49 protein-coding genes and 1 riboswitch are annotated in these 57671 nt (G+C 74.1%); of the genes, 41 read left to right on the top strand and 8 right to left on the bottom strand.

Annotation, left to right across the window (positions count from 1 at the left end; all coding sequences use genetic code 11):
• The first annotated feature begins 17 nt into the window (after positions 1–17).
• Positions 18–2090: an elongation factor G gene (fusA, locus tag ACH4PY_RS13375; protein ID WP_398180279.1), complete on the top strand. Its 2073-nt coding sequence runs from the start codon at positions 18–20 to the stop codon at positions 2088–2090.
• A gap of 708 nt (positions 2091–2798) precedes the next feature.
• On the opposite strand, the gene bldD is transcribed toward fusA, so the two are convergent.
• Positions 2799–3299: a transcriptional regulator BldD gene (bldD, locus tag ACH4PY_RS13370; RefSeq protein WP_031515395.1), complete on the bottom strand. Its 501-nt coding sequence runs from the start codon at positions 3297–3299 to the stop codon at positions 2799–2801.
• Positions 3300–3485: 186 nt separating this feature from the next.
• Between bldD and pyrR the strand changes: the two genes are divergently transcribed.
• From pyrR to ACH4PY_RS13300, 14 genes are all read left to right on the top strand, one after another.
• Positions 3486–4118, top strand: a complete 633-nt coding sequence (gene pyrR, locus ACH4PY_RS13365) for a bifunctional pyr operon transcriptional regulator/uracil phosphoribosyltransferase PyrR (protein WP_398180275.1) — start codon at positions 3486–3488, stop codon at positions 4116–4118.
• Between the two features lie 95 nt (positions 4119–4213).
• Complete coding sequence (locus tag ACH4PY_RS13360; protein ID WP_398180271.1) at positions 4214–5218, top strand: aspartate carbamoyltransferase catalytic subunit; 1005 nt, start codon at positions 4214–4216, stop codon at positions 5216–5218.
• Positions 5219–5220: 2 nt separating this feature from the next.
• Positions 5221–6513: a dihydroorotase gene (locus ACH4PY_RS13355; RefSeq protein WP_398180268.1), complete on the top strand. Its 1293-nt coding sequence runs from the start codon at positions 5221–5223 to the stop codon at positions 6511–6513.
• Positions 6510–7136, top strand: a complete 627-nt coding sequence (locus tag ACH4PY_RS13350; protein WP_398180265.1) for a hypothetical protein — start codon at positions 6510–6512, stop codon at positions 7134–7136. Before ACH4PY_RS13355 ends, ACH4PY_RS13350 begins: the two co-directional genes overlap by 4 nt.
• Positions 7133–8266, top strand: a complete 1134-nt coding sequence (gene carA / locus ACH4PY_RS13345) for a glutamine-hydrolyzing carbamoyl-phosphate synthase small subunit (RefSeq protein WP_398180262.1) — start codon at positions 7133–7135, stop codon at positions 8264–8266. Before ACH4PY_RS13350 ends, carA begins: the two co-directional genes overlap by 4 nt.
• Positions 8259–11573, top strand: coding sequence for a carbamoyl-phosphate synthase large subunit (carB, locus tag ACH4PY_RS13340; RefSeq protein WP_398180259.1), 3315 nt, complete (start codon positions 8259–8261; stop codon positions 11571–11573). Before carA ends, carB begins: the two co-directional genes overlap by 8 nt.
• Before the next feature lie 101 nt (positions 11574–11674).
• Positions 11675–12784: a quinone-dependent dihydroorotate dehydrogenase gene (locus ACH4PY_RS13335; protein ID WP_398180256.1), complete on the top strand. Its 1110-nt coding sequence runs from the start codon at positions 11675–11677 to the stop codon at positions 12782–12784.
• Positions 12781–13626: an orotidine-5'-phosphate decarboxylase gene (gene pyrF, locus ACH4PY_RS13330; protein WP_398180253.1), complete on the top strand. Its 846-nt coding sequence runs from the start codon at positions 12781–12783 to the stop codon at positions 13624–13626. The genes ACH4PY_RS13335 and pyrF overlap by 4 nt, the downstream gene beginning before the upstream one ends.
• A 356-nt stretch (positions 13627–13982) precedes the next feature.
• Positions 13983–14306, top strand: coding sequence for an integration host factor (locus ACH4PY_RS13325; protein ID WP_031515413.1), 324 nt, complete (start codon positions 13983–13985; stop codon positions 14304–14306).
• 37 nt (positions 14307–14343) lie between these two features.
• Complete coding sequence (gmk, locus tag ACH4PY_RS13320; protein WP_398180250.1) at positions 14344–14967, top strand: guanylate kinase; 624 nt, start codon at positions 14344–14346, stop codon at positions 14965–14967.
• Positions 14968–15067: 100 nt separating this feature from the next.
• On the top strand, positions 15068–15340 hold the full coding sequence (gene rpoZ / locus ACH4PY_RS13315) for a DNA-directed RNA polymerase subunit omega (RefSeq protein ID WP_031515417.1): 273 nt from the start codon (positions 15068–15070) through the stop codon (positions 15338–15340).
• 144 nt (positions 15341–15484) lie between these two features.
• Positions 15485–16732: a bifunctional phosphopantothenoylcysteine decarboxylase/phosphopantothenate--cysteine ligase CoaBC gene (gene coaBC / locus ACH4PY_RS13310; RefSeq protein WP_398180246.1), complete on the top strand. Its 1248-nt coding sequence runs from the start codon at positions 15485–15487 to the stop codon at positions 16730–16732.
• A gap of 259 nt (positions 16733–16991) precedes the next feature.
• Positions 16992–18206: a methionine adenosyltransferase gene (gene metK, locus ACH4PY_RS13305; protein WP_398180243.1), complete on the top strand. Its 1215-nt coding sequence runs from the start codon at positions 16992–16994 to the stop codon at positions 18204–18206.
• Positions 18207–18820: 614 nt separating this feature from the next.
• Positions 18821–20875, top strand: a complete 2055-nt coding sequence (locus tag ACH4PY_RS13300) for a primosomal protein N' (protein WP_398180240.1) — start codon at positions 18821–18823, stop codon at positions 20873–20875.
• Positions 20876–21233: 358 nt separating this feature from the next.
• On the opposite strand, the gene ACH4PY_RS13295 is transcribed toward ACH4PY_RS13300, so the two are convergent.
• Complete coding sequence (locus tag ACH4PY_RS13295; RefSeq protein WP_398180237.1) at positions 21234–21653, bottom strand: hypothetical protein; 420 nt, start codon at positions 21651–21653, stop codon at positions 21234–21236.
• A gap of 154 nt (positions 21654–21807) precedes the next feature.
• On the opposite strand from ACH4PY_RS13295, the gene def reads away from it, so the two are divergent.
• From def to ACH4PY_RS13280, 3 genes are read left to right on the top strand one after another with little or no spacing between them, the layout of a single operon-like run.
• Positions 21808–22353 (top strand): peptide deformylase, encoded by a 546-nt coding sequence (gene def, locus ACH4PY_RS13290; protein WP_398180234.1) that lies wholly within the window; start codon positions 21808–21810, stop codon positions 22351–22353.
• Positions 22354–22375: 22 nt separating this feature from the next.
• Positions 22376–23308, top strand: a complete 933-nt coding sequence (fmt, locus tag ACH4PY_RS13285) for a methionyl-tRNA formyltransferase (protein ID WP_398180231.1) — start codon at positions 22376–22378, stop codon at positions 23306–23308.
• Positions 23309–23362: 54 nt separating this feature from the next.
• Positions 23363–24805, top strand: coding sequence for an RsmB/NOP family class I SAM-dependent RNA methyltransferase (locus ACH4PY_RS13280; protein ID WP_398180227.1), 1443 nt, complete (start codon positions 23363–23365; stop codon positions 24803–24805).
• 24 nt (positions 24806–24829) lie between these two features.
• On the opposite strand, the gene ACH4PY_RS13275 is transcribed toward ACH4PY_RS13280, so the two are convergent.
• A complete protein-coding gene (locus ACH4PY_RS13275; protein WP_398180864.1) occupies positions 24830–26932 on the bottom strand; it encodes an MMPL family transporter in 2103 nt (700 codons plus the stop codon).
• Positions 26933–27118: 186 nt separating this feature from the next.
• On the opposite strand from ACH4PY_RS13275, the gene rpe reads away from it, so the two are divergent.
• From rpe to ACH4PY_RS13235, 8 genes are all read left to right on the top strand, one after another.
• Positions 27119–27784, top strand: coding sequence for a ribulose-phosphate 3-epimerase (rpe, locus tag ACH4PY_RS13270; protein ID WP_398180224.1), 666 nt, complete (start codon positions 27119–27121; stop codon positions 27782–27784).
• 95 nt (positions 27785–27879) lie between these two features.
• Positions 27880–28893 carry a sugar-binding transcriptional regulator gene (locus ACH4PY_RS13265; protein WP_398180221.1) on the top strand — a complete coding sequence of 338 codons (1014 nt, stop codon included), beginning with the start codon at positions 27880–27882 and terminating at the stop codon, positions 28891–28893.
• 75 nt (positions 28894–28968) lie between these two features.
• Positions 28969–29304, top strand: a complete 336-nt coding sequence (locus tag ACH4PY_RS13260) for a barstar family protein (protein WP_398180218.1) — start codon at positions 28969–28971, stop codon at positions 29302–29304.
• Positions 29305–29329: 25 nt separating this feature from the next.
• Positions 29330–30778, top strand: coding sequence for a GuaB1 family IMP dehydrogenase-related protein (locus tag ACH4PY_RS13255; RefSeq protein WP_398180215.1), 1449 nt, complete (start codon positions 29330–29332; stop codon positions 30776–30778).
• Between the two features lie 21 nt (positions 30779–30799).
• On the top strand, positions 30800–31255 hold the full coding sequence (locus ACH4PY_RS13250; protein ID WP_031517638.1) for an Lrp/AsnC family transcriptional regulator: 456 nt from the start codon (positions 30800–30802) through the stop codon (positions 31253–31255).
• Positions 31256–31385: 130 nt separating this feature from the next.
• Positions 31386–32342: a PRC and DUF2382 domain-containing protein gene (locus ACH4PY_RS13245; RefSeq protein WP_398180212.1), complete on the top strand. Its 957-nt coding sequence runs from the start codon at positions 31386–31388 to the stop codon at positions 32340–32342.
• Between the two features lie 234 nt (positions 32343–32576).
• Positions 32577–33365: a carbon-nitrogen hydrolase family protein gene (locus tag ACH4PY_RS13240; RefSeq protein WP_398180861.1), complete on the top strand. Its 789-nt coding sequence runs from the start codon at positions 32577–32579 to the stop codon at positions 33363–33365.
• Positions 33362–35068 carry a flavin monoamine oxidase family protein gene (locus ACH4PY_RS13235; RefSeq protein ID WP_398180209.1) on the top strand — a complete coding sequence of 569 codons (1707 nt, stop codon included), beginning with the start codon at positions 33362–33364 and terminating at the stop codon, positions 35066–35068. Before ACH4PY_RS13240 ends, ACH4PY_RS13235 begins: the two co-directional genes overlap by 4 nt.
• Here ACH4PY_RS13235 and ACH4PY_RS13230 read toward each other — a convergent pair.
• Both ACH4PY_RS13230 and ACH4PY_RS13225 read right to left on the bottom strand, forming a co-directional pair.
• Positions 35029–35739, bottom strand: coding sequence for a DUF5995 family protein (locus ACH4PY_RS13230; RefSeq protein ID WP_398180206.1), 711 nt, complete (start codon positions 35737–35739; stop codon positions 35029–35031). The genes ACH4PY_RS13235 and ACH4PY_RS13230 overlap by 40 nt on opposite strands.
• An 82-nt stretch (positions 35740–35821) precedes the next feature.
• A complete protein-coding gene (locus ACH4PY_RS13225; protein WP_398180203.1) occupies positions 35822–36685 on the bottom strand; it encodes an NAD-dependent epimerase/dehydratase family protein in 864 nt (287 codons plus the stop codon).
• A 155-nt stretch (positions 36686–36840) separates the two neighbouring features.
• On the opposite strand from ACH4PY_RS13225, the gene ACH4PY_RS13220 reads away from it, so the two are divergent.
• On the top strand, positions 36841–37683 hold the full coding sequence (locus tag ACH4PY_RS13220; RefSeq protein WP_398180200.1) for a helix-turn-helix transcriptional regulator: 843 nt from the start codon (positions 36841–36843) through the stop codon (positions 37681–37683).
• Between the two features lie 367 nt (positions 37684–38050).
• Complete coding sequence (locus ACH4PY_RS13215) at positions 38051–39475, top strand: uracil-xanthine permease family protein (protein ID WP_398180197.1); 1425 nt, start codon at positions 38051–38053, stop codon at positions 39473–39475.
• 57 nt (positions 39476–39532) lie between these two features.
• On the opposite strand, the gene ACH4PY_RS13210 is transcribed toward ACH4PY_RS13215, so the two are convergent.
• A complete protein-coding gene (locus ACH4PY_RS13210; RefSeq protein WP_398180194.1) occupies positions 39533–40756 on the bottom strand; it encodes an MFS transporter in 1224 nt (407 codons plus the stop codon).
• A 73-nt stretch (positions 40757–40829) separates the two neighbouring features.
• Between ACH4PY_RS13210 and ACH4PY_RS13205 the strand changes: the two genes are divergently transcribed.
• The 11 genes from ACH4PY_RS13205 to ACH4PY_RS13155 all read left to right on the top strand — a co-directional run bounded on the left by ACH4PY_RS13205 (position 40830) and on the right by ACH4PY_RS13155 (position 51175).
• The gene (locus ACH4PY_RS13205) at positions 40830–42008 is read left to right on the top strand and encodes an ROK family transcriptional regulator (RefSeq protein ID WP_398180191.1); all 1179 of its coding nucleotides are present in this window, start codon (positions 40830–40832) and stop codon (positions 42006–42008) included.
• A gap of 283 nt (positions 42009–42291) precedes the next feature.
• A riboswitch (FMN riboswitch) is annotated at positions 42292–42422 on the top strand.
• Between the two features lie 130 nt (positions 42423–42552).
• Positions 42553–43659 (top strand): bifunctional diaminohydroxyphosphoribosylaminopyrimidine deaminase/5-amino-6-(5-phosphoribosylamino)uracil reductase RibD, encoded by a 1107-nt coding sequence (ribD, locus tag ACH4PY_RS13200; RefSeq protein ID WP_398180188.1) that lies wholly within the window; start codon positions 42553–42555, stop codon positions 43657–43659.
• Between the two features lies 1 nt (position 43660).
• Positions 43661–44278: a riboflavin synthase gene (locus ACH4PY_RS13195; protein WP_398180185.1), complete on the top strand. Its 618-nt coding sequence runs from the start codon at positions 43661–43663 to the stop codon at positions 44276–44278.
• Positions 44275–44949, top strand: a complete 675-nt coding sequence (locus ACH4PY_RS13190; protein WP_398180182.1) for a nicotinamide riboside transporter PnuC — start codon at positions 44275–44277, stop codon at positions 44947–44949. The genes ACH4PY_RS13195 and ACH4PY_RS13190 overlap by 4 nt, the downstream gene beginning before the upstream one ends.
• Positions 44946–46277, top strand: coding sequence for a bifunctional 3,4-dihydroxy-2-butanone-4-phosphate synthase/GTP cyclohydrolase II (locus tag ACH4PY_RS13185; RefSeq protein ID WP_398180179.1), 1332 nt, complete (start codon positions 44946–44948; stop codon positions 46275–46277). Before ACH4PY_RS13190 ends, ACH4PY_RS13185 begins: the two co-directional genes overlap by 4 nt.
• A complete protein-coding gene (ribH, locus tag ACH4PY_RS13180; protein ID WP_398180176.1) occupies positions 46274–46759 on the top strand; it encodes a 6,7-dimethyl-8-ribityllumazine synthase in 486 nt (161 codons plus the stop codon). The genes ACH4PY_RS13185 and ribH overlap by 4 nt, the downstream gene beginning before the upstream one ends.
• A gap of 34 nt (positions 46760–46793) precedes the next feature.
• Positions 46794–47066 (top strand): phosphoribosyl-ATP diphosphatase, encoded by a 273-nt coding sequence (locus ACH4PY_RS13175; protein WP_031517613.1) that lies wholly within the window; start codon positions 46794–46796, stop codon positions 47064–47066.
• A 114-nt stretch (positions 47067–47180) separates the two neighbouring features.
• Positions 47181–48029 (top strand): ATP phosphoribosyltransferase, encoded by an 849-nt coding sequence (gene hisG / locus ACH4PY_RS13170; protein ID WP_398180173.1) that lies wholly within the window; start codon positions 47181–47183, stop codon positions 48027–48029.
• Complete coding sequence (locus tag ACH4PY_RS13165) at positions 48026–48550, top strand: PH domain-containing protein (protein WP_398180170.1); 525 nt, start codon at positions 48026–48028, stop codon at positions 48548–48550. The genes hisG and ACH4PY_RS13165 overlap by 4 nt, the downstream gene beginning before the upstream one ends.
• 217 nt (positions 48551–48767) lie before the next feature.
• On the top strand, positions 48768–50117 hold the full coding sequence (locus tag ACH4PY_RS13160) for a hemolysin family protein (RefSeq protein ID WP_398180166.1): 1350 nt from the start codon (positions 48768–48770) through the stop codon (positions 50115–50117).
• Positions 50118–50125: 8 nt separating this feature from the next.
• The gene (locus ACH4PY_RS13155) at positions 50126–51175 is read left to right on the top strand and encodes a hemolysin family protein (protein ID WP_398180858.1); all 1050 of its coding nucleotides are present in this window, start codon (positions 50126–50128) and stop codon (positions 51173–51175) included.
• A 27-nt stretch (positions 51176–51202) separates the two neighbouring features.
• Here the strand turns inward: ACH4PY_RS13155 and ACH4PY_RS13150 are convergent, their stop codons facing one another.
• Both ACH4PY_RS13150 and ACH4PY_RS13145 read right to left on the bottom strand, forming a co-directional pair.
• Positions 51203–53110, bottom strand: a complete 1908-nt coding sequence (locus tag ACH4PY_RS13150; protein ID WP_398180164.1) for an AAA family ATPase — start codon at positions 53108–53110, stop codon at positions 51203–51205.
• 940 nt (positions 53111–54050) lie between these two features.
• Complete coding sequence (locus ACH4PY_RS13145; protein ID WP_398180161.1) at positions 54051–54659, bottom strand: uridine kinase; 609 nt, start codon at positions 54657–54659, stop codon at positions 54051–54053.
• 115 nt (positions 54660–54774) lie between these two features.
• Here ACH4PY_RS13145 and ACH4PY_RS13140 point away from each other — a divergent pair, with 115 nt between their 5' ends.
• Together ACH4PY_RS13140 and ACH4PY_RS13135 are read left to right on the top strand one after the other, a co-directional pair.
• Complete coding sequence (locus tag ACH4PY_RS13140; protein ID WP_398180158.1) at positions 54775–55908, top strand: M24 family metallopeptidase; 1134 nt, start codon at positions 54775–54777, stop codon at positions 55906–55908.
• 187 nt (positions 55909–56095) lie between these two features.
• Positions 56096–57502, top strand: coding sequence for a peptidase C39 family protein (locus tag ACH4PY_RS13135; RefSeq protein WP_398180155.1), 1407 nt, complete (start codon positions 56096–56098; stop codon positions 57500–57502).
• Positions 57503–57671: the final 169 nt, after the last annotated feature.

The raw sequence follows: 57671 nt of genomic DNA, 5'->3' as shown, positions 1-57671 counted from the left end.
CCGAAAGGCCCAGGGCCGTGCGCAGCACCCGCACCCGTACCCGCCAGACCGCCAACCCCCTCGCGACCGTCCGCAACATCGGCATCCTCGCCCACGTGGACGCGGGCAAGACCACCGTCACCGAGCGGGTCCTCTACCTCACCGGCGCCACCCACAAGCGCGGCGAGGTCCACGACGGCACCACCGTCACCGACTTCGACCCGCAGGAGCGCGACCGCGGCATCACCATCTTCGCGGCCGCCGTCTCCTGCGACTGGGACGGCCACCGGATCAACCTGATCGACACACCCGGCCACGTCGACTTCGCCGACGAGGTCGAACGCTCGCTGCGCGTCCTGGACGGCGCGGTCGCCGTCTTCGACGCGGTCGCCGGCGTCGAGCCGCAGAGCGAGTCGGTGTGGCGGCAGGCCGACCGGCACGGCGTCCCGCGCATCGCCTTCGTCAACAAGCTGGACCGGGCCGGCGCCGACCTCGACGCCGCGGCCGACTCCATCCGGCGGCGGCTGCACACCGTACCGCTCGTCGTGCAACTCCCCATCGGCCGCGAGGACGGCTTCACCGGCGTCGTCGACCTGGTGGCGATGCGGGCACTGGTCTGGGCGGACGGCGCCGCCGCGTACACCGAGGGGGAGGTGCCGCAGGAGCTGCGCGACGAGGCCGTACGCCGCCGCAGGCTGCTGGAGGAGACGGTGGCGGAGCTGCACCCGGCCGCGCTGGAGGAGTTCTGCGCCGGGCGGACACTGAGCCCGCAGGCGCTGACCGCGGTCCTGCGCGACCTCACCCGCGGCGGCGAGGCCGTCGTCGTGCTGTGCGGCTCGGCCTACCGCAACCGCGGTGTCGAACCGCTGCTGGACGCCGTCACCGCCTACCTGCCCTCGCCGCTGGACGTCCCGGCGGTACGCGGCCGGGCGGCGGACGGGCCCGCGGAACGGCCCGCCGACCCGGCGGCGCCCTTCGCGGGGCTGGTGTTCAAGGTCAACGCGACCGCCACCGGGCGGCTCACGTTCCTGCGGATCTACTCGGGCACGCTGCGGAAGGGGGACACGGTGCTGGACGCGGGCACCCGGCGCACCGAACGCGTCGGCCGCATCCTGCGGGTGCAGGCCGACCGGCACGCCGAGGCCGAGCAGGCCGCTGCCGGAGACATCGTCGCCGTCGTCGGTCCCAAGGCCGCACGCCCCGGCGCGACGCTGTGCGCGCCCGGCGCGCCGCTGGTCCTGGAACCCCCGGCGGTGGCCGCCCCGGTCGTCTCCGTCGCGGTCGAGGCCGCGCTGTCCGCCGACACCGAACGGCTCGTCGGCGCGCTCGCCCGGCTCGCCGAGGAGGATCCGTCGCTGACGGTCCGCACCGACGCGGAGACCGGCCAGCTCGTGCTGGCCGGCATGGGCGAGCTGCACCTGGAGGTCGCGGTCGAGAAAGTGCGCATCGACCACGGCATCCGGGTCACGGTCGGCCGCCCGCAGGTCTCCTACCGGGAGACCGTGACGCGCGGGGTGACCGGGCACGTCCACCGGCACGTCAAGCAGGACGGCGGCGCCGGGCAGTACGCGCACGTGGTGATCGACGTCCACCCGCACGAAGGTGCTCCGCAGGGCGGGGGAGAGGAGGGGTTCGTGTTCGTGTTCGCGTCCACCGTGACCGGCGGGCGGGTGCCGCGCGAGTACGTACGCGCTGTCGCGGACGGGTGCCGGGACGCGCTCGCCGAGGGCCCCCTCGGCGGGCACCCCGTCACCGGCCTGCGGGTCGTCCTCACGGACGGGGCCACGCACCCCAAGGACTCCTCCGAGCTCGCGTTCCGCACCGCGGGCCGCGACGCCCTGCGCGGGGCGCTGCGGGCGTGCGGGATGGGGGTGCTGGAGCCTGTCGTCGAGGTCACGGTGATCTCGCCGGACGACTGCGTCGGGGCGGTGCTCGGTGATCTCGCCGCGCGGCGGGGGCGGGTGGCGGGCCAGCGGTCCGTCGGCGGGGCGACGGAAGTGACCGCGACGGTGCCGTTGGCGCGGCTCTTCGGCTACGCGGGGTCGCTGCGCGGCCGTACGCAGGGCCGTGCGACCTTCACGAGCCGCTCCGCGGGGTACGTGGCGGTCTGACCCGCGCGTGGGGGTGGTCCGGGGTGCGCCGCCCCGGGCTGCCCCTTGCGGTGCGGTGTGCGACCTTGCGGTGGGTGGGGGGTTGCTCGCGCCGTTCTCCCCCAGGCTCCGCCTGGGAGGTGCCCCCACGCGCCCCTGTCGCGGCGCCGCCGCTGGTGGGTCGGGTGCCGCCACGGGGCACCTCCTCGGAATGCGCCTTCACCCTCACCGGTAGCCGGTGAGCCCCTCCCAGCGCATTCCTGCGGGGGCACCCCGCACCGTCCCCCTCCGGGCCGGTTCAGCGGCTGCCTGCCGGCGGGGGTGAGGGCTCCCTTTGCAGGGGCCCGGCTGCGGGCGCCCGTTTTCAGCGGCGCGGCTGCTGGGCGACGGCACCCGTTTTTCAGGGCCTCGCCGCGGAGGAGAGGGCTCCCGTTTTTCAGGGGCCCGGCTGCGGGGTGGAGGGCACCCGTTTTTTAGGGGCGCGCCGCGGAGGAGAGGGCTCCCGTTTTTCAGGGGCGCGGCTGCGGGGCGACGGCACCCGTTTTTCAGGGGCGCGTGGGGGCACCTCCCAGGCGAAGCCTGGGGGAGAACTGCGCGGCAAGCCCCCACCGGCGGACAGGCGATGTGCCACCGCAAGTGGCTGCCACCCAGGCGCGCGGGGGGGGCGGGGCGGAGCCCCGGGGAGGGGGGACCGCCCCGCGGCGGGACGTTTCTGCTCAGGGCAGGGCGTCAGCCCTCTTCGTGCTGGACCGCGCGGCGCGCATCCGCGTCGAGGACGCCCCAGCCGATGAGCTGCTCGGTCAGGACCGAGGGCGACTGGTCGTAGATCACGGCGAGGGTGCGCAGGTCGTCCTGCCGGATCGACAGCACCTTGCCGTTGTAGTCGCCGCGCTGGCTCTGGATCGTCGCGGCGTACCGCTGGAGCGGGCCGGCCTTCTCCGGCGGGACCTGGGACAGCCGCTCCAGGTCGAGGACCAGCTTCGGCGGCGGCTCGGCGGCGCCGCCGGGGGTCGAGCCCGGCAGCAGTTCCTGGACCGGCACGCCGTAGAAGTCGGCGAGTTCGGCGAGGCGCTGGACGGTCACGGCACGGTCGCCGCGCTCGTACGAGCCGACGACCACTGCCTTCCAGCGGCCCTGGGACTTCTCCTCGACACCGTGCAGCGACAGTCCCTGCTGGGTGCGGATGGCGCGGAGCTTCGCGCCGAGCTGTTTGGCGTAATCGCTGGACATATGGCTCCCCGGACGGAATCTCGGTGACTCACTGTGAGGTTACGCAGCGTAATCCACGCTCGTCAAGCCGAATAGGTCCGACCGGTCTCTGACCTGGGCGGTCCGGGTCACCTGATACGGTGATGGGCGTACCCCCGACGTCCTTTAACGCCCGTCCCGTGAGGCGGGGAAGGAGGTCCCCGACCCATGGTCGAGAACCACACGGCCGCTTCGGCCGACGAAGCTATTACCGCCGGTATCGCCGATCCCCGGCAGGACCGCCCGGTCCTTGAGGCACCCGACATCGCCCGGGTCCTCACCCGTATCGCCCACGAGATCGTCGAACGCGCCAAGGGCGCCGACGACGTGGTGCTCCTCGGCATTCCCACCCGCGGTGTGTTCCTGGCCCGCCGGCTGGCCGCCAAGCTCGCCGAGATCACCGGCCGCGAGACCGCGGTGGGCTCCCTCGACACCACCATGTACCGCGACGACCTGCGGCTGCGCCCGCCGCGCGCGCTGGCCACGACGGAGATCCCGGGTGACGGGATCGACGGCAGGCTCGTCGTCCTGGTGGACGACGTGCTCTTCTCCGGCCGCACCATCCGCGCCGCCCTCGACGCGCTGGGCGACATCGGCCGCCCGCGGGCCGTCCAGCTCGCCGTGCTGGTCGACCGGGGCCACCGCGAGCTGCCGATCCGCGCCGACTACGTCGGCAAGAACCTCCCGACCTCGCAGCGCGAGACCGTCAGGGTGCTGCTCACCGAGCAGGACGGGCGCGACAGCGTCCTGCTCGGCCAGCGCGACCCGGCACCGCGCAGCGGCACGGCAGCGGACGAGTAGCGCCGTACCGACGGGACCCCCACGCCGGGGTCCCGCGCCGCCGCATGCCCGAAGGCCGCACCGCCATGCCCCCGCACACCCGGAGACGAGTCACCATGAAGCGCCACCTGATCTCGGCCGCCGACCTCACCCGTGACGACGCCCTGCTGATCCTCGACACCGCCGAGGAGATGGCCCGCGTCGCCGACCGGCCGATCAAGAAGCTGCCCACCCTGCGCGGCCGTACCGTCGTCAACCTGTTCTTCGAGGACTCGACGCGCACCCGCATCTCCTTCGAGGCGGCGGCCAAGCGGCTGTCCGCCGACGTCATCAACTTCTCCGCCAAGGGCTCCTCGGTCTCCAAGGGCGAATCGCTCAAGGACACCGCGCTGACGCTGGAGGCGATGGGCGCCGACGCCGTCGTCGTACGGCACCACTCCTCGGGCGCCCCGCACAACCTGGCCACCTCCGGCTGGATCAACGCCTCGGTGGTCAACGCCGGCGACGGCACGCACGAGCACCCCACGCAGGCGCTGCTGGACGCCTTCACCATGCGCCGCCACCTGTCCGGGGTGGGCCGCGACCTGGCCGGCCGCCGGATCACGATCGTCGGCGACATCCTGCACAGCCGCGTCGCCCGCTCCAACGTCCAGTTGCTGGCCACTCTCGGCGCCGGGGTCACCCTGGTCGCGCCGCCCACGCTGCTGCCGATCGGCGTGGAGACCTGGCCGTGCGAGGTCTCCTACGACCTGGACGCGGTCCTCGCGAAGTCCGACGCGGTCATGATGCTGCGGGTGCAGCGCGAGCGGATGAACGCCGCGTACTTCCCGACCGAGCGCGAGTACGCCCGCCGCTACGGCCTGGACGGCCGCCGGATGGCCGCGCTGCCCGAGCACGCCATCGTCATGCACCCCGGCCCGATGAACCGCGGCATGGAGATCACCGCCGAGGTCGCCGACTCGCCGCGCTGCACCGCGGTCGAGCAGGTCGCCAACGGCGTCAGCACCCGGATGGCGGTGCTGTACCTGCTGCTGGGCGGCTCCGAGCCGGCCCTCAGCACCGAACGACCCGCACCCGGCACGGAGCCGGGCACCGCCGCCCGCACCGAGGAGAGCAAGTGACCATGAGCGACACCACCCTGATCCGCGGCGCGAAGGTCCTCGGCGGCGCCGCGCAGGACGTGCTGATCACCGGCGAGACGGTGACCGCCGTCGGCGAGGGCCTGGCGGCCCCCGAGGGCGCGACGGTCGTCGAGGCGGCCGGGCACGTCCTGCTGCCCGGCCTGGTCGACCTGCACACCCACCTGCGCGAGCCCGGCCGCGAGGACTCCGAGACGGTGCTGACCGGCACCCGGGCGGCCGCGGCCGGCGGCTACACCGCCGTGCACGCCATGGCGAACACCTTCCCCGTCGCCGACACCGCGGGCGTCGTCGAGCAGGTCTGGCGGCTCGGCCGGGAGTCCGGCTACTGCGACGTCCAGCCGGTCGGCGCGGTCACCGTGGGCCTGGAGGGCAGGCAGCTCGCCGAGCTGGGCGCGATGGCCGACTCCGCCGCGCAGGTCCGGGTCTTCTCCGACGACGGCAAGTGCGTGGACGACGCGGTGATCATGCGCCGCGCGCTGGAGTACGTGAAGGCCTTCGACGGGGTCGTCGCCCAGCACGCCCAGGAGCCGCGGCTCACCGAGGGCGCCCAGATGAACGAGGGCACCGTCTCCGGCGAGCTGGGCCTGACCGGCTGGCCCGCGGTCGCCGAGGAGTCGATCATCGCCCGCGACGTGCTGCTGGCCGCGCACGTCCGCTCCCGCGTGCACATCTGCCACCTGTCCACGGCCGGGTCGGTGGAGATCGTGCGCTGGGCCAAGTCCAAGGGCTGGAACGTCACCGCCGAGGTCACCCCGCACCACCTGCTGCTGACCGACGAGCTGGTCCGCTCCTACGACCCGGTCTACAAGGTCAACCCGCCGCTGCGCACCGAGGCCGACGTCCTGGCGCTGCGCGAGGCGCTCGCGGACGGCACGATCGACTGCGTCGCCACCGACCACGCCCCGCACCCGCACGAGGACAAGGACTGCGAGTGGGCCGCCGCCGCCATGGGCATGGTCGGCCTGGAGACCGCGCTGTCCGTGGTGCAGCACACCATGGTCGACACCGGCCTGCTCGACTGGACCGGCGTCGCCGACCGGATGTCCGCCCGCCCCGCCGCCATCGGCCGGCTCGCCGGGCACGGCCGCCCGGTCGCCCCCGGCGAGCCCGCCAACCTGGTGCTGGTCGATCCCGCATACCGTGGGACCGTCAACCCCGCGGGCTTCGCCTCGCGCAGCCGCAACACCCCGTACGCGGGCCGTGAGCTGCCGGGCCGGGTCGTCGCCACCTTCCTGCGGGGCCGTGCGACGGTCAGGGACGGGAAGCTCGTATGACACCACTGGATCGGCTCACCCTCGCGGCCGCGCAGGCCGGGGACAAGCACTCGGCGAAGGTCACCCACTGGGGCGACCGGATCGGCTGGGTCGTGGGCCTGGCCCTGGTCGTCGGCCTCGTCTACTGGCTGATGCGGCAGGGCTGGCAGTGGCGCCGCACCCTCCAGGGCGGTCTGCCCGCCCTCCCGCAGCCCCCCGAGACCACCGGCGGGGTACTGCTCCAGGACGAGGGCCGCTACCACGGCAGCACCACCGCCGGGCAGTGGCTGGACCGCATCGTCGCGCACGGCCTGGGCGTCCGCAGCCGCGCCGGGCTCACCCTCACCGACCAGGGCCTGGACGTCGACCGCACCGGCGCACCCGGCTTCTTCGTCCCCACCGCCGCCCTGCGCGGCGCCCGGCTCGACAAGGGCATCGCCGGCAAGGTGCTCACCGAGGGCGGCCTGCTGGTCGTCACCTGGGAGCACGGCGGCACCCTCATCGACTCCGGCTTCCGCCTCGACAGCTCCGCGCGGCACCCCGCGTGGGCCGAGCGGATCACCGACCTCAGCGGCGACAGCGCTGTCGCCTTCACCGGCACCCGGCCGGAATCCGAGCAGCACCAGAAGGAAGGCGCGACATGACGACCTCCACCCGGGCGGCGCGCACGCCCGCCGTACTCGTCCTGGAGGACGGCCGCACCTTCCGCGGCCGCGCCTACGGCGCGGTGGGGGAGACCTTCGGCGAGGCGGTCTTCTCCACCGGCATGACCGGCTACCAGGAGACCCTGACCGACCCCTCCTACCACCGGCAGGTGGTCGTCATGACCGCCCCGCACGTCGGCAACACCGGCGTCAACGACGAGGACCCCGAGTCCCGCCGCATCTGGGTGTCCGGCTACGTCGTCCGCGACCCCGCCCGCCGCCCGTCCAACTGGCGCTCGGTGCGCTCGCTGGACGAGGAACTGGCCGCGCAGGGCGTCGTCGGCATCAGCGGCATCGACACCCGCGCCCTGACCCGGCACCTGCGCGAGCGCGGCGCCATGCGCGTCGGCATCTTCTCCGGCAACGCGGTGGCCGACGACGGCACCCTGCTGGCGAAGGTCCGCCAGGCGCCCGAGATGACCGGCGCCGACCTGGCCGGCGAGGTCGCCACCGAGCAGCCGTACGTGGTGCCCGCGATCGGCGCCAAGCGCTTCACCGTCGCCGCCCTCGACCTCGGCATCAAGGGCATGACCCCGCACCGGATGGCCGAGCGCGGCATCGAGGTGCACGTGCTGCCCGCGAACGCGACCGCCGAGGACGTGTACGCGGTCGCGCCCGACGGCGTCTTCCTGTCCAACGGCCCCGGCGACCCGGCCACCGCCGATCTCACCGTCGTCAAGGCGGTCCTGGAGCGCGGCACCCCGCTGTTCGGCATCTGCTTCGGCAACCAGCTGCTCGGCCGCGCACTCGGCTTCGGCACGTACAAGCTCAAGTACGGCCACCGCGGCATCAACCAGCCGGTGCAGGACCGCGCCACCGGCAAGGTCGAGGTCACCGCGCACAACCACGGCTTCGCCGTCGACGCCCCCCTCGACGAGGTCAGCCAGACCCCGTACGGGCGCGCCGAGGTCAGCCACGTCTGCCTCAACGACCAGGTGGTGGAAGGCCTGCGGCTGCTCGACCGGCCCGCCTTCTCCGTCCAGTACCACCCCGAGGCCGCGGCCGGCCCGCACGACGCCGCGTACCTGTTCGACCGCTTCGTCAAGCTCATGGAGGCCCAGCGTGCCTAAGCGCACCGACATCCGGTCCGTTCTGGTCATCGGCTCGGGTCCGATCGTCATCGGCCAGGCCGCGGAGTTCGACTACTCCGGCACCCAGGCCTGCCGCGTCCTCAAGGCCGAGGGCCTGCGCGTCATCCTGGTCAACTCCAACCCGGCCACGATCATGACCGACCCGGAGATCGCCGACGCCACCTACGTCGAGCCGATCACCCCGGAGTACGTCGAGAAGATCATCGCCAAGGAGCGCCCCGACGCGCTGCTGCCCACCCTCGGCGGCCAGACCGCGCTCAACACCGCGATCGCGCTGCACGAGAACGGCACCCTCACCGAGTACGGCGTCGAGCTGATCGGCGCCAACGTCGAGGCCATCCACAAGGGCGAGGACCGCGACCAGTTCAAGCGCGTCGTCGAGGCGGTCCGCGGCAAGATCGGCCACGGCGAGTCCGCCCGCTCGGTCATCTGCCACTCCATGGACGACGTCCTCGCCGGCGTCGACACCCTCGGCGGCTACCCCGTCGTCGTCCGCCCCTCCTTCACCATGGGCGGCGCCGGCTCCGGCTTCGCGCACGACGAGGAGGAGCTGCGCCGCATCGCCGGCCAGGGCCTGACCCTGTCGCCGACGACCGAGGTGCTGCTGGAGGAGTCCATCCTCGGCTGGAAGGAGTACGAGCTGGAGCTGATGCGCGACAAGCACGACAACGTCGTGGTCGTCTGCTCCATCGAGAACTTCGACCCGATGGGCGTGCACACCGGCGACTCCATCACCGTCGCGCCCGCCATGACGCTCACCGACCGCGAGTACCAGATCCTGCGCGACGTCGGCATCGCCGTGATCCGCGAGGTCGGCGTCGACACCGGCGGCTGCAACATCCAGTTCGCCGTCAACCCCGAGGACGGCCGGGTCATCGTCATCGAGATGAACCCCCGGGTCTCCCGCTCCTCCGCGCTGGCGTCCAAGGCCACCGGCTTCCCGATCGCCAAGATCGCCGCCCGACTCGCCGTCGGCTACACCCTCGACGAGATCCCCAACGACATCACCGAGAAGACCCCGGCGTCCTTCGAGCCCACGCTCGACTACGTCGTGGTCAAGGTGCCGCGCTTCGCCTTCGAGAAGTTCCCGGCCGCCGACTCCACCCTCACCACCACCATGAAGTCGGTCGGCGAGGCCATGGCCATCGGCCGCAACTTCACCGAGGCCCTCAACAAGGCGCTGCGCTCGCTGGAGAAGAAGGGCTCGCAGTTCGACTTCGCGACCCCCGCCGACCCGGCCGCCAAGGCCGAGCTGCTGGAGCTCGCCGCCGTCCCCACCGACGGCCGGATCAACACCGTCATGGCCGCGATCCGGGCCGGCGCCACCCCCGAGGAGGTCTTCGCGTCCACGAGGATCGACCCGTGGTTCGTCGACCAGCTCTTCCTCATCCACGAGTACGCCGAGGAGCTGGCCGCCGCCGACCGCCTCGACCCCGACCTGCTCGCCGAGGCCAAGCGGCACGGCTTCTCCGACGCCCAGATCGCCGGCATCCGCGACCTGCGCGAGGAGACCGTCCGCGAGGTGCGGCACGCGCTCGGCATCCGCCCGGTCTACAAGACCGTCGACACCTGCGCCGCCGAGTTCGCCGCCGCCACGCCGTACTTCTACTCCTCCTACGACGAGGAGACCGAGGTCGCGCCGCGGAGCAAGCCCGCGGTCATCATCCTGGGCTCCGGGCCCAACCGCATCGGCCAGGGCATCGAGTTCGACTACTCCTGCGTGCACGCCTCCTTCGCGCTGCACGACGCCGGGTACGAGACGGTCATGGTCAACTGCAACCCGGAGACCGTCTCCACCGACTACGACACCTCCGACCGGCTCTACTTCGAGCCGCTCACCCTGGAGGACGTCCTGGAGATCGTGCACGCCGAGACGCAGGCGGGCCCGGTCGCCGGTGTCATCGTCCAGCTCGGCGGCCAGACCCCGCTGGGCCTCGCCCAGGCCCTCAAGGACAACGGCGTGCCTGTCGTCGGCACCTCGCCCGAGGCCATCCACCTCGCCGAGGACCGCGGCGCCTTCGGCCGCGTCCTCGCCGACGCCGGTCTGCCCGCGCCCAAGCACGGCACCGCCACGTCCTTCCCCGGCGCCAAGGCCATCGCCGACGAGATCGGCTACCCGGTCCTCGTCCGGCCGTCCTACGTGCTCGGCGGGCGCGGCATGGAGATCGTCTACGACGAGACGCGGCTCGCCGCGTACATCGCCGAGTCCACCGAGATCAGCCACGACCGCCCGGTGCTCGTCGACCGCTTCCTCGACGACGCCATCGAGATCGACGTGGACGCCCTCTACGACGGCCACGAGCTCTACCTCGGCGGCGTCATGGAGCACATCGAGGAAGCCGGCATCCACTCCGGCGACTCCGCGTGCGCGCTGCCCCCGATCACGCTCGGCGGCCACGACATCAAGCGGCTGCGCGCCTCCACCGAGGCCATCGCCCGCGGTGTCGGGGTGCGCGGCCTGATCAACATCCAGTTCGCGCTCGCCGGGGACATCCTCTACGTCCTGGAGGCCAACCCGCGCGCCTCCCGCACCGTCCCCTTCACTTCGAAGGCCACCGCGGTGCCGCTCGCCAAGGCCGCCGCCCGTATCTCGCTCGGCGCGACCGTCGCCGAACTGCGCGCCGAGGGCCTGCTGCCCGCCACCGGCGACGGCGGGGAACTGCCGCTGGACGCGCCGATCTCCGTCAAGGAGGCCGTGCTGCCCTGGAGCCGCTTCCGCGATCCGCAGGGCCGCGGCGTCGACACCATCCTCGGCCCGGAGATGCGCTCCACCGGCGAGGTCATGGGCATCGACGCGGTCTTCGGCACCGCCTACGCCAAGTCCCAGGCCGGTGCGTACGGGGCCCTGCCCAGCAAGGGCCGCGCCTTTGTCTCGGTCGCCAACCGCGACAAGCGCGCCCTGATCTTCCCGGCCCGTGCGCTCATCGAGCACGGCTTCGAGCTGCTCGCCACCTCCGGCACCGCGGAGGTGCTGCGCCGCAACGGCATCCACGCGAAGGTCGTGCGCAAGCAGAGCGAGGGCGTCGGGCCCGAGGGCGAGCCCACGATCGTCACCCTCATCCACGAGGGCGAGGTGGACCTCATCGTGAACACCCCGTTCGGCACCGGGGGCCGGCTCGACGGGTACGACATCCGCACGGCCGCGGTGTCGCGGGGCATCCCCTGCCTCACGACGGTCCAGGCGCTCGCCGCGGCGGTCCAGGGCATCGACGCGCTGACCCGCGGGGAGATCGGGGTGGGCTCCCTCCAGGAGCACGCCGCCCGCCTGGCGGCCAGCCGCGCCTAGCCGCGCCCAGCCGCGCGGGGCGGGCGTGTGGGGGCGCCCGGGAGGTGCCCCCGCACGCCCCCTGGCGGGGCGCACCGAACCGTACGACGAGAAAGCGACGCATGTACGAGTTGCTCTTCCGGATGCTCTTCCGGCGGATGGACGCCGAGAAGGCGCATCACCTGGCCTTCGGGTGGATCCGGGCCGCGGCCCGGATCCCCGGGGTCCGGGCGCTGGCCGCCCGTGTGCTGGCCCCGCGGTACCCGGCCCTGCGGACCACCGCGTTCGGGCGGACGATGCCCGGCCCGTTCGGGCTGGCCGCCGGCTTCGACAAGAACGCGGTGGCCGTCGACGGCATGGCGATGCTCGGGTTCGACCACGTCGAGATCGGCACGGTCACCGCGCGGCCGCAGCCCGGCAATCCGCAGCCGCGGCTCTTCCGGCTGGTGCCGGACCGCGCGCTGATCAACCGGATGGGGTTCAACAACGACGGCTCCGCCGCCGTCGCGGCCCGGCTCGCGGCGCGGCGGGCCGTCTTCCCGGTCACCGTGGGCGTCAACATCGGCAAGACCAAGGTCGTCCCCGAGGGTGAGGCCGTACAGGATTACGTGACCTCCGCCGAGCGGCTGGCCCGGCACGCCGACTATCTGGTTGTCAATGTGTCCTCGCCGAACACGCCGGGGCTGCGCAACCTTCAGGCCACCGAGGCGCTGCGGCCGCTGCTGACCGGGGTGCGGGAGGCCGCCGACCGGGCGGTGCCCGAGCGGCGGGTGCCGCTGCTGGTCAAGATCGCGCCGGACCTCGCCGACGAGGACGTGGACGCGGTCGCCGACCTGGCCGTCGAGCTGGGTCTGGACGGCATCATCGCCACCAACACCACGATCGCCCGCGAGAGCCTGGGCCTGACCGGCGACCCCGCGATCGCGGCCGAGACCGGCGGGCTGTCCGGGGCGCCGCTGCGGGACCGCTCGCTGGAGGTGCTGCGGCGGCTGCACGCGCGGGTCGGCGACCGGATCACGCTGGTCGGCGTCGGCGGCGTCGCGGACGCCGAGGACGCGTGGCGGCGCATCCTCGCCGGTGCGACGCTCGTGCAGGGCTACAGCGCCTTCATCTACCGCGGGCCGTTCTGGATGCGCTCGGTCCACAAGGGGCTGGCCGCCCGGCTGGCCGCGAGCCCGTACGCCACCCTCGCCGACGCGGTCGGCGCCGACAGCAGGAAGGCCACCTCGTGAGCACCGAGCAGGAACCCTTCGGCGCGCGGCTGCGCCGGGCCATGGACACCCGGGGGCAGCTGTGCGTCGGGATCGACCCGCACGCCGCGCTGCTCGCCGAGTGGGGCGTCGGCGACGACGTCGCGGGGCTGGAGCGCTTCGCGATGACCACGGTCGAGGCACTGGGGGAGCAGGTCGCGGTGTTCAAGCCGCAGTCGGCGTTCTTCGAGCGCTTCGGCTCGCGCGGGGTCGCGGTGCTGGAGCGGGCCGTCGCGGCGGCCCGGCAGGCGGGCGCGCTGGTGCTGATGGACGCCAAGCGGGGCGACATCGGCTCGACCATGGCCGCGTACGCCGCCACCTACCTGGACCCGGCCTCACCGCTGTTCAGCGACGCGGTCACGGTCAGCCCCTACCTGGGCTTCGGCTCGCTGCGGCCCGCGCTGGACGCGGCCAGGGCGGCGGGCTCGGGCGTCTTCGTGCTGGCGCTGACCTCGAACCCGGAGGGCGCCGAGGTGCAGCGCGCGACGGCGGCGGACGGGCGGCCGGTCGCCCAGGTGATGCTGGACGCCGTCGCCGAGGAGAACGACGGGACGGCGCCGCTCGGCTCGGTCGGCGCGGTGGTCGGCGCGACGCTGGGCCGGGCGGGGGTGAACCTCGCGGTGAACGGGCCGCTGCTGGCGCCGGGCGTCGGCGCGCAGGGGGCGACCCCGGCCGACCTCCCGGAGGTCTTCGGCACGGCGCTGGGCAACGTGCTGCCGAGCGTGAGCCGCGGGGTGCTGCGGCACGGACCGGACGCGGCGGCGCTGCGCGGGGCCGTCCAGCGGTACACCGACGAGGTCCGTACGGCCTTCGCGGCGGCCTGAGGGGCCCCGCGGCGCCCCGGCACGGCGGCCGGCTCCGCCAGACGGGTCACCAAGCGGGGCAATAGTGCGGTAATACCTGCGGGTAATACGGTCGAATATCGAACAGAAAAAGGGCCGGATTCAACCACCTGCGACTTTGTGCCCGCAAGCTGTTCCGCTTTGTCCCAAATATCCCCTCGGATCAAGGCTGACCAGGACTTTTCGACTGTTCTCGCTGACTTGAGCCGTCCGGACCGCTAGTCTCCGACAGGAGCGCGCAGTTCACTCGCGCAGCTCCTCACCCCCGCACCAGTGCGGGGGGAGCGTGTATCCACACGGTCCATATCCGATTGCTCTACTTCCGAGGTGACGTAGGCGTGGCTCTTCCGCCCCTTACCCCTGAACAGCGCGCTGCCGCGCTCGAAAAGGCCGCCGCGGCTCGCCGGGAGCGCGCCGAGGTCAAGAACCGACTGAAGCACTCCGGCGCGTCCCTGCACGAGGTCATCAAGCAAGGCCAGGAGAACGACGTCATCGGCAAGATGAAGGTCTCCGCCCTGCTCGAGTCCCTTCCCGGTGTCGGGAAAGTGCGCGCCAAGCAGATCATGGAGCGGCTCGGTATCTCCGAGAGCCGCCGGGTGCGCGGTCTTGGCTCGAACCAGATCGCTTCCCTGGAGCGGGAGTTCGGCGGCACCGCCGCCTGATGTCCCGGGTCCTTCGGGAACCAGGGATAATCGCTCCATGAGCTCTGCTGTCTCCCGGGGGGCCGCCGGCCCCCTCGCTCCGCAGGGGGCCACCGCGGCCCCCCCGGTCAGACGTCCGCGACTGACCGTGCTCTCCGGCCCCTCCGGGGTCGGCAAGAGCACGGTCGTCGCCCACCTGCGCACCGTGCACCCCGAGGTGTGGCTCTCGGTGTCGGCGACGACCAGAAAGCCCCGCCCCGGTGAACGGGACGGTGTGCAGTATTTCTTCGTCGACGACGACGAGTTCGACAAACTCGTCGCGAACGGCGAACTGCTGGAGTGGGCCGAATTCGCCGGTCACCGCTACGGCACCCCGCGGCAGGCGGTACTCGACCGGCTCGCCGCCGGTGACCCCGTGCTGCTGGAGATCGACCTCCAGGGCGCCCGACTGGTGCGCGAGTCGATGCCGGAGGCCGATCTGGTCTTCCTCGCCCCGCCCAGCTGGGACGAGCTGGTCCGCCGGCTCACCGGCCGGGGCACCGAGTCGCCCGAGGTGATCGAGCGCCGACTGGCCGCGGCCCGGGTCGAGCTGGCCGCCGAGTCAGAGTTCGACCGCACCCTTGTCAACACCTCCGTCGAGGATGTAGCGCGTGAGCTGCTAGCCTTGATGCACATCGACTGAGTGGCATCTTTGTCCCGCGCGCCGGACCCCGGTCCGGCTTCCGCGCCCGCCACCCGGTCCGCACCGTCCACTCGTTCCCGTCAGTAGGGGTAGGTAGAGCGTGTCCTCTTCCATCACCACGCCCGAGGGCATCATCAACCCGCCGATCGACGAACTGCTCGAGGCGACCGACTCCAAGTACAGCCTGGTGATCTACGCGGCCAAGCGCGCCCGCCAGATCAACGCGTACTACTCCCAGCTCGGCGAGGGCCTGCTGGAGTACGTCGGCCCCCTGGTGGACACGCACGTCCACGAGAAGCCGCTGTCGATCGCGCTGCGCGAGATCAACGCGGGTCTGCTGACCTCCGAGGCCGTCGAGGCCCCGGCCACCTGAGCAGCCGCACCGCGCATCACGCGTACACAACCGCATGACCACAGGCCCGGCGGCGCGACCGCCGGGCCTGTGGTGTGTCATGGGAGCAGCGGCGCCGGCACCGGCGGGGGCCGGTGAGGGCGCGACGGCAGACGGGAGAGACGCATGGAGCGGCAGGCGGACGGTACGGCGGGCGGCAGGCCCCGGGTCGTGCTCGGGGTCGGCGGCGGCATCGCGGCGTACAAGTCCTGCGAGCTGCTGCGGCGGCTCACCGAGTCGGGGCACGACGTCACCGTGGTGCCCACCGAGTCGGCGCTGAACTTCGTCGGCGAGGCCACCTGGTCCGCGCTGTCCGGCCACCCGGTCGCCACCGGTGTGTGGACCGGCGTCCACGAGGTGCCGCACGTCAGGATCGGCCAGCACGCCGACCTGGTGGTCGTCGCCCCGGCCACTGCCGACCTGCTCGCACGGGCCGCCCACGGCCTGGCCGACGACCTGCTCACCAACACCCTGCTCACCGCGCGCTGCCCGGTCGTCTTCGTCCCGGCCATGCACACCGAGATGTGGGAGCACCCGGCGACCCAGGAGAACGTCGCGACGCTGCGCCGCCGCGGCGCCGTGGTCGTCGAGCCCGCGGTAGGCCGCCTCACCGGTGTCGACACCGGCAAGGGCCGGCTGCCCGAGCCCGCGGAGATCTTCGAGGTCTGCCGCCGGGTGCTCGCCCGCGGCGGCCTCACCCGGGACCTGGCCGGCCGCCATGTGGTCGTGAGCGCCGGCGGCACCCGCGAGGCGCTGGACCCCGTCCGCTTCCTCGGCAACCGCTCCTCCGGCAAGCAGGGCTACGCGCTCGCCCGGACCGCGGTCGCGCGCGGCGCCCGCGTCACACTGGTCGCCGCCAACACCGCGCTGCCCGATCCGGCGGGCGCCGACGTGGTGCCGGTCGGCAGCGCCGAGCAGCTGCGCGAGGCGGTGCTCGCCGCGTCCCGGGACGCCGACGCGGTCGTGATGGCGGCGGCTGTCGCGGATTTCCGTCCGTCTCATTATACGGATATGAAGATCAAGAAGCGGGACGGCCAGGGGCCCGAGCCGATCCGGCTCACGGAGAACCCCGACGTCCTCGCGGGCCTGTCCGCGGACCGTCCGCACCCCGGACTCGTCGTCGTCGGCTTCGCCGCGGAGACCGACGACGTCCTCGCCAACGGGCGCAGGAAACTCGCCCGCAAGGGCTGTGACCTGCTGGTCGTCAACGAGGTGGGGGAGGGCACGGCCTTCGGCACCGACCACAACGCCGCCGTCGTGCTGGGCGCCGACGGCAGCGAGACGGAGGTGCCGTACGGCCCGAAGGAGGTGCTCGCCGACACGGTCTGGGACCTTGTGTCCGTCCGGCTCGGCGGCACCACCCGGACGGGCTGACGCCCCCCGACCAGGTCATTGCGCGGAAATCCCCCGAACGGGTGTAACGAAACGGGCGGAAATCCCGCGAAATGCCTCCGTGGCGGGACTGATCGTCATACCGCCACGAGAAGTGACGCAGGTCATGCCGCATCCAAGGAACGAGATGTCGTGTCCGCTCGGGCGGCGCGAACGATAAACTTGCCGCCGGAGTGCCGGGCGCAGCCCCGCGCACTCCACCAAGAATCAGCCAGCAGCCGCTGCAACCCCAGGGAGCGATGTGTCCCGCCGCCTCTTCACCTCCGAGTCCGTCACCGAGGGCCACCCGGACAAGATCGCTGATCAGATCAGCGACACCATTCTCGACGCCCTGCTGACCGCCGACCCCACCTCGCGCGTCGCGGTCGAGACGCTGATCACCACCGGGCAGGTGCACATCGCGGGAGAGGTGACGACGACCGCGTACGTGGACATCGCCACCCTCGTCCGCAGCAGGATCCTCGACATCGGCTACGACTCCTCCAAGAAGGGCTTCGACGGCGCCTCCTGCGGCGTGTCGGTGTCCATCGGAGCGCAGTCCCCGGACATCGCCCAGGGCGTCGACACCGCCTACGAGGCCCGTGTCGAGGGCGCCGCGAACGAGGACGACCTCGACAAGCAGGGCGCGGGCGACCAGGGCCTGATGTTCGGCTACGCCTCGGACGAGACCCCCGAGCTGATGCCGCTGCCCATCACCCTCGCGCACCGCCTCTCCCGGCGGCTGACCGAGGTCCGCAAGAACGGGACCATCCCCTACCTGCGCCCCGACGGCAAGACCCAGGTCACCATCGAGTACGACGGCGACAAGGCCGTCCGCCTCGACACCGTCGTGGTCTCCTCGCAGCACGCCTCCGACATCGACCTGGAGTCGCTGCTCGCGCCCGACATCCGCGAGTTCGTCGTCGAGGTCGAGCTCAAGGCGCTCATCGAGGACGGCATCAAGCTCGACACCGAGGGCTACAAGCTGCTCGTCAACCCCACCGGGCGGTTCGAGATCGGCGGCCCGATGGGTGACGCGGGCCTGACCGGCCGCAAGATCATCATCGACACGTACGGGGGCATGGCCCGCCACGGCGGCGGCGCCTTCTCCGGCAAGGACCCGTCCAAGGTCGACCGCTCCGCCGCGTACGCGATGCGGTGGGTCGCCAAGAACGTCGTCGCCGCCGGGCTCGCGGCGCGCTGCGAGGTCCAGGTCGCCTACGCGATCGGCAAGGCGGAGCCCGTCGGGCTCTTCGTCGAGACCTTCGGCACGGAGAACGTCGACGTCGAGAAGATCGAGCAGGCGATCTCGCAGGTCTTCGACCTGCGGCCGGCCGCGATCATCCGCGACCTCGACCTGCTGCGGCCGATCTACGCGGCCACCGCCGCGTACGGGCACTTCGGGCGTGAGCTGCCCGACTTCACGTGGGAGCGGACGGATCGCGTGGAGGCGCTGCGCGCCGCCGCGGGCATCTGAGACAGCTCCCGGCCCCTCGCGGAGGACGGCTCCCCGCCGTCCCCTGCGGGGGGCTTTGCCGTGCACTTGTTTTCCGTGGGGGCGCCCCGGGCTGCCCCTTGCGGTGCTCTGCGCGACCGTCCGCCGGTGGGTGGCTGGTCGCGCAGTTCCCCGCGCCCCTTGCGCCCTGGGGGTGCCCGTTGCGGTGCTTTGTGCGACCGTCCGCCGGTGGGTGGCTGGTCGCGCAGTTCCCCGCGCCCCTTGCGCCCTGGGGGTGCCCGTTGCGGTGCTTTGTGCGACTGTCCGCCGGTGGGTGGCTGGTCGCGCAGTTCCCCGCGCCCCTTGCGCCCTGAGGTGCCCGTTGCGGTGCTTTGCGCGATCGTCCGCCGGTGGGTGGCTGGTCGCGCAGTTCTCCCCCAGGCTCCGCCCGGGAGCCGGCTGCCGTTGCGGGCGAGGGCATCCGTTTTTCAGGGGCGCGGGGAACTGCGCGGCCAGCCCCCACCGGACGGGAAGGTGGCATGCCACGCCAAGTGGCGGTCACCTGTGTGCTCAGCCCCCGGCAGGGGAAGATCGCGGCGCCCACCGCAGTGGGCAGGTCGGGGCGCACTGTCGGAGGCGTCTGGCAGGATTGCCGGGTGAGTGACCAGGACAAACCGGCGGAGCAACTCGCCCTCATCCGGGACGCCGCCCGCAGGGCGAAGCCGCGGACGTGGCGCGGTGCGGCCCTCGCCGAAGGGCTGCCGGTCGCCCGCGTGCTGGTCGACAAGGGACTTCTGCACCTGGACCAGTTCTTCGACTACGCCGTGCCCGCCGCGATGGACGCGGACGCGCAGCCCGGCGTACGGGTCCGCGTCCGCTTCGGGGCCCGCGTCGTCAAGGGACGGCGTGAAGGCGGCACCCTGCACGACGGCTTCATCGTCGAGCGCCGCGCCGAGAGCGACTACGCCGGGCCGCTCGCCCCGCTGGCCCAGGTGCTCTCCACCGAGCGAGTCCTCACCCCGCGGCTGCTCACCCTGTGCCGTCAGGTCGCCGACCGCTACGCCGGTGTGCTCGCCGACGTCGTCCAGCTCGCCGTGCCGCCCCGGATGGCCCGCGCGGAACGGGATCCGTCGCCCGAGCCGCCGCCCCGCCCCCCGGCCCCCGAACCCGGCAGCTGGGCGCGGTACGCCACCGGGCCCGGCTACCTCCAGGCGCTCGCCCGCGGCGACACCCCGCGGGCGGTCTGGCTCGCGCTCCCCGGCCCGCACTGGCCCGCCGAACTCGCCCGCGCCATGGCCGCGACCCTCGCGTCCGGCCGCGGCGCCCTCGCCGTGCTGCCCGACGGCCGTGCCGTCGCCCGCGCCGACGCCGCCCTCACCGAACTGCTCGGCGAGGGCCACCACGTCATGCTCACCGCCGACGCCGGTCCCGAGGAGCGCTACCGGAACTGGCTCGCCGTCAGCCGCGGCGCGGTCCGCGCCGTCGTCGGCACCCGCGCCGCCATGTTCGCCCCGGTCGCCGATCTCGGCCTCGTCGCCGTGTGGGACGACGGTGACTCCAGCCACTCCGAGCCGCGCGCGCCCTACCCGCACGCCCGGGACGTCCTGCTGCTGCGCGCCACCGAGGAGCGCACCGCCTTCCTGCTCGGCGGCCTGACCGGCACCGTCGAGGGCGCCCAGCTCGTCGACAGCGGCTGGGCGCTGCCGCTGGCCGCCGCCCGCGACCAGGTACGGGCCGCGGCCCCGCTCATCCGCACGATCGGCGACACCGACGAGGCCCGCGACGCCGCCGCCCGCGCCGCCCGGCTGCCCTCGCTCGCCTGGCAGGTCACCCGGGACGCGCTGGCCCGCGGCCCGGTCCTCGTGCAGGTGCCGCGGCGCGGCTACGTCCCCCGGCTGGCCTGCGGCTCCTGCCGTGCCGCCGCCCGCTGCGCCGCCTGCTCCGGGCCGCTGGAGCTGCGCGAGCAGGGCGGCACACCCGCGTGCGGCTGGTGCGGGCGCCCCGCCGCGGACTGGCACTGCCCCGAATGCGGCGGCTTCCGGCTGCGCGCCCAGGTCGTCGGCGCCCGCCGTACCGCGGAGGAGCTGGGCCGCGCCTTCCCCCGGGTGCCGGTGCGGACGTCGGGCCGCGACACCGTGCTGCCCTCCGTCGGCGCCGCGCCCGCGCTCGTCATCGCCACGCCGGGTGCCGAGCCCGTCGCCGAGGGGCCCGGCTACGCGGCCGGTCTGCTGCTCGACGGCTGGGCCCTCCTCGGGCGGCCCGACCTGCGGGCCGGTGAGGAGGCGCTGCGGCGCTGGGCCGCGGCTGCGGCGCTGGTGCGTCCCGCGGGGGAGGGCGGCACGGTCGTCGTCCTCGCCGAGCCGACCATGCGCCCCGTCCAGGCGCTCGTCCGGTGGGATCCCGCCGGGCACGCCGTGCGGGAGCTGGCGGAACGGGCGGAGCTGCGGTTTCCGCCGGTGGCGCGGATGGCGTCGGTCTCCGGCCCGGCCGGTGCGGTCGCGGAGCTGCTCGCGGTGCTACGGCTTCCGCCGGGAGCGGACCAGTTGGGGCCGGTGCCGGAGCCGTCGGGCGGGGAGAGGGTGCTGTTGCGGGTACCGCCGGGGAGCGGGGGCGCGCTGGCGCTGGCGCTGAGGGAGGCGCGGGTTGCGCGGGCCGCGCGGGGTGGGGGGGAGCCGGTCGCTGTCCGCCTCGACCCGGCGGACATCGGGTAGTTCCCGTTCGCCCGCCTGCCCACCGTTGTTCGGCCGTCTGCCGGTGCCACCGGCGGGTGGTCGGGTGTCGCGCCGGGGCACCTCCTCGGAATGCGCGTCCGACCTCATGACCTGGGCGGCGGCCCCCGCATGCGCATTCCTGCGGGGGCACCCCGGACCGTCCCCCTCCGGGAGCGTCGGCGGCGTTCCGCCCGGTGGGGGACGAGGAAGGACGGGGGGACTGCCCGCTCGCCCCCTGACGGCGAGCGCGGCCCACACACGGGCGTGCACGTGCCCCCCGCCGGGGAGACCCCGCGGGGCGCCGCACCCGCCAGCGGGAATGGCGGGCGCCCGACGCCGTATCCGTACCCTCGCGCAGCTAGCCGTTGCGGGGGCTGGGGAGGAGGGGGTCCGGGAGGGGGGCGTCCTCCGGGAGCGCGGGCGGGACGGGTGGGCGGCGCCCTCCGTAGCGGCGGTGGACCGCCTGTTTGGTCACCCCCAGGGCGGAGCCCACCGCGTCCCAGGAGAAGCCGAGGGAGCGGTCGAACTCGACCGCCGCGGTCACGAGGGTCTCGACGCTGTCCCGGAGCTCCTGCGCGAGCCGCACCGTGGGGGCGGGCGCGCGGCCGTAGACGACGAAGCCGGCGGTGGGGCCGCCGCGCCGCGGGCGGTAGACGTTGCCCAGCTGGGCGGTGAGCGTCCGCAGCGCGTCCGCCTGGCGGCGGACCCTTTCGATGTCCCGCACCAGCAGGTGCAGGCTGGCCCGCGCCTGGGCGTCAGGGGTTGCGTGGTCGGGCATCAACAGGCCTCTCCAACCGACGGTGACGGGTCGAACTCTCTTGACCAACGCGCCACCGGCCTCGGGAGTCACGCCCTGGGGGCGTGCGGTGGGTCGCGCACCCCCGGGGATCTAGAATTGGCAGCCGTTCCCCGTCCGGCAGGAGAGGCCCCACGTGACCGTCAAGCCCATCCGCCTGTTCGGCGATCCGGTGCTGCGTGAGGTGGCGCGTCCGGTGACGGACTTCGACGCCGAACTGCGCGCCCTGGTGCGGGACCTGACCGAGACGATGCAGGCCGCGCCCGGCGCCGGGCTCGCGGCGCCGCAACTGGGCGTGCCGCTGCGGGTGTTCACCTACTTCGTGGACGGCGAGCTGGGGCATCTGGTCAATCCGGAGCTGACGCTGGGCGAGGAGGTGCAGGACGGCCCGGAGGGCTGCCTGTCGATCCCGGGGCTCACGTACGACTGCCGGCGGGCGCTGGAAGTGGTTGCCCGGGGGCTGGACATGTACGGCGAGCCGCTGGAGATCCGCGGGACGCAGCGGCTGGCGCGGTGCATCCAGCACGAGACCGACCACCTGGACGGCATCCTGTTCGTCGACCGGCTGGACGCCGGGCAGCAGGCGGCGGCGATGCGGGCGATCCGTGAGGCCGAGTGGGCGGGGGAGATCCCGCCCGAGGTCAGGGTGTCGCCGCACGACACCTTCGGCCGCGGCCGGTAACCGAGAGAGGCACACCCGCACGATGAAGCTCGTCTTCGCCGGCACCCCCGAGGTCGCCGTTCCCGCGCTCGACGCCCTGATCGCCGCCGGGCGGCACGAGGTCGCCGCCGTCGTGACCCGGCCGGACGCGGTCGCCGGGCGCGGCCGCAAGCTCGTGGCCAGCCCGGTCGCGCAGCGCGCCGAGGAGGCCGGGATCGAGGTGCTCAAGCCCGGCAGGCCGCGCGAGCCCGAGTTCCTGGAGCGGCTGCGGGAGATCGCCCCGGACTGCTGCCCGGTCGTCGCGTACGGGGCGCTGCTGCCCCGGGTCGCGCTGGACGTGCCCCGGCACGGCTGGGTCAACCTGCACTTCTCGCTGCTGCCCGCGTGGCGCGGCGCCGCCCCCGTGCAGCACGCGGTCATGGCCGGTGACGAGATGACCGGGGCCTCCACCTTCCTGATCGAGGAGGGCCTGGACTCCGGGCCGGTCTACGGGGTCGTGACGGAGGCCGTGCGGCCGAAGGACACCAGCGGCGACCTGCTGGGACGGCTCGCGGTCAGCGGCGCCGGGCTGCTGGTCGCCACGATGGACGGCATCGAGGACGGCTCCCTCGTCGCGCGCGAGCAGCCCGACGACGGGGTCACCCTCGCGCCGAAGCTCAGCGTCGAGAACGCCGAGGTCGACTGGTCCGCGCCCGCCCTGCGGGTCGACCGCCTGGTACGCGGCTGCACCCCGGCCCCGGGCGCGTGGACGCTGATCGGCGGCGAGCGGCTCAAGCTCGGCCCCGTCACGCCCGCGCCCGACCGCACCGACCTCGCGCCCGGCGAGCTGGCCGTCGCCAAAAATTCCGTGCACGTCGGGACGGGCAGCCACGCGGTCCTGCTGGGCGAGGTGCAGGCGCAGGGCAAGAAGCGGATGCCCGCCGCCGACTGGGCCCGCGGCGTCCAGCCGCCCGCCGGCACGGTCCTCGGCCACTGACCGTACGGCGTAGGCTTACCGGGTTCGACGACAATCGTGACGAAACAGAGCGCAGTGAACGGCAGACACCAGCAGCGTCGCCCCCAGGGCACCCCCCACCGGCGCCCGCAGCGCGACCCCGTGCGGGTCCTCGCGTTCGAGGCGCTGCGCGCCGTCGACGAACGGGACGCGTACGCCAACCTGGTCCTGCCCGGACTGCTGCGCACCGCCGAGCGCGAGGCCGCCGCCCAGGACCGCTCCTTCGACCGGCGGGACGCGGCGCTGGCCACCGAGCTGGTCTACGGCACGCTGCGCAACCAGGGCACCTACGACGCGGTCATCGCCGCGTGCGTCGACCGGCCGCTGCGCGAGGTCGATCCGCCGGTGCTCGACGTCCTCTCGCTCGGCGCGCACCAGCTGCTCGCGACCCGCATCCCGCCGCACGCCGCGGTCTCCGCGACCGTCGACCTGGCCCGCGTGGTGCTGGGCGAGGGCCGCGCCCGGTTCGTCAACGCGGTGCTGCGCAAGGTCGCCGCGCACGACCTCGACGGCTGGCTGGAGCGTGTCGCGCCGCGTTACGAGGACGACGCCGAGGGGCACCTCGCCGTCGTCCACTCGCACCCGCGGTGGATCGTCTCCGCCCTGTGGGACGCGCTCGGCGGCGGCCGGACCGGCGTCGAGGAACTGCTCGCCGCCGACAACGCCCGGCCCGAGGTCACCCTCGTCGCCCGCCCCGGCCGCACCACCGCCGCGGACGTCGCCGCCTCCATGCCGGACGGCGCCACCGAACCCGGCCGCTGGTCGCCCTACGCCCTGCGGCTCGCCGAGGGCGGCGACCCCGCCGCGGTGCCGGCCGTGGCCGAGGGCCTGGCCGGCGTCCAGGACGAGGGCAGTCAGCTCGTCGCCGCCGCCCTCGCCGCGGTGCCCGTCGAGGGCCGTGACGAGCGCTGGCTCGACGGCTGCGCGGGCCCCGGCGGCAAGGCCGCGCTGCTCGCCGGGCTCGCCGCGGGGCGCGGCGCACGGCTCGTCGCCGTCGAGAAGCAGCCGCACCGCGCCCGGCTCGTCGGCCGCTCGCTGGCCGGCAACCCCGGGCCGTACCAGGTCCTCGTCGCCGACGGCACCCGCCCGGTGTGGGCGCCCGGCTCCTTCGACCGGGTCCTCGTCGACGTCCCCTGCACCGGGCTGGGCGCCCTGCGCCGCCGCCCCGAGGCCCGCTGGCGGCGCCGCGCGGAGGACGTCCGCGGTTTTGGGCCGCTCCAGCGGGGCCTCCTCACGGAGGCGGTCGCCGCGACGCGCGTCGGCGGTGTCGTCGGGTACGCCACGTGCTCGCCGCACCTCGCGGAGACGCGGGAGGTCGTCGAGGACGTCCTCGCCCGCACGCCGGGCCTCGAACTCCTCGACGCCCGTCCCTACCTCCCGGGCGTCCCGGACCTCGGGCCCGGCCCGACCGTCCAGCTCTGGCCGCATCTGCACGGCACGGACGCGATGTTCCTGGCACTCCTGCGCCGCACCTCCTGACCCTGCCCCTGTGGGGCGCGAGCCCTACGCAGCAGGGGTCCGCCCCAGGCGGGAGGGGAGCCACGTACGGTCGCCCAGGTCGAGCGCGATCGCGGACACCAGGACCGAGCGGACCACGAACGTGTCCAGCAGGACGCCGAAGGCCACCGCGAAGCCGATCTCCGCGAAGGCGACGACCGGCAGCGTGCCGAGGACCGCGAACGTGCCGGCGAGGACGAGGCCCGCGGAGGTGATGACGCCGCCGGTGGCGGCGAGCCCGGTCAGGACGCCCTGCCGGGTGCCCAGCGCCGCGCTCTCCTCGCGGATGCGGGTCATCAGGAAGATGTTGTAGTCGATGCCGAGCGCGACCAGGAAGACGAAGACGAACAGCGGGAAGGCGGTGTCCTCGCCCGCGTAGTCGAAGACGTGCGCGAAGACCAGCGAGCTGACGCCGAGCGCGGCGGTGAAGGACAGCACGACGGTCGCGATGAGCACCAGGGGTGCGACGAGCGCGCGCAGCAGCACCGCGAGGATGAGCAGCACGACCAGCAGGATCAGCGGGATGAGCAGGACGTTGTCGCGGCTGGAGGCGCGCGCGGTGTCCTGCTGGATCGCGGTGCTGCCGCCGACCTTCGCGTCGGCGCCGGGGATCGCGTGCAGGACGTCGCGGGCGTGGTCGACGGTGCGGCGGGCGGCGTCGGTGTCGGGCTTCTGGGTGAGGGTGGCCTCCAGGTAGACCAGGCCGTTCTTCCGCGGGGTGACGCCCGGTGGGGTGCCGACGCTCGCGGGCAGGACGCCGGGCAGCGAGCGCAGCGCCGAGGTGACCTGGGGGGCGGCGCCCGCGCGGGCGATGACGACCATGGGCTGGCCGCCGCCCGCGGGGAAGTAGCGGTCCTGAAGGTGCTGGCCGACGACCGAGTCGGGGGTGTCGGTGAAGCTGTCGGCCTGGGCCAGCCCGTCCGCGTTGATGGAGAACAGGCCGAAGCCGAGGGCGCCGAGGATCACGACGGTGGTGCTCCACACCAGGCGGGGGCGGCGGCTGATGCGCCGTCCGATGCGTGCCCAGAGGCCGGTCGCGGTCGGCTCGGGGGTGCCGACGTGCGGGATCGCGGGCCAGAAGACCCAGCGGCCGGCGATCACCAGCAGCGCGGGGAAGAGCGTGATCATCGAGGTGAGGGCGACGGCCACGCCGATCGCGGCGACCGGGCCGAGGCCCGAGGTGGAGTTCATGTCGGCGGCGAGCAGGCACAGCATGCTCAGGGCGACGGTCGCGGCGCTGGCGACGACGGCGGGCCCGGCGCGGTGCAGGGCCAGGGCCATCGCCTCGTGGCGGTCCTCGTGGTGGCGCAGCTCCTCGCGGTAGCGGGCCACGAGCAGCAGCGCGTAGTCCGTACCGGCGCCGAAGACCAGCACCGTCAGGATGCCGGCGCTCTGGGCGTTGACGACGAGGCCCGCGTGCCGGGCCAGCAGGTAGACGAGGGCCTCGGTGGTGAAGAGCGCGGCGATGACGGAGATCACCGGGAGCAGCAGCAGGGTCAGGCTGCGGTAGGTGACGAGCAGGATCACCACGACGACGGCGAGGGCCGCGAAGAGCAGGGTGCCGTCGATCCCGGCGAAGGCCTTGTTGGAGTCGGCGGCGAAGCCCCCGGGCCCGGTGATGTGGACCTGGAGCCCGTCGGTGCCGCGGGAGGCGGTGGCCCGCAGGTCGTTCACCGCGTCCTCGACGGACGTCCAGCCCTTCTCCTCCAGCACGATCGGCACGACGACCTGGGCGGCCCGCGGGTCCTGGCGGCGGTCGAGCTGCGGGCCGACGGTGCGCGAGCCGATGATGCCGTGCGCGGTCATGGCCCGGACGGCGTCGGTGTCGCGGCCGATGACGGCGACGTCGGCCGGGGTGAGGCCGCCGGGGCGGGTGTAGACGATGACGGCGGGGGCGGACTCGGGCACGAACTGCTTCTGCAGCTGGAGCACCTTCGTGGACTCCGCGTTGCCGGGCAGCCAGCTCGCCGCGTCGTTCTTCTCCGCGCCCATGAGCTTGGTGGCCAGCGGGGCGAGGGCGACGAGGACGACCACCCACAGGGCCAGCACGACCCATTTGCTGCGCCGTCCGGTGACCAGGTGCGCCAGCCGTCCCGCCGTGCCCGCCATCCGCGTGACCCCCACGATCCGCTCGGAGGTGGCCCCGTGACACCCCGGCAGGTACGCGGGGCGGGCCGGTCCCAGCATGGCACCGGTGTTCGGGCCGCGCCCGTCGGCCGCGGCGGACGCGGGCCCCGCGCGGCCCGTCCCGTACCGGGTTTCCGCAGGCCGCGGCGATCTGGTTTGCTGGGGGCCATGAGCGTGCAGATCAGCCCCAGCATCCTGTCCGCGGACTTCGCCCGGCTGGCCGACGAGGCCAGGGCGGTCGAGGGTGCCGACTGGCTCCATGTGGACGTCATGGACAACCACTTCGTGCCGAACCTGACGCTGGGTCTGCCGGTGGTGGAGTCGCTGCACAAGGCGACCGGGACGCCGCTGGACTGCCATCTGATGATCGAGGACCCGGACCGCTGGGCGCCCGCGTACGTCGAGGCCGGCGCCTCGTCGGTGACCTTCCACGTCGAGGCCGCGGCCGCGCCCGTCCGCATCGCCCGGGAGATCCGCGCCAAGGGCGCCCGCGCGTCGATGGCACTGCGTCCGGCGACCCCGATCGAGCCGTACGAGGACCTGCTGCCGGAACTCGACATGCTGCTGGTCATGACCGTGGAGCCGGGCTTCGGCGGGCAGAGGTTCCTGGACATCATGCTGCCGAAGATCCGCCGTACCCGGCAGCTGATCGACCGGCACGGTCTGGAGATGTGGCTCCAGGTGGACGGCGGGGTGTCCGCCGAGACCATCGAGCGCTGCGCGGAGGCGGGCGCCGACAACTTCGTGGCGGGCAACGCGGTGTACGGCGCCGCCGACCCGGCGGCGGCGGTCCGGGCCCTGCGGGAACAGGCCGCCTCGGCGCACCGGCACTGATCCTCCGTCCGCCGGGTGCTACGCGCCCGTAACCCCCGGCGTCTGCGAGGATGGCGGAGAAGCCGGACCGGCCGGGCGACTGGGGAGAGACGGACGTGAGCACAGGCCGCGCGCACGCGCGCATGGGCCCAGGGGAGATGGTCCAGGCGGCGGCGATGGCACGTCGCTTCTACCTGGAGGGCAAGTCCAAGATCCAGATCGCCGAGGAGTTCGGCGTGAGCCGCTTCAAGGTGGCCAGGGTTCTGGAGACCGCGCTGGAGCGTGAGCTGGTGCGGATCGAGATCCGGGTCCCGGCCGAACTGGACGCCGAACGCTCCGACGCGCTGCGCGCGCACTACGGGCTGCGGCACGCGGTCGTCGTGCAGACCCCGCCGGACCAGGCCGACGCCCCCGACCCGGAGAACCTGGGCGCGGTCGCCGCCGGGCTGCTCGGCGAGCTGGTCACCGACGGCGACGTGCTGGGCCTGGCCTGGGGCCGCTCCATCATCACCATGGCCAACGCCATCGACCGGCTCGCCCCCTGCACCGTCGTCCAGCTCACCGGTGTCTACGACGTCGGCACCGCCGAGCGCGGCTCGGTCGAGGCGGTACGCACCGCGGCCGCCGTCTCCGGCGGCGAGGCGCACCCGCTGTACGCGCCGATGGTGCTCGGCGACCCGGCCACCGCCGCCGCGCTGCGCGGCCAGAGCGGTATCGCCGCCGTCATGGGCCACTACGACAAGGTGACCGTCGCGGTGGTGTCCGTCGGCTCGTGGGAGGCGGGGGTCTCCACGGTCCACGACGCGCTCACCGACGAGGAGCGCGAGCACTACGCCGGGCTCGGGGTGGCCGCCGAGATGTCCTCGCACCTCTTCGACGCGGCCGGCCGCCGGGTGGGCCGCGACCTGGGGGAGCGCTGCATCACGATCGACGCCGACCGGCTGCGCCGCATCCCCGAGGTGGTGGCCATCGCGGGCGGTACGCGCAAGGCCGCCGCGATCGACGCGGTGCTGCGCTCCGGCCTGGTCACCAGCCTGGTCACGGACATCGCCGCCGCCGACCGGCTGCTGGCCGACACCCGCGCCCCGGAGCGCCCGGCGCTGGAGCGGGCAGACCCCGACGACCACTGACGGCCGCTGACGCGCACAGACGGCCCGGCGCGCCGCTGCCGCGCGCCCCGGCGTCCGCTGTGGCAGCATCGGCGCATGCTCGTGCTCGACCTGACCGGCGTCGCCGACCGGCAGGCGTTCATGGACCGGTGCACCGCCGACCTGGCCCTGCCGGAGTGGTTCGGCCGTACCTGGGACTCGCTCGCCGACTGCCTCACCGACCTGTCGTGGTGGCCCGCCGGACCGGACGGGCGGCGGCTGGACGTCCGCGGCTGGTCCGGTTTCGCGGCGGCGCTGCCGCGCGAGTGGCGGATCGTCCGGGACATCCTGCGGGACGCCGAGCTGTTCTGGCGGGGCACCGACACCGAGCTGCGGGTGGTCCTGGAGGAAGATACGAAGGGGCCTGGTCAAGAGCCGGATGTTCCTCCGTAGGCACCGCCGACCTTCGCATGCAAATATGAAGTACGTGCGTTTCCTCAATGATGTTCAGCCTCCGTACGACCTGACGTACGACGACGTTTTCATGGTGCCGAGCCGCAGCGCGGTGGGCTCCCGGCAGGGTGTGGACCTTCGGGCCCCCGACGGGACCGGCACCACGATTCCGCTGGTGGTCGCCAACATGACCGCCGTGGCCGGCCGCCGGATGGCCGAGACGATGGCCCGCCGCGGCGGGCTCGTCGTCATCCCGCAGGACATTCCGATCGATGTCGTCGCCGACGTGGTCGGCTACGTCAAGCGGCGCCACCTGGTGCTGGACACCCCGATCACCCTGGCCCCCGGCCAGACCGTCGCCGACGCGCTGTCGCTGCTGCCCAAGCGGGCGCACGGCGCGGGCGTGGTCGTCGAGGACGGCCGCCCGGTCGGTGTCGTCACCGAGTCCGACCTGACCGGTGTGGACCGCTTCACCCAGCTGTCCGAGGTGATGTCCGCCGACCTGCTGGTGCTCGACGCCGGCATAGACCCGCGGGACGCCTTCAACCGGCTGGAGGACGCCCACCGCAAGCTCGCCCCCGCCGTCGACGCCGACGGCCGGCTCGCCGGCATCCTCACCCGTACGGCCGCGCTGCGCGCCACGCTCTACCAGCCCGCCGTCGACGCCGAGGGGCGGCTGCGGATCGCCGCGGCCGTCGGCATCAACGGGGACGTGGCGGGCAAGGCGGCGCAGCTGCTCGAGGCCGGAGTGGACACCCTCGTGGTGGACACCGCGCACGGCCACCAGGAGTCGATGCTCGCCGCGGTCCGCGCGGTCCGGGCGCTCGACCCGGGGGTCCCGGTCGTCGCGGGCAACGTGGTGTCCGCCGAAGGCACCCGCGACCTCATCGAGGCGGGCGCCGACATCGTCAAGGTCGGCGTCGGACCCGGTGCGATGTGCACCACCCGGATGATGACCGGGGTGGGCCGCCCGCAGTTCTCCGCCGTCCTGGAGTGCGTCGCCGAGGCGCGCCGGCACGGCAGGCACGTCTGGGCCGACGGCGGCGTACGGCACCCGCGGGACGTCGCGATGGCGCTCGCGGCCGGTGCCTCCAACGTCATGATCGGCTCGTGGTTCGCGGGGACGTACGAGTCGCCCGGCGACCTCCAGCAGGCCGCGGACGGGCGGCTGTACAAGGAGTCCTTCGGCATGGCCTCGGCCCGCGCGGTCCGCAACCGCACCGCCGAGGAGTCGGCGTACGACCGGGCGCGCAAGGGGCTCTTCGAGGAGGGCATCTCCACCTCGCGGATGTACCTGGACCCGGTGCGGCCCGGCGTGGAGGACCTGGTCGACTCGATCATCGCCGGGGTCCGCAGCGCGTGCACGTACGCGGGCGCGGGCTCGCTCGCGGAGTTCGAGCGCAACGCGATCGTCGGCATCCAGAGCGCCGCGGGATACGCCGAGGGCAAGCCCTTGCACGCCAGCTGGCAGTAGCCGGCGGTAGCGTCGGGCCTCGTGCCGCTCAACGAACTCGACGAACGCATCGTCCACGCGCTGGCCGCCGACGCCCGCCGCACCTACGCCGACATCGGCGCCGAGGTGGGCCTGTCGGCCCCCGCCGTCAAGCGCCGGGTGGACCGGCTGCGGGCGGCGGGGGCCATCACCGGCTTCACCGTGCGGGTCGATCCGGCCGCGCTCGGCTGGCAGACCGAGGCCCTCGTGGAGCTGTACTGCCGCCACAACACCTCGCCGGACGACATCCGGCGCGGGCTGTCCCGCTACCCGGAGGTGGCGTCCGCCTCGACCGTGACCGGCGAGGCGGACGCGGTGGTGCAGGTCTTCGCCGCCGACGTGCGGCACTTCGAGCAGGTGCTGGAGCGCATCGCCGGTGAGCCCTTCGTGACCAGGACCAAGTCGGTGCTGGTGCTCTCGCCGCTGCTGCGCCGTTACGGGGCGGGCAGCCCCGGCTGATCGCGCCCGGTGTCGCGGGCCGCCGCACGACACATCGGGCAAAATGTCTGATTCGTTAGGTTTTGCCGGATCCTCCCGGGTAATCCGTTCAGTGACCGTTCCCAGGTCACGGCAGCCCGTAGGAGGCGACATGATCACGCGCGAACAGATACCCCAGGTGGTGGGCCATCCGGTCCATGACGCCGAGGGCAAGAAGGTCGGCGACGCCAAGCACATGTACCTGGACGACAACACCGGAGCCCCCGAGTGGGTGACGGTCAAGACCGGGTTCTTCGGCAGCAACGAGACCTTCGTGCCGACCCGTTCCGCGCGGCTTGTCCAGGACCACCTGGAGGTGCCGTACGCGCGGGAGAAGATCAAGGGCGCGCCGAACGTCGACGTCGACTCCGGCGGCCACCTGTCGGTGGAGGAGGAGCAGCACCTCTACCGGTACTACGGCATCGAGCGCAGCGGCGACAAGAGCGAGTCCGCCGACACCTCGGGCAAGAAGGCCGCCGCCGCGGGCGGGGCCGCCGGGGCGGCAGGCGCCGCGGCGGGCACGAAGCGCTCCGCGCGGGACACCGGGGCCGACATCCCGGGCGGGACGGACGAGAAGTCCGCCGCCGCGGGCGCGGGCGCCGGGGCCGGCATGGGCACCTCCGGGATGCCCGGCCGCACGGGCGCACCCGAGCGCGGCACCGCCGCCGGAGCCGAGAACGAGGCCCTGACCCGCTCCGAGGAGGAGATGCACGTCAAGGTCGAACGCCACGCCTCGGGCAAGGCCAGGCTGCGCAAGTTCGTCGAGGTCGAGGAGGTCGAGCAGACCGTCCCCGTACGCCACGAGGAGGTCAAGGTCGAGCGCGAACCGCTGAGCGCCACCGACCGCGAGGCCCTGCGCTCCGGCCGCGAGATCAGCGAGGCCGAGAGCTACGTGACCCTGCACGAGGAGAGCCCCGTCGTCGAGACGGAGGTCGTCCCCAAGGAGCGGGTGCGGATGCGGGTCGAGGAGCACGTGGAGCAGAAGAAGGTCCACGGGCGGGTGCGGAAGGAAAGGATCGAGGCGGACATGGAGTCCCCCTCGGACCCCCTCCCGGGTGACACCCCCTGACCGCCCCTCCTCGGCGGTCCCCCGCCCGGTCTCCGGCCCCCCGGAGACCGGGCGCCTTCTCGTCCCAAGGGCCCGCGCTCCAGGGGCGCGGGCCCCACGCAACGGATCACCGGTGGTGGCCGGAAACGCGCAACGGATCGGGCAGCAGCGCGCAAGGGATGGGTCTTGAGTGCGCCGCACCCCGTACGTAGCGTCGAGTCGTACGGGGTGACCTGCGGAAAGAAGGAGTACGGGGTGCGGATCGCGCTGGCTCAGGGGGTGGCGCCCGGCGGGGCCGCGTTCGAGGCGGCGGCGCGCGAGGCCGCGCGCGGCGGGGCGCGGCTCATGGTCGCGCCCGAGCTGTCGTGGACCGGCTACGTGCTGGGCCCGCGGGCGGCCGAACTCGCGGAGGGCGCGGACGGGCCCGCCGCCGCGTGTGCGGCCCGGGTCGCGGCGGAGTACGGGCTCGCCGTGGTGTACGGCTGGCCCGAGCGCGACGGGGACACGGTCCGCAACACTGTCCGGCTCGTCGGGCCGGACGGCACCGTACGCGCCACGTACCGCAAGGCGCATCTGTACGGCGAGGGCGAGCGCGCCGCGTTCGCGCCCGGCACGGAGCCGGTCGTGCAGGCCGAGCTGGACGGCCTCGTGATCGGCCTGCTCGTCTGCTACGACGTGGAATTCCCCGAGGCGGTGCGCGCGCACGCGCTGGCCGGCACCGACGTGCTGGCGGTGCCCACCGCGCTGATGCGGCCGTACGAGGCGGTGCCGCGGCTGCTCGTACCGGCGCGGGCGTACGAGAACGGGCTGTTCGTCGCCTATGCCAACCGCTGCGGCCCGGAGGGCGGCTACGACTTCGCCGGGCTGAGCTGCCTGGCCGGGCCCGACGGCGAGGTCGCCGCGCGGGCCGGGGCGGGGCCCGGCGTGCTGTTCGGCGACGCCGACCCCGCGCGGATCGCCGAGGCGCGCGCGGCCACGCCGTACCTCGACGACCGCCGGCCCGACCTCTACCGCACCCTCACCGCCAGGAGCCCCCGCACATGACGTCCGTGCCCACCGCCGTCCACGACGAGCAGCACATCGAGGCGCAGACCCAGCCGCCCGTGACGATGTCCGGCCCCGACTTCCCCTTCCCCTACGACGACTTCCTCGCCCATCCGGCGGGGCTGGGCGCGGTGCCGCCGGCCGAGCACGGCACGGAGGTCGCGGTCGTCGGCGGCGGGCTGTCCGGGATCGTGGCCGCGTACGAGCTGCTGACCATGGGCCTGCGGCCGGTGGTCTACGAGGCGGACGGGATCGGCGGGCGGCTGCGTACCGTCGGCTTCGACGGCTGCGACCCGGAACTGACCGCGGAGATGGGCGCGATGCGCTTCCCGCCCTCCTCCACCGCCTTCTGGCACTACGCGGACCTGGTCGGCCTGCGCAGCTCGCCCTTCCCCAACCCGCTGGCGCCCGCGACCCCGTCGACCGTCGTCGACCTCAAGGGCGAGACGCACTACGCCACGTCGCTCGACGACCTGCCCGAGGTCTACCACCAGGTGATGCACGCCTGGAACGCCTGCCTGGAGGAGGGCGCCGACTTCTCCTCGATGCAGCGCGCGCTGCGCGAGCGGGACGTCCCGGAGATCCGCCGGATATGGTCCGCGCTGGTGGAGCGGCTGGACAACCAGACCTTCTACGGCTTCCTGTGCGACTCGCCCGCCTTCCGGTCCTTCCGGCACCGGGAGATCTTCGGGCAGGTCGGCTTCGGCACCGGCGGCTGGGACACCGACTTCCCCAACTCGATCCTGGAGATCCTGCGGGTCGTCTACACCGGCGCCGACGACGACCACCGCAGCATCGACGGCGGCAGCCGGCAACTGCCGCTGCGGCTGTGGGAGAAGGCCCCCGACAAGGCCGTGCACTGGCCCCGCGGCACCTCGCCGGCCTCGCTGCACGACGGCGGCGTCCCGCGCCCGGCCGTCACCGGGCTGCACCGCACCGCGGGCAACCGGATCACGGTCACCGACACCACCGGCGACATCCGCTCGTACAAGGCGGTGGTCTTCACCGCGCAGAGCTGGATGCTGCTGTCGAAGATCGCCTGCGACGACGCGCTCTTCCCGATCGACCACTGGACCGCGATCGAACGCACCCACTACATGGCGTCCAGCAAGCTCTTCGTGCCCGTGGACCGGCCCTTCTGGCGGGACAAGGACCCGCGCACCGGGCGGGACGTGATGTCGATGACGCTCACCGACCGGATGACCCGCGGCACCTATCTGCTGGAGCAGGGGCCGGACCGGCCGGCCGCGATCTGCCTGTCGTACACCTGGAGCGACGACAGCCTCAAATGGCTGCCGCTGAGCGCCCACGAGCGGATGGAGGTCATGCTCGGCTCGCTCGCCGAGATCTACCCGGGCGTCGACATCAGGAAGCACGTCATCGGCAACCCGGTGACCGTCTCGTGGGAGAACGAGCCGTACTTCATGGGCGCCTTCAAGGCGAACCTGCCCGGCCACTACCGCTACCAGCGGCGGCTGTTCACGCACTTCGTGCAGGACGCGCTGCCCGCCGACCGGCGCGGGCTGTTCCTCGCGGGCGACGACATCTCGTGGACCGCCGGGTGGGCCGAGGGCGCGGTGCAGACCGCGCTCAACGCGGTGTGGGGCGTCATGCGCCACCTCGGCGGCGCCACCGACCCGCTCAACCCCGGGCCCGGCGACCGCTACGACGAACTGGCGCCGGTGCTGCTGCCCGAGGACTGACCCCCGCACCCGGCCGGGGTCAGCAGCAGCCGGCCGACCAGCCCCACGCCCGCGTCCAGCCGGCTCACGCACTCGTCGTACGCGGCGGGCGAGCCGCGCAGCGCCCACAGCAGCCGGGCCGCCGCCCAGGCCGCGTCCCGGGCGCGGGCCAGCGACCAGGACCCCACCAGGTGGGTGAGCGGGTCGGCGGCCTCCAGCAGGTCAGGGCCGGGCATCAGCTCCTCGCGGACCCGCTCCTCGATGCCGGTGAGCACCTCGCCGATCCGGTCGAAGTCCGCTTCGAGCGCGGCGATCCCGAGCCCCGTCGCGCGGCAGGTGTCCAGCACCGCGAGGGCCAGGTCGTGCCCGACATGGGCGTTGATGCCGGCCAGCGCGAACTGCAGCGGCCGCACCCCCGGGTGGGCGCGCAGCGTGAACAGCGGGCGCCAGCACGCGGGCGGGCGGCGGCCCGCCGCGTCGTCCTCGACCGCCGCCAGGAAGCGCCCGGCGAACCGCACCGCGAGCCGGGCCGCGACCACCCGGTCGGTGAAGTCGCCGCCCGCGAGCCGCCGTTCGACCTCCTCGGTCACGGAGGCGTAGACCCGGGTGAAGACGGCGACGCCGTCCCCGTACGGCAGGCCCGCGTCGGTGGCCCGCATCCGCTCCAGCACGGCGGCTACGTCGGTCGTCATGCGCCCAGTCTGTCCGCGCCCGCCCGGCAACTCCCGTACGCCGCACCGCCGCACCGGTCCGCGCCACCCGTGCGGGTGCGTGTCAGAGCGCGCCCGCGTCGCGGGCCGTCCACACCGAGGGGAAGAGCGGGCGGTAGCCCAGCTCGTCGCGGATGCGGACGGTGGAGACGACGCCCTCCCACGGGTCCTCCAGCGGCCGGTCGGCGCTGCCCTCGGGGACCGGGACGCCGTTCAGCCAGTGCAGTTCGGCCGCGGAGACCGGGGCGTCGTCGGCGACGTTGTAGATCCGGCCCGCCACCCCGGGCGCGTACAGCACCCGCAGGACGCCCTGCGCCACGTCGGCGTGGTGCACCGTCTGGAGCCGCATGTGCGCCGCCCAGCCGCCCGCCCAGCGCAGCGAGTCCGCCAGGTGCGGATCGCCCTCCCCGTAGACGAAGGCGAGCCGCGCCACCCGCACGTCCAGGCCGCGCTCGCGGTGCAGCGCCAGCAGCCGGTCCTCGGCCTCCTTCTTCGCCGCCGGGTAGGCGCCCCACATGCGCCCGCCGGGGACCGGGACGTCGTCCTCGACCGACGGCCTGCCGTGTCCGGTGCCGTACACCAGATTGGTGCTGACCTGGACGAAGCGGGTGACGCCCGCGGCGGCCGCGGCCTCGCCCAGCGCGACGGCCGCGTCCCGGCAGACCGCCATGCACTCGTCGTCCGGCACCCCGCGGAAGGCCGCGGCGACGTTGACGACCGCGTCGGTGCCCTCCAGCGCCCTGGCGACGTCCGCGGGCTCGCGCAGGTCGCCCGCCAGCACCTCGGCCCCCGCGCGGGCCAGCGGCTCGGCCCGCGCCTCGTCGCGGACCAGTACGCGTACGGTGTCGTCCGGGCCGGTGCGCTGCAGCAGCCGCGGGACGAAGCGGCGGCCGACCTGGCCGGTGGCCCCGGTGACCAGAATCCTCATGATGTCCTCCTGGGATCGGTGCGGTGCACGGCGGACGGGACGCGTCCGCCGGCGCCCTCCACCCTGCGGCGGCCCCGTCCGGGCCGGGAGAGACCTGCCGATCCAGGGAGTGGCACTCCCTGGATAGCCCGCCCCGTCGGCCGCATGCTGGAGGGGTGGACCGACCAGAACTCGCCGACTTCCTGCGCCGCAGCCGCGCCCGCCTGGCACCCGCGGACGTGGGCCTGAACGGCGGCGCGCGCCGCCGCACCCCGGGACTGCGCCGGGAGGAGGTCGCCCAGCTGGCGTGCATGTCGGTGGACTACTACACCCGGCTGGAGCAGTCCCGCGGCCCGCATCCGTCCCGGCAGATGCTCACCACGCTGGCCCGCGCGCTGCGGCTGACCGCCGACGAGCGCGACCACCTCTTCCACCTGTGCGGGCAGGAGCCGCCGCGGGACACCGCGGGCAGCGGGCACGTGCGCCCCGGCCTGCTGCTGGTCCTGGACCGGCTGCACGACACGCCCGCCCAGGTCGTCAGCGACATCGGCGACGTCCTCGCGCAGAACGCGATGTCGGTCGCCCTCAGCGGTGACGTGTCGGCCCGGCCGCCCGCGATGCGCAACATGATGCGGCGGATGTTCACCGACCCGTCCGCCGGCGCGATCTTCCCCGCGGAGGACCGCGAGCACCACGCCCGCGCGAGCGTGGCCAACCTGCGCGCGGTGCTCGCCGCCCGGCCCGACGACCCGCGCGCCGCCGCACTGGTGGCCGAACTGCGGGCGGTGAGCGCGGAGTTCTCCCGGCTGTGGGACGAGCACCAGGTCGCGGTGCGCCGCTCGGACGCCAAGCGCTTCGTGCACCCGGTGGTGGGGGAGCTGACGCTGGACTGCGAGGTGCTGCTGAGCGCCGGGCACGACCAGCAGCTCATCGTCTACACCGCGCGGCCGGGAAGTGAGTCGTACGAGCGGCTACAGCTCCTGCGGGTGGTCGGACTGCAGGATCTGACGGCCCGCTGATCGTACTGCTGTTCCCCCGCGTGCGGGCCTGACGGCAGCTCAACTGCCGTGCGGGACACGGCAGGTGAATGCGCGCCTGTGCCATGGCGTAATCCCGCGGAATGAATTGCCCGTTGCGGGCTCCCTTCGGAGCGGCAGGCGCCGGTAACGTGGGCTTCGGTTCGGCGGGCGCGATTCCCCCGTGCGCGTCCGCCGAACCACTGACCGGCCGCTGCGTGAGCGCTCCGCACCGCAGGCCCCCTTCGCGGCGTGTGCGCCGACCGTATGAACCCCGCGGTCCGGCGGCCCTTCCGCGCCCGTGCCGCCCGTGCCGTGCCGCTTACGTTGAGGGCGCAAGCGGCGGCGGGCGGCGGCGAGGAGCGGGCACATGGTGCGCGGAGTGGGCTGGACGGTGCACGGCGACGGCCGCAGCCCGCGCCCCGGCGAGGTGGTCCGGCCCGGCGAACGCCTCAGCTGGGGCCGCACGGTGGGGCTGGGCGCGCAGCACGTCGTCGCGATGTTCGGCGCGACCTTCGTGGCCCCCGTCCTGATGGGCCTCGACCCCAACCTGGCCGTGCTGATGTCGGGCGTGGCCACCGTGCTGTTCCTGCTCGCGACCGCCGGGCGCGTCCCCAGCTACCTCGGCAGCAGCCTGGCCTTCGTCGGCGTGGCCGCGACCATCCGCGCGCAGGGCGGCGACAGCGCGACCCTCACCGGGGCGCTACTCGTCGTCGGGGCGGTGCTGTGCGCGTGCGGGCTCGCGGTGCGCGCGCTCGGACCGGGCGTCGTGCACGCGGTGCTGCCGCCGCCGGTGACGGGCGCGGTGGTGCTGCTCATCGGCTTCAACCTCGCGCCGGTCGCGGCCGGCACGTACTGGCCGCAGGACCAGTGGACCGCGCTGCTCACGCTGCTGTTCACCGGTTTCGCGCTGGTGGGGCTGCGCGGCTTCGCGGGGCGGATCGCGATCTTCCTCGGGCTGCTGTTCGGCTACGGGATCTCCTGGCTGTTCGACCGCGTCTTCGGCCGGATCGGCGTGCAGCACACGGCCACCGGGCACACCGGCGGCCACTGGCGGCTGGACCTGCACGAGGTCGGCCATGCCGCGTGGTTCGGCTGGCCGAGCACCCACGCGCCCTCCTTCGACGGCTCCGCGGTGCTCGTCGCGCTGCCCGTGGTGATCGCGCTCATCGCGGAGAACGCCGGGCACGTCAAGGCCGTCGGCGAGATGACCGGCGACCGGCTGGACTCCGTACTCGGCACCGCGATCGCCGCCGACGGCGGCACCACCGTGCTCTCCAGCGCCTTCGGCGGCCCGGCCACCACCACCTACGCCGAGAACATCGGCGTCATGGCCGCGACCCGGGTCTACTCCACCGCCGCCTACTGGGCGGCCGCGGGCTTCGCGATCCTCTTCGGCCTGTGCCCCAAGTTCGGCGCCGTGATCGCGGCGATCCCCGGCGGGGTGCTCGGCGGCATCACCGTCATCCTCTACGGCATGATCGGGCTGCTCGGCGCGCGCATCTGGGTGGAGAACCGGGTCGACCTGGCCAACCCCGTCAACCTGGTGCCGATCGCGGGCGGTGTCGTCGCGGGCATCGGCAACGTCACCCTGAAGATCACCGACACCTTCTCGCTGAGCGGCATCGCGCTCGGCACCGTCCTGGTGCTCGTCGGCTACCACGTGGCGCGCCTGGTCGCGCCCGCGTACCTGCGCACGGGCTCCTTCGGCGCGGACGGCGGACCGGGCGGCGGACCGGGCGGAGGATCCGGCGGCGAAGACGCCGGGGGAGCGGATACGCCGGGGGGCGGATGACACCGGACCGGCTCCCACTCCGGTCGGGGCCCCCGCCCCCCGGCGGGCTCTGGGGTGCTACTCGGCCGCCACGGGGGCCGGTTCGGGTGTGCCGCCCGCGACCTTGCGGCTCGCCCCGTGCGTCCCGACCACGCCCGCGCCGAACACCAGGCCCAGCGTCAGGACCGTGACCAGGCCGAAGGAGACGGTCAGCGACGACGCCCCGGCGATGCCGCCGATCGCGGCGGGCGCCACCAGGCCCGAGGTGTACGTGACGGTCGCGACGCCCGCGATCGTCCGGGCCGGGTTGGACCCACTGCGCCCGGCGGCCGCGAAGCACAGCGGCACCACGACCGAGATGCCCACGCCGATGAGCGCGAAGCCCGCGATGCCCGGGGCCGGGGAGTGGGCGAACACCACCAGCAGGCCGCCCGCGGTGGCGATCACGCCGCCCACCCGGATCGCCAGGACGGCGCCGAGCCGGCGGACCGCGATGTCGCCCAGCAGCCGGGCGGTGGCCATCGTGCAGGAGAAGGCGGTGTACGCGAGCGCGGCTATCGCGGGCGAGGCGTGTGCGATGTCGCGCAGGAAGACCGCGCACCAGTCGGCGGTGCCCCCCTCGGCGAAGACGCCGCAGAATCCGATCGCACCGATCACCAGCGCGGACTTCGGCGGCAGCGCGAAGCGCGGCGGCGCGTCCTCGTCGGCCGCCGGGTGCAGGTCGGGCACCTGCGAGGACAGCAGCAGCGCGACGGTCACCAGCACCGCGGCGACCACCCCGAGGTGGATCCGCCCGTCCAGCCGGGCGTGCGCGGCCGGCACGCCGACGGCGGCGCCGAACAGGGTGCCGACGCTCCACATGCCGTGCAGACCGGACATGATCGACTTGCCCTTGTGCTCCTCGACGGCGACGCCGACCGCGTTCATCACGACGTCGGCCATGCCGGCGCTCGCGCCGAACGCCAGCAGCGCCAGGCACAGGAACGGCAGCCCGGGGGCCAGCGGCGGCAGCACGAGGACCGCGCACCACAGGGCGAGCAGCATCCGCAGCGCGGCGCGTGAACCCAGCCGGTGCATCAGCCGCCCGGCCAGCGGCATCATCAGCACCGAGCCGATCGCCGGGCACACCAGCGCGATGCCCAGTTCGCCCGCGCTGAGCCCCAGATGGTCCTTGATCCACGGGATGCGGGTGGCGAAGGTGCCCTGGACGGCGCCGTGCACCGCGAAGACCGTGGCGATGGCCAGGTGGGAGCGGCGTACCCGGGCGGGTGTCCAGTTGGTGTCGGGGGCGCTCGTCGTCATGGTGCGTAAACTATCAGGAAGCCTGCCTGAAAGTTAAGTCCCGGGCAGCCACCGGTCTGGAAGGATCGCCCGCATGACCGCCACCCGCGCGCACCCCGCCAGGAACGCGTCACCGCGTACGGCCAGAGCCATCAACGACCGGCTCGCCCTGCGCCTGCTCCAGCAGGAAGGGCCGCTCACCGCCGCGCAGTTGAAGGAGCTCACCGGCCTCTCCCGGCCCAGCGTCGCCGACCTCGTCGAGCGCCTCCAGGAGTCCGGCCTGATCGAGGTCGTCGGGGAGTCGGGCGCCGCGCGCCGCGGCCCCAACGCGCGCGTCTACGGCATCGTCGCGGACCGCGCCCATGTCGCCGGGCTCGACGTGCGGGTGGACAGCGTCGGCGTGGAGATCGCCGACCTCCTCGGCCACACCGTCACCCGGGCCGCGCTGACCGTCGCCCCGGACGCCGACCCGGCCGCCACCGTCGAACGCGGCGTGCACCTGCTGCTCGGCGCGGCCGGCGGCACCCCCCTGCACACCGTCGCCTGCGGCGCGCCCGGCCTGGTCAACCCGGTCACCGGGCGGCTCGCCGTCACCGGCGAACTGCCCGCCTGGCACGGCGACCTCGTCGACGAGGTCCGCCGCAGGAGCGGCGTGCCGGTGCTGCTGGAGAACGAGGTCAACCTCGCCGCGGTCGCCGAGCAGCGGGTGCGCGGCGGCGCCCCCGACGAGACGTTCGTCCTGCTGTGGATCGGCGGCGGAGTCGGCGCCGCCCTCGTACTCGACGGGCGGCTGCGGCGCGGCTTCTCCGGCGGCGCGGGCGAGGTCGGCTTCCTGCCGGTGTCCACCTCCGGGCGGCTGCCCACCGCCACCAACTGCGACGACGGCTTCCACGGGCTCACCGGCAGCCGCGCAGTGTGCGCGCTGGCCGCCGAGCACGGCATCCGCACCGCCGCCCCCGCCGACGCCGCGGCCGCCGCGGACGCGGTGCGCACCGGGACCCCCGGCTTCCTCGACGACCTGGCCGCCCGGATCGCGGTGGGCGCCTCCGCGATCTGCGCGGTCCTCGACCCCGGGCTGCTGGTGCTGGCGGGCGAGGTGGGGGCGGCCGGCGGCCAGGACCTCGCCGACCGCGTCGGCGACCGGCTGGCCCGCCTCTCCCCGCTGCGGACCACGGTGGTGCCCACCGCGATCCCGTCCGGCCCCATCCTGCGCGGCGCGGTCATCACGGCGATGGACTCGGCCCAGGAGGCGGTCTTCGCCCCCGCGGGCTGAGATCCCGCGGGCTGAGATCCCGACGGGCGAGATCCGGTATGGGGCCGGGCCGCGGGGCGGCGTTCCGGTACGGCTCCCCGCCACGGCGCGGAGCCGTACCGGTGCGGGAACGGAGGAACGCCCTGGTGACGGCTGCGGCGGCGCGGGCGGGCGGGGCCGCACGCCCGCGCGCGCCGGGCGGCCGCAGTGGCGGAGCACACACCCGCCGGGGGAGGAGCGCGGTGAAACGCCCTGGAGCCGTGCCGGTCCGGCGTGGCAGACTGGGGAACGTACTTAGTGACGTACGCGCACTCCGGGGTCGGTGTAATTCCGAACCGGCGGTTACAGTCCGCGACCCGACCGCATCCAGCGGCCGGTTGACCAGGTGAAATTCCTGGACCGACGGTGAAAGTCCGGATGGGAGGCAGTGCGCGGCGGGCGTTCACGACGGTGCGCCGCCACGGCGGCAGGTCGGGTCGATCTGCCGGTGCCGCAAGGTGGGGTGTCGGGTGTGTACGCGCGTCGAAGCCCCGGAGTTCCGTGCCCGATGCGGCAGGAGGACCCGGTGGCCACCACCACGGAAACCGACGCGATGCGCCGAGCCGTCGCGCTCTCCGCACGCGCCCTCGGCGCGACCGCCCCCAACCCCGTCGTCGGCTGTGTGATCCTCGACGACGCCGGCAAGCCCGTCGGCGAGGGCTGGCACCGCAGGGCGGGCGGCCCGCACGCCGAGATCCACGCGCTGGAGGCGGCCGGCCCCGCGGCCCGCGGCGGCACCGCCGTCGTCACCCTCGAACCCTGCAACCACACCGGCCGGACCGGCCCCTGCGCCGTGGCGCTCGTCGAGGCCGGGGTCGCCCGTGTCGTCTACGCCGTGGCCGACCCCAGCCCCGCCGCGTCCGGCGGCGCCGCGACCCTGCGGGCCGCGGGAATCGACGTCGAGGGCGGGCTGCTCGCCGCCGAGGCCGAGGCCGTCAACGCCGCATGGCTCACCTCGGTGCGCCGCGGCCGCCCGTACGTGCTGTGGAAGTACGCGGCCACGCTGGACGGCCGGATCGCTGCCGCGGACGGCAGCAGCCGGTGGATCACCTCCGCGGAGTCCCGCGCCGACGTGCACCGGCTGCGCGCGCGGGCCGACGCGGTCGTCGTCGGCTCCGGCACCCTGCTCGCCGACGACCCGCACCTCGCGGTGCGCGGCGTCGAGGGCGCGGTGCAGCCGCTGCGGGTCGTCGTCGACACCCGGGCGCGCATCCGTCCCGGCGCGCGGGTCCTGGACGACGCGGCGCCCACGCTCGTCGCCGTCGCCAAGGACGCCGACACCGCCCACCTCGACACCCTCGACGGGCCCGAGACCGTCCGCCTGCCGTACGGACCCGGCCCCACCCGCGGGCTGGACGTCACCGCGCTGCTCGCCGAACTGCACGCCCGCGGCGTCCGCTCCGTCCTCCTGGAGGGCGGGCCGACGCTCGCCGGGGCCTTCGTGGCCGCCGGGGCCGTGGACACCGTCGTCGGCTATCTCGCGCCCGCCCTGCTGGGCGCGGGGCCGGGCGCTCTCGGCCCGGCAGGAATCAGCACCCTCGCGCAGGCGTTGCGGCTCGACGTGACCGACGTCGCCCGCCTCGGGCCCGACCTGCGTATCACCGCCGTCCCCACTGCTGCACAGGAGAAGTGACGTGTTCACCGGAATCGTCGAAGAACTGGGTGAGATCACCGCGGTCGAGGAGCAGTCCGACGCCGCCCGCTTCACCGTCCGCGGACCCGTCGTCACCGAGGGGGCGAAGCACGGCGACTCGATCGCCGTCAACGGGGTGTGCCTGACCGTCGTGGACCTCGGCGACGGCAGCTTCACCGCCGACGTCATGGACGAGACGCTCAAGCGCTCCAGCCTCGGCGCCCTGCGCCCCGGCTCCCGCGTCAACCTGGAGCGCCCGATGGCGCTCGGCGGCCGCCTCGGCGGACACCTGGTGCAGGGGCACGTGGACGGCACGGGCACGGTGCTGGAGCGCACCCCGGGCGAGCACTGGGAGATCGTGAAGATCTCGCTGCCCGCCGACCTGGCCCGCTACGTCGTCGAGAAGGGCTCGATCACCGTGGACGGCATCAGCCTGACCGTCGTGGACGCCGCCGCCGACCACTTCACCGTCAGCCTCATCCCGACCACCCTGGAGCTGACCACGCTCGGTGTGAAGCAGCCCGGCGACCCGGTCAACCTGGAGGTCGACGTCATCGCCAAGTACGTCGAGCGCATGCTCGGCGCGACCGGCTCCGGGGCCCCCGGAGATGTGCGATGAGCGCGCTGCACTGGCTCGACGCCGAGGCGTTCACCGCCTTCGACCAGCACGTCATGTGGTCCGACATGATCGGCAACCTGCTGGGCCTGGCCGCGCTCGCGCTCGGCTGGCGGCGCGCGATGCTGACCTGGCCCGTCCAGTTGCTGTCCGGTGCGGTGCTGGTCGCCGCGTTCTGGTCGGCGCACCTGGGCGGCGGGGTCGGCAAGCAGTTCGTCGTCATCACCGTCGCGGTGTGGGGCTGGTACCGCTGGCGCGGCGGCCGTACCGACGACGCCGGGCGGGTAGCGATCCGCTTCGCGACCTGGCGGGAGCGCGCCGTGCTGGTCGTCGCCACGGGAGCCGGCACCGCCGCGGTCGCCGGGCTCTTCCTGGCCTACCCGTCGCTGTCGTGGAACCCGTGGCCGGACGCGTACATCTTCACCGGCACGCTCGCCGCGATGTACGCCCAGGCGCGCGGCTGGGTCGAGTTCTGGTTCGCGTGGCTGGCCGTCGACGTGGTCGGCGTGCCGCTCAACTTCCACAGCGGCCTGCCCTTCTCGGGGCTGGTCTACATCGTCTACTTCGTCCTGGTCATCGCCGGGATGTACGCCTGGTGGCAGCAGACCCGCCGGCCCGACGCCGGGGCCCGGGTCCGCCCGAGCAGCACCGTCGCGGAAGGAGTGACGGCATGAGCGCCGTGACCGCACTGCAGGACGACTGGTACGACGACGAGGACCTGCGCCTGGACCCGGTGGAGCGGGCGATCGCCGACATCGCCGCGGGCCGGCCGATCGTCGTCGTCGACGACGAGAACCGGGAGAACGAGGGCGATCTGATCGTCGCCGCGGAGAAGATCACCCCGGAGATCGTGGCCTTCATGATGACCGAGTGCCGCGGGCTGATCTGCGTCCCGCTGGAGGCGCCCGACCTGGACCGGCTGGAGCTGCCGCAGATGGTGGACTCCAACACCGAGTCCATGCGGACCGCCTTCACCGTCTCCGTCGACGCCGGGCCCGAACACGGCGTGACCACCGGCATCTCGGCCGCCGACCGCGCCACCACCATCCGGCTGCTGGCCGAGTCCACCAGCGTGCCCGGCGACTTCGTCCGCCCCGGCCACGTCTTCCCGCTGCGCGCCCGCAGCGGCGGCGTGCTCACCCGCCCCGGCCACACCGAGGCCGGAGTGGACCTCGCCCGGCTCGCCGGACTGCGCCCGGCCGCGGCGATCGTGGAGATCGCCCGCGAGGACGGCACCATGGCCCGGCTGCCCGACCTGGTGCCCTTCGCCCGCAAGCACGGCCTGGCCATCATCTCCATCGAGGACCTGATCGCCTACCGCCGCTCCGCCGAGCCGACCGTGCGCCGCGAGGCGTCCACGACGCTGCCCACCGCGTACGGCGACTTCCGCGCGTACGGCTACCGCAGCACCGCCGACGGCGTCGAGCACATCGCGCTGGTCGCCGGGGACATCGGCGAGGGCGACGACGGCACCGACGTGCTGGTGCGCGTCCACTCCGAGTGCCTGACCGGCGACGTCTTCGGCTCGCAGCGCTGCGACTGCGGCCCGCAGCTCCAGGCGGCGCTGCGCCGGATCGCCGAGGAGGGCCGCGGCGTGGTGCTGTACCTGCGCGGGCACGAGGGCCGCGGCATCGGCCTGCTGTCCAAGCTGCGCGCGTACGAGCTGCAGGAGCGCGGCCGCGACACCCTGGACGCCAACCTCGAACTCGGCCTGCCCGCCGACGCGCGCGACTACGGCGCCGCCGCCCAGGTGCTGGCCGACCTCGGGGTGCGCTCGCTGCGGCTGATCACCAACAACCCCGCCAAGACCGGCGCGCTGGTCCGGCACGGCCTCGACGTCCTGGGACGCGAGCCGATGCCGGTCGGGGCCGGGGAGCACAATCTGCGGTACCTGCGGACCAAGCGCGACCGGATGGGGCACGACCTGCCCTGGCTGGACACCGTGGCCCGCCCCCGCACCGTCGAGGCCGGCAACGGCACTGAGCACCGAGGAGACAAGTGAGCGGCAAGGGCGCCCCCGAGCTGACCGTCAAGAACTGCGGCGACCTGCGGGTGGCGGTGATCGCGGCCCAGTGGCACCAGCAGGTCATGGACGGCCTCGTGGACGGGGCGATGCGCGCCCTGCACGACCTCGGCATCGAGGAGCCGACGCTGCTGCGCGTGCCGGGCAGCTTCGAACTGCCCGTCGTCGCCAAGGCGACGGCCGCCCGCGGCTACGACGCGGTCGTCGCCCTCGGGGTCATCATCCGCGGCGGCACCCCGCACTTCGAGTACGTCTCGCAGGGCGTCACCGCCGGGCTCACCCAGGTCACCGTGGACACCGGCGTACCGGTCGGCTTCGGCGTGCTGACCTGCGACACCGAGGAGCAGGCACTGGACCGCGCCGGACTTCCCGGGTCGAACGAGGACAAGGGCCACGAAGCGGTCACCGCCGCGGTGGCCACCGCGACCGTGATCCGTTCACTATCCGAGCCGTGGCGCTGACCGGTCCGCGCTTCCCCGTACGCTAGGGACCACCATGGCCAACAAGACATTCGAGCAGCTCTTCACCGAGCTGCAGCACAAGGCCGCCACGGCCGACCCCAGCACGTCCCGCACCGCCGAGCTGGTCGGCAAGGGCGTGCACGCGATCGGCAAGAAGGTGGTCGAGGAGGCCGCCGAGGTGTGGATGGCAGCGGAGTACGAGGGCGCTGCCGCCACCGCCGAGGAGATCTCCCAACTGCTGTACCACGTCCAGGTGATGATGGTCGCCCGCGGCATCTCGCTGGACGACGTGTACGCGCATCTGTGAGCCGTGCGGCCCGCGCCACCCGCGCGCGGGCCGCACGCGCGCGCCCGCGTACCCGCACGTACCCCCTTGCCCCACCCCGCCCTGACACCGCTCCGAGCGAAGGAACCCCACCCCATGCTGCGCATCGCCGTCCCCAACAAGGGCTCGCTGTCCGGACCCGCGGCGGCCATGCTCCATGAGGCCGGCTACCGGCAGCGCAAGGAGTCCAAGGAGCTGGTGCTGTTCGACAGCGCCAACGACGTGGAGTTCTTCTACCTGCGCCCGCGCGACATCGCCATCTACGTCGCCTCCGGCCGCCTCGACATCGGCATCACCGGCCGCGACCTGCTGCTGGACTCCGGCGCCAGCGCCGAGGAGATCCTCCAGCTCGGCTTCGCCCGCTCCACCTTCCGCTACGCCGCCCGCCCCGGCACCGCGGCCGGCGTCGCCGACCTCGGCGGCATGACCGTCGCCACCTCCTACGAGGGCGTCGTCGAGAAGCACCTCGCCGACAACGGCGTCGCCGCCACCGTCGTCCACCTCGACGGCGCCGTGGAGACCGCGATCCAGCTCGGCGTCGCCCAGGTCATCGCGGACGTCGTGGAGACCGGCACCTCGCTGCGCAACGCGGGCCTGGAGACCTTCGGCGAGCCGATCATGGCCTCCGAGGCGGTCGTCGTCCGCCCCGTCGGCGCGCCCGCCGGCGACCCCAAGGTGCAGAAGTTCCTGCGCCGGCTCCAGGGCGTCCTGGTCGCCCGGCGCTACGTGATGATGGACTACGACATCCGCGCCGAGCACGTCGACCAGGCCGTGGCCCTCACCCCGGGCCTGGAGTCGCCGACCGTCTCCCCGCTGCACCACGAGGGCTGGGTCGCGGTGCGGGCGATGGTCCCCACCACCGACGCCCAGCGGATCATGGACGAGCTGTACGACCTCGGCGCCCGCGCGATCCTGACCACCGGCATCCACGCCGCCCGGCTGTGACCGCCCCCGACGGCGGCGGCGCGGGCCACGGACGGCCGCCCGCCCCCGCCGCCGCCGTCGAGCGGCTCCCGCTCACCTTCCGGCCGCTGCTCACCCGTGTGGTCCTGCTCACGGTCGGCGTGCTGCTGCTCGCCACGCTGAGCACCCTCGCGGTGCTCATGCCGTCCGAGGGCGCGTCGCCGTGGACCACCGGCGACCGGGTCAGCATCGCCGTCGTCGGGGTCCTCGCACTGGGCGTCCTCATGCTGCTCAGCCGCCCCAAGGCGGTCGCCGACCGGGCCGGGCTCACCGTCGTCAACGTGATCGTCAGCCGCCGCCTGGCCTGGGCGGAGATCCTCGGCGTACGGCTGCGTCCGGGCGACGCCTGGGTGCACCTGGACCTCGCCGACGGCACCACGCTGGCCGTCATGGGCATCCAGCCCGGTATCGCCCGCCGGCAGGCCCTCGTCGACGCCCGGCTGCTGCGCGAACTGGTCACCGCGCTCGGTGAGGCACCTGTCGACAGGCGTGACGCACGGTGAAGCGGGCGTCCGGCCTGCGGTGAAGCCGTCGTGAAGGCGCCGTCCGCCGTCCTTCGCGGTCGGCGGGCCGTTGACTACTCTTGACCTGGGCCGTGCGTCACGCGCGGCCCGCCGACCTGCCCGCCCTACCGAGGAGTGACACCCACACCCCGATGGACGCACCGTCCGGTAGTACCAGCGCCGCCCCTCCCGCACGAAAACCCGGAGCGGCGGCCTCATGAGCACGTCCCTGCTGCTGCTCGCAGCGGCCTTCGTCCTGATCATCGCCAACGGCTTCTTCGTCGCCGCCGAATTCGGCCTGGTGACCGTGGAGCGCCCGGCCGCCGAACGCGCCGCGGCCGAGGGCGACCGGCGCGCGGCCGGCGTCGTCGCCGCCCTGCGCAAACTGTCCTTCCAGCTGTCCGGCACCCAGCTCGGCATCACCATCACCTCGCTGGTCGTCGGCATGCTCGCCGAACCCGCGCTCGCCGATCTGCTCACCGGCCCCATCCGGGCCGCCGGTATCCCGCACGGCGCCGCTGCCGGCATCGCCGTCGTCGCCGGCATGCTGGCCGCCGCCGCGGTGCAGATGGTGATCGGCGAGCTGGTCCCCAAGAACTGGGCGGTCTCCCGGCCGCTCGCCGTCGCCCGGATGGTCGCCGGGCCGCAGCGGGCCTTCTCCCGCGCCTTCCGGCCGGTCATCGAGCTGCTCAACGGCGCCGCCAACCGCCTGGTGCGGATGCTCGGCGTGGAGCCCGCCGACGAGCTGGCCTCCGCCCGCACCCCCACCGAGCTGGTCTCGCTGGCCCGGCACTCCGCGCGGGCCGGCGCGCTCGAACAGGACACCGCCGACCTGTTCGTCCGCACCCTGTCCCTCGGCGACCTCATCGCGGAGCACGTCATGACCCCGCGCGTGCGGGTGAGCGCCCTGGAGGACACCGCGACCGCCGCGGACGTGCTCAACCTCACCCGCGCCACCGGCCTGTCCCGCTTCCCCGTCTACCGCGACCGGCTCGACGACATCGTCGGCATGGTGCACCTCAAGGACGCCCTCGCGGTGCCCGCCGAGCTGCGCGACCGCACCGCCGTCAGCCGCATCGCGGTCGTCCCGCTGCTGGTGCCCGAGACGCTCGCCGCGCAGCCGCTGCTGGAACTGCTGCGCAGCCAGCAGCCCATCGCCGTGGTCGTCGACGAGTACGGCGGCACCGCCGGGGTCGTCACCCTGGAGGACATCGTCGAGGAACTCGTCGGCGAGGTCCGCGACGAGCACGACGCCGTCGACCTGCCCGAACTGGCGCAGGCTCCGCCGGAGGACGGCCGCCCCGCGTGGGACGCCGACGGCGGCTGCCGCGTCGACACGCTCGCCAGGATCGGCCTGGAAGCGCCCGAGGGCCCCTACGAGACCGTCGCCGGGCTGGTCGCCGACCTGCTCGGACGGATCCCCGCGGTGGGCGACACCGCGGACCTGCCCGGCTGGCGGCTGCGCGTCGCCGAGGTCGGGCACCACCGCGCCGAGCGGGTCCGCATCCTGCGCACCGCCCCCGCGCCGGACGCCACCGCGGACGAGGCGGGGGGTGAGGCCCGGTGAACGCGCTGATGCTCGTCCTCGCACTGCTGCTGGTCCTCGCCAACGGCTTCTTCGTCGGCGCCGAATTCGCCCTGGTCTCGGTCCGCCGCAGCCAGATCGAACCGCTCGCCGCGACCCACCGCGGCGCCCGCCGGGTGCTGTACGGGCTGGAGAACCTGCCGCAGATGATGGCGGCCGCCCAGTTCGGCGTCACCGTCTGCTCGCTGACGCTCGGCGCGGTCGCCGAGCCGACCGTCGCCCACCTGCTGGAACCGGTCTTCTCCGCCGTCCGCGTGCCTGAGGACCTGGTCCACCCGATCGGCTACGTGCTCGCGCTGGCCCTCGTGGTCTTCCTGCACCTGGTCATCGGCGAGCTGGTCCCGAAGAACCTGGCCATGGCCGACCCGGAGAAGACCGCGCTGTGGCTCAGCCCCGGACTCGTCGGCTTCGCGCGGGTCTTCCAGCCCGTCATCGTGGTGCTCGGCGCCGGTGCGCGGCTCATCCTGCGCGCCTTCCACGTCGAGCCCAAGGACGAGGTCGAGTCCGTCTTCACCAGCGCCGAACTGACGGTGCTGGTCGAGGACGCCCGGCGGGCCGGACTGCTGGACTCCGACGAGCAGGAACGGCTGGAGGACGCCCTGGAACTGGGCAGCCGCCCGGTCACCGAGGTACTGCTCACCCCCGACGAGCTGATCACCCTGGCCCCCACGGCGACGGCGAAGGAGGTCGAGGAGCTGACCGTACGGACCGGCTACTCGCGCTTCCCGGTCGCCGCCGAGTCCGGCACGGGCTACCTCGGCTACCTGCACGTCAAGGACGTCCTGGACCTGGAGGACCAGGACCGCCCGGTACCGCGCCGGCTGTGGCGGCCCATCACCACGCTGCGGGCCGACCTGCCGCTGGACGACGCGCTCACCTCGATGCGCCGGGCCGCCTCGCACCTCGCGGCCGTCGCCGAGCCGGGTGGCCGGGTGCTCGGCCTGGTCGCGCTGGAGGACGTCCTGGAGATGCTGGTGGGCGAGGTGCGGGACCCCTCGCACCCGGCGCACCGCACGATGCCGGGCCAACTCGTCCGCTGACCCCGGACGTCCCGCCGCCGGACCCCGCTACTCCGCGGGGTCCGGCGGCGGCACTCCCGGGCCGCGGCCCGAGAGCACCTCGCCGTACGCCTGCATCAGGTCCGGCAGCCGCAGCGTCGCCAGCTCGTCCCGGGTCGGCGTCGCCGGGTACTCCGACAGCCGCAGGTCGCGGTACGCGCAGCTCTTCTCGTACAGGGTGCGCAGCAGCCGGCCGTTGCCCAGCTCGTCGATCCAGCCCTGCTCCACCACATGGCCGCTGATCGCGCGCAGCTCGTCGATCGCCTCGTCGTCCCAGTGGTCGCCGTTCTCCGCGGCCAGCACCTCGCCGATCCGGGTCAGCTCGTTCGGACGGTAGCTCGGGAAGTCCACCCGGGTGGTGAAGCGCGAACCCAGACCCGGATTCGCGGCGAGCAGCCGGTCCATGCCCTCGGGGTAGCCCGCGAGGATCACCACCAGCCGGTCCCGGTTGTCCTCGGCCCGCTTCAGCAGCACCTGGAGGGCCTCGTCGCCGTACGCGTCACCCTTGCTGTAACCGGAGTTCGACAGCGCGTACGCCTCGTCCACGAACAGCACGCCGCCCAGCGCCGAGTCGATCAGTTCATTGGCCTTGACCGCGGTCTGGCCCAGGAACTCCCCGACCAGATCGGACCGCTGCGCCTCCACCAGGTGGTCGCCGCCGAGCAGGCCCAGCGCGTAGAACACCCGGCCCAGTATCCGGGCCACCGTGGTCTTGCCCGTGCCCGAGGGGCCGGAGAAGACGAAGTGGCGTTTCGGCGGCTGCACCGGCAGCCCCTGCCCGGCCCGCAGCCGGGCCATCCGCAACTGCGCCGACAGCGCCCGCACCTGGCGCTTCACCGGCTCCAGACCCACCATCCGGTCCAGCTCCGCGAGCGCCTGCGCCAGCAGCGCCGGATCCGAGCCGCCGAGCGGCAGCGGGATCTGCGGGGCGCCCGCCAGCGGGGCGGCGCCGCGGTCGCGCGGGTCCTCCTCCAGCGGCCCCGGCGGGACCAGCAGCACGTCGTCCACCTCGACAGGCTCCGGCACGGCGGGCGGCCGGCCCTCGCCCGGATCCGCGTACAGCCCGGCCTCCAGGTCCGTACCGCCCTCCGGCACCGCCTGCCCGCCCGCCAGCGACACCGCGGTGGCCAGGCCCGCGCTCTCGTCGAGGCCGTCGTCCGTCTCGTGTATCGCCGCCAGCCGCGCAGCGGTGTCCATGAACGCCGGATCCACCCGGTGCACCGCCCGGTACAGCGGTACGGCCGCGGCGGTACGACCCGTGCCCTCGTACGCCCTGGCCAGCCAGTACCGCAGCTCCTTGCGCTGCGGCTGCTCGCTGCGGCAGCGCATCAGCGCCGCGGACAGCAGCGGTTCGGCCTGCCCGCACATCTCCAGGCGCACCCGCGCCATCCCGCCGAACAGGCCCGCCTCGATCCCCAGCAGCTGGTCGCCCAGCAGCGGCTCGGTGTGCCGGACCAGATGCTCCCAGTCCTTGACCAGATACGCCCGGCAGGCGTGCAGGAAACGCACCTGCGGATCGGTGTCGACCGGGGGGCAGTCCGCGAGCGCGCGGTCCAGCTCGGCGACATGCCGTCCGTCCAGCCAGTGGCTCGCGTGCGCGAGCAGCAGATCACGGCTGGTCTCCAGCACCGGCTGCACCCACCAGCCCAGCCAGTACCAGGAGTTCAGCGTACGGCGGTGGGCGGCGCGCTGCTCGCCGAAGCGGTCGCGGTGCCGGTACATCTGGAGCAGGGCCGTCGCGGTGTCCGCGCGCAGCGCGTGCAGGCCGAGCCAGGCGTCGGCCATCCCGGCGTCCAGCCGGACCGCGGTCCTGAACTCCTCCTCGGCCTGGGCGTAGGCGCCCACGGTGTACGCGTCGATGCCGCGCAGCCAGGCGAGATCGGCAGGGCCGCCCGCGCGGTCGGTGCCGAAGTCCATGTGGTCCCCACCCTCGTTGCCCCGCGCCCCTCGCCGACGGCTCCCGCCGCCAACCGGAAGGCGACACGCAGGAGTTGAAACGTGTGGTGACTCCCCAGGGCACCACCGCGACCCCTCCGCATCGTACCCGCGAAGCGGGCGGGGCCGTAGAGTGCGTGGCCCCTGCGGGGTTGCTCCCGGGGGGCTGCGCCTTGCGCTGGGGCTTCCCGCTTGCCCCGGCGGGGGGCCCGCGCTCCCCGGGCGGGGGCGCGGGCCGGTGGCGCTCCGGGGGGCGTGGTGCGGTGCGGTGTGCGACCTTGCGGTGGGTGGGGGTTGCTCGCGCCGTTCTCCCCCAGGGCTTCGCCCGGGAGGTGCCCCCACGCGCCCCTGGTGTTGCCCGGCGGGGCATCGCGCTTTCCCTCCGGGGGGTGGGTCGGGGGCCGCCACGGGGCACCTCCTCGGAATGCGCGTTCGGCCTCTTCCCACGTGGGTGAGCCACCGACAGCGCATTCCTGCGGGGGCACCCCGCACCGTCCCCCTCCAGGCCGGTTCGGCGGCTGCCTGCCGACGGGGGGTGAGGGTTCTCGTTTTTAGGGGCGCGGCCGCGTGGGAGGGCACCCGTTTTTACGGGCGCGGCTGCGGGGGAGGGCACCCGTTTTTAGGGGCGCGTGGGGGCACCTCCCAGGCGAAGCCCTGGGGGAGAACTGCGCGCTCAGTCCCCACCGGCGGAAAGGCGAACTGCCACCCCACGTGGCAATCACCTAGGAGCGCGTGGGGGAGAAGGGAGCGACCGGCCGCGACGGCGGGACGATCGTGGACGTCACCGCAAGGGCCAGTCGTGGCGCAAAAGGAGGGGTAGACGGAGCCCCCGGTCACGGGGGAACAACCGGGGGCTCCGTGCTACGGAAAGCGGTCTTCCGGGACCGCTTGGTTGAAAACGTAATTGCTCGCCGCCAAGCGGTCAAGCCGTCTCCGCAGGTCCCCGCGCGGGGCCGCGCACCGCGCGGTAACCGTCGTCCGTCTGATGGACCAGCAGGTCCGCGAAGGGCCGCGTCGGGTCGGAGGCGAAGTGCGCGTCCTCCGCGGCGGACCACCCGGTCCAGAAGTGTTCGAGGGCGGGACCGTCCCGTCGTATCCCGCGGCCCCGCGCGGTCACGCGGTCGACTTCCAGCCACAGCGTGAGCGCGAGGTGCGGGCGCAGGGCGAGGCGTCCGGCCCCGACGCCCTCGACGAGTACGACCGGGGCCGCCGGGACGTCGCGGGCGGACGCGAACCGCCGGGCCGTCCAGTCGTAGACCTCGTGCCGCGCGGCGCGCCCCGCGGCGAGGGGGCCGACGACCTGCGCCGCGAACCGCTCCTCCCAGTCGAACGGCTCCTCGTGCGTGGCGAGGTCGTCGGTGTGCACGACGGGCACCCCGTCGAGTTCCGCGGCGAGCCGCCCCGCCAGCGTGGTCTTGCCCGAGCCCGCGTGGCCGTCGACGGCGACCAGCCGGACCGGGCCGCAGGACGGTGACAGCACGCCCAGTTCCGCGGCCAGCTCGCGCAGCGACAGGCCCTGTTCGTCGTCCATGTTCCAGGACCCTACGCGTCCCGCCGGGCGCCCCGGCGGCACGCCGTCCGGGCGGCGCGCGGCGTGCCGGAAAATATCGGCGTCCCGAGCGGGCGGGGCGTTTACCGTGGGCGGCGTGACCGTTACCGAGCAGAATGCCGACGCGCTCCACCCCGCCGAGCGCCTCACCCTCGCCAGGAAGGCCGCGGGCGACGCCGGCCTCGACGCGCTGCTGATCTCGCCGGGCGCGGACCTGCGGTATCTGACCGGCTACCAGGCGCTCCCGCTGGAGCGGCTGACGTGCCTGGTGGTGCCCGCCGAGGCCGACCCGTTCCTGGTGGTGCCCGCGCTGGAGCGCCCCGCCGCGACGGCCTCCCCGGCCGGCGGCCTGGGCCTGGACATCACCGGCTTCGCCGAGACCGACGACGCGTACGCGATGATCGCCCGCCGGCTGCCCGCGGGCGTCCGCCGCTTCGCGGTCGACAACCACATGTGGGCGGAGAAGCTGCTGGCCTTCCAGGCGGCGCTGCCGGAGGCCCAGGCGTGCCTGGCGGGCGACGTGCTGACGGAGCTGCGGATGCGCAAGAGCCCCGCGGAGGTGGCCGCGCTGCGCCGCGCGGGCGCGGCGATCGACCGGGTGCACCGCCGGGTGGGGGAGTGGCTGCGCCCCGGCCGCACCGAGCGCGAGGTCGCCCGTGACATCGCCGACGCCATCATCGAGGCGGGCCACGTGACGGTGGACTTCGTCATCGTCGGCTCGGGCCCGAACAGCGCGAGCCCGCACCACGAGGTGTCCGACCGGGTCATCCGCGCCGGCGACCCGGTCGTGGTCGACATCGGCGGCACCACCGCGGACGGCTACTGCTCGGACTCCACCCGCACCTACGCCGTCGGCGAGCCCCCCGCGGGCTTCCGCGAGCTGTACGCGGTGCTGCTGCGCGCGCAGACCACGCAGACCGAGGCGGTGCGGCCCGGCGTCACCGCCGAGCAGCTCGACGCGGTGGGCCGCGACATCATCACCGCCGCCGGCTACGGCGAGCACTTCATCCACCGCACCGGGCACGGCATCGGCATGGAGTCGCACGAGGAGCCGTACATCGTGGCGGGCAGCAGCCGGCCGCTCGCGCCCGGCATGGCGTTCTCGATCGAGCCCGGCATCTATCTGCCCGACACGTACGGCGCGCGCATCGAGGACATCGCGGTGTGCACCGAGGACGGCGGCGAGCGGCTGAATCTGACCGGGCGCGACCTGGTCGTGCTGCCCGGCTGAACGGTGGCCCGGCGCCACTGGAACAGACCAATGACGGTGCCGCCACGCGGCCGGAAAGCCTGGTGGAAGGGCGGGTCGTGCTGCCATGGTGGTGCGACCTGCCCGCCGGCGGCGCGCAGGGGTGCCCACGCCTGTCCCGGCACGCCCAGGAACGAGCAACGCCGAGGGAAACGAAGGGGATTCAGCCATGACCAGTAACGCGCCCCGCCGTACCGTCATCACCGCGGCGCTGGCCGCCGCGGCAGCGGCCGCCACCACCGCCGTCGCGCGGCCCGCGGCCGCGGCGCCCGCCGCGGCGGGCACGCCCGGCGCCGCGCAGGACGGGCACGGCGGCGCAGCCGCGCCCGACGACGCACCGGTCGACTACCACGGCTGGACGACCTTCCCCGACTGGCTGTTCGGCGCGCACTCCGGCACCCGCCCGGTGCCCGGCGCGCGGCCCGGCCTGGAGATCGGCCGGGCCACCGGCTCGCTGGACTACACCGACCCGCACACCGGCACCACCGCGACCTGGGAGTCCGCCTCGTGGACCTCGCCGGTGCGCAAGGTGCCGCACCCGGCGACCGAGCTGATCGCGTCCTGGAACGCGCACACCCCGGCGGGCACCTGGCTCCAGGTCGAGCTGCTCGGCACGTACACCGACGGCACCGCGACCCCGGCGTACGTCATGGGCCGCTGGACGGCGGGCGACGGGCCCGAGGACATCCGGCGCACCTCCGTCGACGACCAGACCGACGGCAAGAGCAGCATCTGGACGGACACCTTCTCCATCGACGACGCCGCGGCCGGCCCGCTGCTCGCGTCGTACCGGCTGCGCCTGACCCTCTTCCGCAAGCCCGGCAGCAAGCTGACGCCCACGGTGTGGCGGCTCGGCGCGATGGCCTCGAACATCCCGGACCGCTTCACCGTGCCGGCCTCGGTGCCCGGGGTCGCGACGGGCGTGGAACTGCCCGTGCCCGCGTACTCGCAGAACATCCACAAGGGCCAGTACCCGGAGTACGACAACGGCGGCGAGGCGTGGTGCAGCCCGACGTCGTCGACGATGGTCATCGAGTACTGGGGCCGCGGCCCCACCGCGGAGCAGCTGGCGTGGGTCGACCCCGCGTACGCCGACCCGCAGGTCGACCAGGGCGCCCGCTACACGTACGACTACCAGTACGAGGGCTGCGGCAACTGGCCCTTCAACGCGGCCTACGCGGCCACCTACCGGGACATGCAGGGCGTCATCACCCGGCTGCACTCCCTCAACGACGTCGAGACGCTCATCGCCGCCGGCATCCCGGTGATAACGTCCCAGTCCTTCCTGGCCTCCGAGCTGGACGGCGCCGGCTACGGCACGTCCGGCCACCTGATGGCCCTGGTCGGCTTCACGGCGGAGGGCGACGTGGTCGCCAACGACCCCGCGAGCGACAGCGACGCGGTGGTCCGCAACGTCTACAAGCGGGCGCAGTTCGAGACGATCTGGCTCCGCACCAAGCGCATCAACGCCACCGGCGGCACGAGCGGCGGCACCGGCGGCGTCTGCTACCTCTACTTCCCCGCCCGCCCCACCCCCCGCCAACGCCGCGCCCTCGCCTCGGTCGGCGTGATCTGACCCCCGCCCGGGGGCGGACCCCACGGCCCGCCCCCCGGCAGCCCTCGCCGCGCCGGCGACACGTTCCCCCCGTCCGGCGCGAGTCGCCCACGTGCTGCTTCGCCCCGGCACGGGTGTCCCCGGCGCCCGCCCGCGCCGTGGCAGCGGCACGTCACCCCCGTCCGGCGCG

Source organism: Streptomyces sp. NPDC021224 (genome assembly GCF_044332905.1).
Lineage (GTDB): Bacteria > Actinomycetota > Actinomycetes > Streptomycetales > Streptomycetaceae > Actinacidiphila.
The sequence above is the reverse complement of the archived record's forward strand: the minus strand, read 5'-3'. Positions and strand labels throughout refer to the sequence as shown.

Bases quoted from the DNA above. Each gene is read 5' to 3' on its own strand.
- bldD (WP_031515395.1), bottom strand. From the start codon at position 3,299: ATGTCCAGCGATTACGCCAAACAGCTCGGCGCGAAGCTCCGCGCCATC.
- pyrR (WP_398180275.1), top strand. From the start codon at position 3,486: ATGGTCGAGAACCACACGGCCGCTTCGGCCGACGAAGCTATTACCGCC.
- ACH4PY_RS13360 (WP_398180271.1), top strand. From the start codon at position 4,214: ATGAAGCGCCACCTGATCTCGGCCGCCGACCTCACCCGTGACGACGCC.
- ACH4PY_RS13355 (WP_398180268.1), top strand. From the start codon at position 5,221: ATGAGCGACACCACCCTGATCCGCGGCGCGAAGGTCCTCGGCGGCGCC.
- ACH4PY_RS13350 (WP_398180265.1), top strand. From the start codon at position 6,510: ATGACACCACTGGATCGGCTCACCCTCGCGGCCGCGCAGGCCGGGGAC.
- carA (WP_398180262.1), top strand. From the start codon at position 7,133: ATGACGACCTCCACCCGGGCGGCGCGCACGCCCGCCGTACTCGTCCTG.
- ACH4PY_RS13335 (WP_398180256.1), top strand. From the start codon at position 11,675: ATGTACGAGTTGCTCTTCCGGATGCTCTTCCGGCGGATGGACGCCGAG.
- gmk (WP_398180250.1), top strand. From the start codon at position 14,344: ATGAGCTCTGCTGTCTCCCGGGGGGCCGCCGGCCCCCTCGCTCCGCAG.
- coaBC (WP_398180246.1), top strand. From the start codon at position 15,485: ATGGAGCGGCAGGCGGACGGTACGGCGGGCGGCAGGCCCCGGGTCGTG.
- ACH4PY_RS13295 (WP_398180237.1), bottom strand. From the start codon at position 21,653: ATGCCCGACCACGCAACCCCTGACGCCCAGGCGCGGGCCAGCCTGCAC.
- fmt (WP_398180231.1), top strand. From the start codon at position 22,376: ATGAAGCTCGTCTTCGCCGGCACCCCCGAGGTCGCCGTTCCCGCGCTC.
- ACH4PY_RS13275 (WP_398180864.1), bottom strand. From the start codon at position 26,932: ATGGCGGGCACGGCGGGACGGCTGGCGCACCTGGTCACCGGACGGCGC.
- rpe (WP_398180224.1), top strand. From the start codon at position 27,119: ATGAGCGTGCAGATCAGCCCCAGCATCCTGTCCGCGGACTTCGCCCGG.
- ACH4PY_RS13260 (WP_398180218.1), top strand. From the start codon at position 28,969: ATGCTCGTGCTCGACCTGACCGGCGTCGCCGACCGGCAGGCGTTCATG.
- ACH4PY_RS13255 (WP_398180215.1), top strand. From the start codon at position 29,330: ATGAAGTACGTGCGTTTCCTCAATGATGTTCAGCCTCCGTACGACCTG.
- ACH4PY_RS13245 (WP_398180212.1), top strand. From the start codon at position 31,386: ATGATCACGCGCGAACAGATACCCCAGGTGGTGGGCCATCCGGTCCAT.
- ACH4PY_RS13235 (WP_398180209.1), top strand. From the start codon at position 33,362: ATGACGTCCGTGCCCACCGCCGTCCACGACGAGCAGCACATCGAGGCG.
- ACH4PY_RS13230 (WP_398180206.1), bottom strand. From the start codon at position 35,739: ATGACGACCGACGTAGCCGCCGTGCTGGAGCGGATGCGGGCCACCGAC.
- ACH4PY_RS13225 (WP_398180203.1), bottom strand. From the start codon at position 36,685: ATGAGGATTCTGGTCACCGGGGCCACCGGCCAGGTCGGCCGCCGCTTC.
- ACH4PY_RS13215 (WP_398180197.1), top strand. From the start codon at position 38,051: ATGGTGCGCGGAGTGGGCTGGACGGTGCACGGCGACGGCCGCAGCCCG.
- ACH4PY_RS13210 (WP_398180194.1), bottom strand. From the start codon at position 40,756: ATGACGACGAGCGCCCCCGACACCAACTGGACACCCGCCCGGGTACGC.
- ACH4PY_RS13205 (WP_398180191.1), top strand. From the start codon at position 40,830: ATGACCGCCACCCGCGCGCACCCCGCCAGGAACGCGTCACCGCGTACG.
- ACH4PY_RS13190 (WP_398180182.1), top strand. From the start codon at position 44,275: ATGAGCGCGCTGCACTGGCTCGACGCCGAGGCGTTCACCGCCTTCGAC.
- ACH4PY_RS13185 (WP_398180179.1), top strand. From the start codon at position 44,946: ATGAGCGCCGTGACCGCACTGCAGGACGACTGGTACGACGACGAGGAC.
- ACH4PY_RS13175 (WP_031517613.1), top strand. From the start codon at position 46,794: ATGGCCAACAAGACATTCGAGCAGCTCTTCACCGAGCTGCAGCACAAG.
- hisG (WP_398180173.1), top strand. From the start codon at position 47,181: ATGCTGCGCATCGCCGTCCCCAACAAGGGCTCGCTGTCCGGACCCGCG.
- ACH4PY_RS13160 (WP_398180166.1), top strand. From the start codon at position 48,768: ATGAGCACGTCCCTGCTGCTGCTCGCAGCGGCCTTCGTCCTGATCATC.
- ACH4PY_RS13155 (WP_398180858.1), top strand. From the start codon at position 50,126: ATGCTCGTCCTCGCACTGCTGCTGGTCCTCGCCAACGGCTTCTTCGTC.
- ACH4PY_RS13150 (WP_398180164.1), bottom strand. From the start codon at position 53,110: ATGGACTTCGGCACCGACCGCGCGGGCGGCCCTGCCGATCTCGCCTGG.
- ACH4PY_RS13145 (WP_398180161.1), bottom strand. From the start codon at position 54,659: ATGGACGACGAACAGGGCCTGTCGCTGCGCGAGCTGGCCGCGGAACTG.
- ACH4PY_RS13135 (WP_398180155.1), top strand. From the start codon at position 56,096: ATGACCAGTAACGCGCCCCGCCGTACCGTCATCACCGCGGCGCTGGCC.